Consider the following 57,671-nt stretch of genomic DNA (forward strand, 5'->3'; position numbering starts at 1 on the left):
GAGGTGCGTCCCTCGCGAGAAAGACGTGCGTCCCTCGACAAACTTATGGGCGTCCCTCGCAGGGAGGGAAGAATGGGAGAGAAGCGGCAGGGATGCCCCAGATCTGTTTCAACGTCAGCTTGAATGAGCGAAATGTTGTTGACGAGTTTCGAAACTCATGAATATATTAATCTGTGCAACAAAAAACATTGTTAGTTTTTTTGAGGTTTTGTAACCCGGTCAAGGCAAGGAAATGATGTCTTCGACTAATGGTCTGAGTGTCTATTTAGACCTCTTGCGGCGACCCCACATTGCAAGCTTCCTCATCGGCGGAGTGATCATCCAATTTCCCTACGGAATGATCTCGATGGCGCTACTCATCGGAGCGCGCGACGGCTACGGGGACTATTCGAGCGCGGGAATAGCGGCAGCGGTCATGTCAATCGCCGGAGCTATTTTTGGACCACGAGTTGGCAGATTGATTGACCGATGGGGGCAGCGACGTATCAGTCTGATTGTCGGAGCATTGTGGTGTGCGTCAATGGCGATCCTGGGGATCGTCCTCGTGACGAGGTCACCGTATTGGCTCCTCATTGGTGCGGTCATTCTTCTGGGAGTTTCAGTTCCGGGGGGCTCGCTGATTCGCGCCCGCTGGCGTGTAGCTCTGAGTAATGAGCCGACAACAATGCCCAGCGCTCTGGCGCTGACATCCGTCCTTGAAGAGTGCATGTGGGTTCTGTCTACTCCGATTGCAACCGCCTTAGCAACAGTTGTCTCACCCGTTGCAGCGCTCACTTTTGGTGTCGTTTCAGTCAGCCTTGGCCTATGGCTGTTGTTTAGGGATCGGACTTTTGAGCCTGCGCCCACTCGACACCTCGATAGTCAGAACGAAGCTGAGTCTGCTCTTGATGGTCATTATGTGGATGAAAAAGACCGTATTAGAGGGGGCGGGACGACTCCACGTCTATGGACGGGAGCTTTCGTTGCTCTTCTCCTTGTCCTCGTTGCTTACGGAGCATTTCAATCCACCACCGGTGTTGCCGTGGTGGCTTTCGCTGAGGAGTTGGGTGTGAGGCCGTGGGCTGGGCTCATTACGGCATGTTTCTCGGGCGGTTCGATGATCGGCGCTCTTTTGTATGGCATGAAGTATTGGGTTAGCCCACTGTGGATTCGCTTCTATATTGGTTTGACGGTGTTGGCGTTAAGCTGTTCGGCTCTGGTGATGGTTGATTCGATGGTTCAGGCTGGCCTCGTCATGCTGGTGGCTGGTCTGTTCCAGGCTCCTACCATTGTCAATATCAACCAGATTTTCTTCGCTATTGTTCCATCATCGCGTTTCACTGAAGGCATGGCACTCCAAGGTTCGATGTGGGTGATTGGTATGTCCGTGTCGAACATTGTTGCGGGGAAGTTCATCGATTTGTATGGATCCGCAGGAGGGTTCGGTACGATCGTCGGTTTTGCTGCAATTGCTTTAACGATCGCGGTGGTGGGCATGGCTGCGGTGCGCAGGGCCTTACAGTGGGGCGGATCTGCTGCTTGATGTATCAAGTATTGGCTGACCTTAGTTGCGTGGAGCCGCCGTTGAGTTCCTGATAATGAGAGCTGTGCTGAGCTGGATGGGTGCGCCGTGCGTGCGTAAGTTTCCGTTGTTGATAGCGATGAGCGTTTCGACGGCTCGGGCTCCCATGTCGTGGAGTGGTTGGTGAACGGTTGTGAGTCGGGGTGTTGCCCAGTGGGCAAGGTTTGTGTCGTCGAAGCCGACAACGGACAGGTCTTCGGGGATTCGCAATCCGAGTTCGCGAGCGGCTTCGTAGACCCCGAGGGCTCCCATGTCGTTTGATGCAAAAATTGCGGTTGGTCGTTTGGCTGTAGGGAGTCGAAGTAGACGTTGAGCGACCGCGTGGCCGTTCTCGTAGGTGAAGTTGTCGCCGTCAACGAGGTCGGGATCGAAATGCAGATGGTGCATGCGCAGTGCTGAACGATATCCTTCGAAGCGTTCGCGTGAAGGAACTGAGTCGCTGGGGCCGCAAATGAAACCGATGCGTTTGTGTCCGAGCTCAATAAGGTGCTGGGTGGCTTCGACTCCACCGTTCCAGTTGGTCGCTCCGATGGATGCGCTGCCTGTTGGCGGTGGGGTGGCTGGGTCGATTGAAACGTGCGCGAGTCGGGCGTTGCGAAGTGTTTCGACGAGGCCGAGAGTCGTTGCGGTGGTCAGTGTAATGACACCAATACATCCGTTCTGTTGCTGTCCAAGAGCCCATTTGGGAGTTAATGGCTCAGCTTGAGGTTTATCTATCGCTGCATACGCCAGATGGGAAAGGTTGAGGTTGATGTTGGCCCTCATTGCGGCGTTCGTGGCACCTTTGAGGACTTCAAGGGAGTATGTCGTTGCCAGGTTGTCGGAGACGAGCGCGATCGAGCGTTGCTGCTGTGCGGTGTTGGATGTATGTCGGTAGCCAAGTTCTTCGCAGATGTTGAGGATGCGTGTGCGGGTTGAGTATGCGATGTCGCGGCGCCCATTAAGGGCTTTTGAGACCGTTGCCTTCGAGACTTGTGCGGCTGCGGCGATGTCGTCGAGTGTCGGTTTTTTCGGGTATTCATTAGGTGTTGTCATTTTTTCTCCAAGCACAGTGTAGCGAAATGTTTCGTTATTGTGTAGAGATTGTTATATTCAGCGCTTGACACAAATCTGCACATACTTAAACTAATTAGTGTTTAGATTGATTCGCGAAAGGTTTCGATCAGTGGTGATCGGCGCGACAATCGATGGAGGTTTCAAAGTTGAAACGACACTCACGACTCATGGGAGCGGCCGCGCTGGCCGCTACCGCAGCATTGGCTCTCACCGCCTGCGGTGGAGGTTCCTCCGACTCGGGCAGTGGCGATGTCACCCTCGAGTTCTGGCATAACTCCACCACCGGTGATGGAAAGGCCTTCTGGGACGGTGCAGCCGCGGACTTCATGGAGGCCAACCCTGGAGTCACCGTCAACGTCCAGGCTGTTCAGAACGAGGAGCTTGATGGCAAGCTTCAGACTGCCATGAACTCCGGTGACGCCCCCGAGATCTTCTTCTCGCGCGGCGGTGGCAAGCTCAACGACATGATCGCCGCAGGTCAGGTCAAGGACATCACGGACCTCATCACCGATGAGACCAAGAAGGCTGTTGGTGAAGGATCTTTGTCCTCTCTGATTGTCGACGGCAAGCTGTACGGCGTTCCCACGTCGGTTCTGCCTGGCGGCATCTACTACTCCGAAGAGCTCTTCGCCCAGGCCGGTATCACCGAGACACCCAAGACCATGGATGATCTGAGCGCCGCCATCGACAAGCTCAAGGCCGTCGGCATCCAGCCCATCGCCTTGGGTGCCAAGGATGCCTGGCCGGCAGCCCACTGGTTCTATTTCTTCGCTCTGCGCGAGTGCCCGCAGGAGACCTTCATCAAGGACTCCGCCGTTGGCGACTTCTCCGATGACTGTTGGCTCAAGGCTGCTCAAGACCTCCAGGACTTCGCAGCAACCGAGCCCTTCAATGATGGATACCTGACCACCTCCGCCCAGCAGGGAGCCGGCTCGTCGGCCGGCCTGGTGGCCAACCACAAGGCAGCCATGGAACTTATGGGCGCTTGGAACGTTGGTGTCATCGCTGACCTCACGCCTGACAAGAAGCCTTTGGCAGACCTGCGCTGGTTCCCCTTCCCCGCAGTTGATGGTGGCAAGGGTGGAGAAGGTGCCCTCATGGGTGGTCTCGACGGCTTCTCTTGCGCTGCTGAAGCTCCCAAGGAATGTGCAGACTTCCTCAACTTCGTTCTGCAGAAGAAGTACCAGGAACAGTACGCGGACGCCTTCCACACCATCCCGGCAAACCAGGAAGCCCAGGGTGTCGTCACTGAGCCTGCGCTCAAGGACATTCTTGCAGCCACCAATGAGGCGCCGTACATCTCCGTCTGGCTGGACACACTGCTAGGCCAGAACGTCGGCAACTCGCTGAACATCGGTGTCGTCGACATGCTCGCAGGAAAGTCGGATGCCGCGGGTGTTCTCAAGTCGGTCGAAGCGGCCGCCGCTAAGGAGTGACCCGGTCATGACTACTGCCCCCGTCACTCGCGGGGGATCCAAGGCCGCGGGAGCTGCCTCGAAGCGCTCCCGCGGCCTTGGCCGTTCCACATCGGCGATCGGCGGGCGTGAACGCCTTGAGATCGCAGTGCTGTCCGGCCCGGCGATCCTCCTATTCATCACCTTCGTCATCCTGCCCGTCGTCATGGCGGCCTACTACGGGTTCTTCAAATGGAAGGGCTTCGGCGTTCCCACTGACTTCGTCGGCCTGAAGAACTACATCACCATCCTTACTGACCCAGAGTTCCACGCAGTCCTAGGCCACAACGCAATCATCCTCGTCGCCTCGCTGCTGCTTCAGGGGCCCGCCGCACTCGGCCTTGCCCTGTTGCTCAATAAGAAGATGCGCGGACAATCCGTGATCCGCGTCCTCATTTTCGTTCCCTACGTCATTTCCGAAGTTATCGCAGGCACCGCATGGTCTCTGCTTTTACAAAGCCAGGGTGGCGTGAACCGCATTCTCGAGGACATTGGACTAGGAGCTCTTGCTTCTGACTGGATTGCTAATCCAAAGATCGCCATGTTCACCCTCATGGGTATCCTCACATGGAAGTACGTGGGTTTCGCAGTCATTATCTTCCTCGCAGGAATGCAAGGCATCCCCACAGAACTGATCGAAGCGGCGAAGGTCGACGGCGCGTCCTCGTGGCAGATTCAACGACGGATCGTTATTCCGCTGCTGGGACCAACCATCCGTATGTGGGCGTTCCTGTCCATTATCGGATCGCTTCAACTCTTCGACCTCGTCTACATCATTTGGGGCCAGTACATCGCTTCGACCGCAGGAACATCGACAATGGCTAGCTACATGGTCATCAACGGTCGCCTTGCTGGGAATTACGGATACGGCAACGCCGTTGCCGTCGTCGTCTTCTTTATTTCTCTCATTATTGCGCTGTCGTACCAGCGCTTCGTCCTTCGCCGTGATACCGAAGGGGCCCTGACAGGAGGCACAAAATGAGCGCTGCCACCGTTGCGCGGGCAACACGCGCCAAAGAGCCGAAGCCCGAATGGGCCAACCCCGGCGTCTACTTCGTTGCTGCTGTCATTATCATCGCCATTCTCGCTCCCATCGCCTATGTCATCATTGGCGGCTTCAGGACGAACTCACAGATCACAGAGAATCCGGCTGGTATGCCCAACCCCTGGGTCATCGAGAATTACACCGAGGTTATGGCCTCTCCCGTGTTCTGGCGACAGATTCTCAACTCGACAGTTGCCGCCACAGCAACCACCGTCGGTGTCGTCATCCTTGGCATGATGGCCTCTTTTGTCATCGCCCGCTATCCCTTCAAGGGCCGCGAAGCCATGTACTCCTTATTCGCCGCTGGATTGATGTTCCCGATGACAGTTGCCATCACGCCGCTGTACATCCTCATTAAGAGCCTCGGCCTGACGAATAACCTCCTGGGAGTGATCCTGCCAGGCATTGCCTTCGCTCTGCCGACCACAGTCATCATTCTCGTGCCTTTCCTGCGCACAATCCCCAAGGAACTCGAAGAAGCAGCAGCCTTGGACGGCTGCGGGCGCCTCGGTTTCTTCTGGAAGATCGTCCTGCCACTGTCGGCTCCTGGCGTCATCACTACCGGAATCCTCGCTTTCATTGGTTCCTGGAACTCCTACATGCTTCCACTGTTCGTCCTGTCCGATGAGTCCTTGTTCACCCTGCCTTTGGGTGTCCAAGCGTTCGCCTCCCAATATTCGGTTGATACCGCGAGGGTGTTGGCGTTCACCTCACTGTCGATGATCCCCGCCCTCGTGTTCTTCTCGATCTTTGAGAGGCGTATCGTGGGTGGCCTAACTGGGGCGGTCAAGGGATGACCGCGCGTAATCCGATCATTCCCGGCCTTGCGCCTGATCCCTCGGCCTGCCAGGTTGGGGACACCACCTACATCGTGAACTCCAGTTTCACATGGCTACCGGGTCTGCCGATTTTTGCTAGCACTGACCTGAGTTCCTGGGAACTCATCGGCCATGCTCTAACTGAAGACAACAGTGCGATCCTCGACCTAAACCTTGGTCACGAGTCCCAGGGAATCTTTGCTCCGACCCTGCGCTACATCGGTGGTCGTTTTGTCCTGGTGTGTACAACCGTTGTTGGTACGACGGAACGTTCATTTGTCATGACAGCCGACCGCGCGGAAGGCCCGTGGTCCCAACCCCGATTCCTTGACGGAGCCGGTGGTATTGACCCCGACGTTTTCGAGGACGAGGACGGCCAAGTCTGGTGGACAGGAACTCGCCTAGCCGCCGATCCCCTGTGGGAACAACAGACCGAGATATGGACCCGTCCTGTCGATCTAGACGCAGCTGTGTTCACAGGTGATGAGACGGTAATTTGGCACGGAGCTGTTGAGGGAGTTGTCTGGTCCGAAGGACCCCACATCTACCGCATCGGGGACTGGTATTACCTTCTGACTGCCGAGGGAGGTACCGCCGAGGAACACTCCGTGTCCATCGCCCGCTCCCAGTCCATCACCGGTCCGTGGCAGGGATGCAAACGTAACCCTGTGTTCACGCACCGCAATCTTGGTCGCGGTTCGCAGATCCATAACATTGGACACGCTGACCTATTCCAGCGTCCCGATGGGTCGTGGTGGGCAGTGATGCTTGGTGTACGTCTGCGAGACAACCACCATCTTCTTGGGCGTGAGACCTTCCTGTGCCCGGTGGCATGGGAGGACGGCTGGCCCGTTATCGCCCCCGGCCTTGGCCGTGTACCTGATGCTGTGGATGTGCGCGACGGTATCGATCCGTATACACGCAGCTTCGTTGATGTATGCCCGGATCGCGGTCCCAGTACCCATGAGATTGAGGTGGCTGACCTGTACAGAGGGTCGATTCGCCCTGTCGGAGCCGATTGGGCGCATGTGGATCGCGCAGATTTCTGCGGGGTTCCTGCCGCGCACTGGAAGTGTGCGATGAGTGTGTCTGCCATCGATGCGGCTTCCTCCAATTTGGAAATCGGCATCGTCCAGGATGCCCGCAATTGGCTGCGTATCGGCGTTACGGACGACGGTGCGATCCTGGCGACGGTGTGCCGCCAGGGTGAAACTGAAAAGTTCGCGGTTGCCGATACTGCGGATGAACGCGTGTGGTTGTGTCTTGACGATGCTGTCGTCCATGTGGGCGTTGGCCCTCGCGACGGCCTCGGACAGGCTCGCACCCTAGACGCCCGTTGGCTATCGACTGAATCGGCTGGCGGATTCACCGGATGCCTTCTAGGCGCATGGGGACCTTCACCCGAAATAACCTTTCCCGTTCGACTCACGGGAGCCCGACTTCGCAGCTGACGCTGCACGGAGACATGATGAACACCTGGAATAACCCCGACCTGCCCATTGATGAACGGGTCGACGCACTTATGGCTCGTATGAGCCTCGACGACAAGATCCACCAACTTGGCTCGTACTGGGCGCGCGATGAGGGCGAGGCCGTCCCCGCTCCCGAGCCCACCGACTCTGGGCACGAGGTTGCGCCCATGGAGAATGCTTTCAAAACGGATTCCCTCTCATGGGATGAGGCTGCTGGTGGTGGGCTGGGACACCTGACTCGTATTTGGGGCACGGATCCCCTCGAAGTTGCCGAGGGCGCAGAGAAGATGATCGCCACCCAGAAGGACGTCATGGCGCGCAACGCCTTCGGTATCCCCGCCATCGCCCACGAGGAGTGTTTGACTGGCTTCACCGCCTACCGAGCCACTGTGTACCCCGCCGCCATTGCTTGGGGCGCCACGTGGAATCCGGAACTGATCGGACAGATGGCCACCAACATCGGCGAGGACATGCGGGCTGTTGGCGTCCATCAGGGCCTGTCGCCCCTGCTCGACGTCGTGCGTGACTACCGGTGGGGTCGTGTCGAGGAGACCTGCGGCGAGGACCCGTATCTGGTCGGCTCGATCGGCACCGCTTATGTCAAGGGCCTGCAGGGTGCCGGGGTCATGGCCACCCTCAAGCACTTCGTCGGCTACCCGGCGTCGCGCGGCGGCCGCAACCATGCGCCCGTGTCTATGGGTCCTCGCGAACTTGAGGACGTCATGCTGCCGCCCTTCGAGATGGCAGTGCGCGAGGGTGGCGTCGACTCAGTGATGAACTCCTACTCCGACATTGACGGGATGCCCGCAGCGGCTTCCTACCACCTGCTGACTGAGGTGCTGCGTGAACGCTGGGGCTTCGACGGCGCTGTTGTCTCCGACTACTGGTCGGTGCGCTTCCTAGAGAAGATGCACCGTGTTGCCGCTGATCCGGCTGCCGCTGGCGCCCTGGCACTGCGTGCGGGCCTGGACGTCGAACTGCCCGAAACCACGTGCTACCACTACCTTGCCCAGGCCGTCGAGCGCGGCCTGGTGACCACCGAGCACATCGATACGGCCGTGCGCCGCGTCCTCGTGCAGAAGGCGCGCCTCGGCCTGCTGGACGAGGGGTGGGAGCCCACCGTCGACGCCGAGCGCGACCTTGACTCTCCGTCTAACCGGCAGATCGCCGCTCAGATGGCCTGCGAGTCTGTGGTCCTGCTGAAGAACGACGGCGCCCTGCCCCTGGCGCCCTCCGCGCGCGTCGCAGTCGTGGGCCCAGTGTGGTCCGACGTGCGCTCCTTCATGGGCTGCTACGCCTTCCCCAACCACGTGCTCTCCCGCTTCGAGGACCGGGGCACTGGCCTGCCCATTAAGGACCTGGCCGAGGCTCTGCGCGGGATCACGGCCGATCCCGTGTTCTGCCCGGGCACAGGTTTCATGGACGGCACCGACGAGGACCTGGCCGAGGCTGTTGAAGCTGCCCGCAACGCCGATCTGGCCCTGGTGACCATCGGCGATATCGCCGGCATGTTCGGCGGCGGCACCTCCGGTGAGGGCTGTGACGTCGCCGACCTGGGCCTGCCGGGCCGCCAGGGTGAGCTGCTTGACGCTGTCCTGGCCACAGGCACGCCCACCGTCGTCCTGCTTGTCACCGGTCGCCCCTATGCGATGGGCGAGTACGCGGACCGCTGCGCCGCCATTGTCCAGGCGTTCATGCCGGGCGTCGAGGGTGCCGACGCAATCGCGCAGGTGCTGTCCGGTGAGGTCAACCCGTCGGGCAGACTGCCCATCGCCATCCCGAACACGCGTGGTGGACAGCCTGGCACTTACCTTGCGCCGCCGTTGGGCTGGGAGTCCGAGGGTATCTCGAACATCGATCCTAGGCCGCTGTTCCCCTTTGGCCACGGCCTGTCCTACACGACCGTTGAATACTCCGACTCCGAAGTGTCCACTAAATCCATGCCACTGGATGGCCGTGTGACCTACCGCGTCACCGTCACCAACACGGGGGATCGTGCGGTTGACGAGGTGGTCCAGTTGTACGCCGCCGACCCGTGGGCTGAGGTGGTGCGCCCCCTCAAGCAGCTCATTGGTTTCGTCAAGATCCGCTTGGAAGCCGGACAGTCCAAGCGGGTGAGCTTCGACGTGCACGCCGACCGCTTCTCCTTCACGGGCGCGGACATGCGTCGTATCGTCGAGGGCGGTTCGATCGAGCTGTCCGCCGGACGTTCTTCTGAGGACCGCGTGGAGCCGCTGACGGTGACGCTGGACGAGGGGCGCCGGATCGTGGACGAGGGCCGCGTCCTCGTGACCCCGGTGACCGTCGAGTCCATCTGAATCCCCCCCCGCGGGGCCGAGGCGATGAGCCCGGCCCCGCATCTAGGGCGGTAGACCGAGCCGCGCCCCGAATGGGGGGCGACCGATGCCGTGAATCCACTGAGCATGACGAGGAGGTCATGATGCCTAGATTCGACATGAGTCCCGAAGAACTGCGTGGCTACGCGCCTCACATTGCCGCTCCCGAGGACTTCGACTCTTTCTGGGAGCAGACCCTGGCCGATAACCCCTTTGACCCGTCCGGCGTGCGCGTCGAGAAGGCCGCGACGCCCTTGCGCACCCTTGACGTCTACGACGTCACCTTCCCGGGTTACGGCGGCCACCCGATCCGCGCCTGGCTGACGATCCCCGCGGGCTCCTCGGGCCCCCTGCCGACCATCGTCCAATTCAACGGCTACGGCGGTGGGCGCGGCCTGCCCGTCGACCACCTGGACTGGGCGAGCGCCGGATACGCCCACCTCTTCATGGACACGCGCGGCCAGGGCGGCACCTGGGGCAACGGCGGCTCCACGGGCGACCCGGGTGCTTCGGGCAGTGCCGACCAGGGATTCATGACCCGCGGTATCGAGGACCCTCGCGACCACTACTACCGGCGCCTGTACGTCGACGCCCACCACTGCGTGGAGGCGGCCGCCTCGTTGGACGTCGTCGACGAAGCGCGGATCGGAGTCCAGGGGATCAGCCAGGGCGGGGCCTTGACCATTGCCGCGGCGGCGCTCAACCCCCGCGTGGCCGCGGCCATGCCGGACGTCCCCTTCATGTGCCACATCGACCGGGCGGTGACGATCTCCGCGGCCACACCCTACGAGGAGGTTGTGCGCTACCTGCACGTCTTCCGTGACCGCGAGGAGCTGGTGCTGGGCACCCTGTCCTACTTCGACTGCGCCCTGCTGGCCCGCCGCGCCTGCGCTCCCGCACTCTTCTCCACGGCGCTGCTGGACACGACGTGTCCGCCGTCCACCGTGTTCGCCGCCCGCAACGCGTGGGGCGCCAACGCCCCGGAGGTGGGTGCATGTGCGCGCCCGAGCGCCGATATCGAGGTCTACCCGTACAACGAGCACGAGGGCGGCGAGGCCTACCAGTGGCTGCGCCAGATCGCCTGGCTCGACGCCCTGGGCCTGGGGGCCGACGCGCCGACCGCGGGGGGAGCCCGATGACCGGACCCGTGCGCTTCGCGATCATCGGAGCCGGCTGGCGCTCCGAGTTTTTCTTGCGCCTGGCCGCCGCCGCGCCCGACCGCCTCGAATGTGTTGGCGTGGTGGCCCGCCGCCCCCAGGTCGCCCAGCGACTGCGCACCGCGTGGGGCGCGCGTATCCTCGACGGCATCGACGAGGCCGTCGCCGCCCGCCCAGACTTCATCATCGCCGCCGTCTCCTGGGACTCGATGCCCGGCGTCGTCGCCGACCTGGCGGACCGGGGAGTGCGCGTCCTGGCCGAGACCCCGCCCGCCCCCGACGCCGACGGCCTTCGGGCCCTGTGGCAGCGGGTGGGGGACACCGGCCTCGTCCAGGTGGCCGAGCAGTACCTGCTGATGCCCGGGCACGCCGCGCGCAAGGCCGTCGTCGACTCCGGAGCGATCGGCCCCGCATCATTCGCCGAGGTCGCCTCCACGCACATGTACCACGCGGTTTCCCTCATGCGCGGCCTGCTCGGCGCCGGCTTCGGTCCCGTGCGCGTGCGCGGCGACAGGCTGACCACGGACTTCCTCGACCCCCTCGGATTCGACGGATGGCGGCCCGACCCGAGGCCGCGCCCCACCGCCACCACCATCGGCATCCTCGACTTCGGGGACGGGCGCGCCGGCCTCTACCAATTCGTCGACAACCAGTGGTGGAACCCCCTGCTGTCGCGCCGCATCCTCGTGCGCGGCACCCGCGGGGAGATCGTCGACAACACGGTCACCCGCATGACCGACGATGGGGTCGTTACCTCCGAGCTGTCCTACCGGCGCACCGGCATCGACATGAACCTTGAGGGCAACGAGCTGGTGTCCATCGCTTGGGAGGGCCGCGTCGTCTACCGCAACCGGTGGATCGGCACGCGTCTGTCTGAGGATGACCTGGCCGTCGCCGACTTCCTCGAAGCGGCGGGCGCATGGGCGCGCGACGAGGCGCCCGGCCCCTACCCGCTGGCCGACGCCTGCCAGGACCACCTGGTGGCCCTCGCCGTGGAGGAGGCGGCGGCGACCGGCGCCGAGATCATCACCGAACGCGAGGCCTGGGCCTGACCCGGCGGGAAGAGGAGCATCTGATGCAGACCGTTTCACTGGAATGGAAGACCGCCTGTGCCCACCGCGACGCGGCCGCCACCGTGCAGATCACCGATCACGACGGGCTCCCCCTGGCCGACCGGGACGTCATCATCGAGCAGAAGAGCCACGCCTTCGGATTCGGCAACATCGGTTTCGACTTCATCGGCCTGGCCAATGACGAGGCCGACGCCGACACCCCCGTCTTCGGCGGGGCCTCGCCGCAGGTGGCTGCCGACCTGGTGGACCGTTTCTTCGACGTGTTCAACATGGCGACCCTGCCCTTCTACTGGGCGGGCTTCGAGCCCGAACGCGGCCGCCCGGACACCGCCCGGTTCCTGCGTGCCGCCCGGTGGATCCGTGACTACGGCGCCACCCCGAAGGGTCACCCGCTGGCCTGGCACACTCTGGCTCCCGAGTGGCTGCTCGACCTGTCGGTGGATGAGATTGAGGCGGCGGTGCGCTCGCGGATCACGCGCGAGGTCACCGATTTCTCCGGGGTCGTCGACCTGTGGGATGCGATCAACGAGGTCGTCATCATGCCGGTCTTCGACAAGTACGACAACGGCTTGACCCGGCTGTGCCAGGCGCGCGGCCGCGTGGAGACCGTGCGCCTGGCCGTGCAGACCGCCCGCGAGGCCAACCCCGGCGTGCAGCTGCTGCTCAACGACTTCAACATGTCGCCGGCGTACGAGCGGCTGATCGAGGAGTGCCTGGACGCGGGCATCGAGTTCGACGCCCTGGGCCTGCAGAGTCACATGCATCAGGGCTATTGGGGTGAGGAGAAGACCCTGGAGGTCCTCGAGCGCTTCGCCCGCTTCGGCCTGCCCCTGCACATGACGGAGACGACGCTGTTGTCGGGCGACCTCATGCCCGCCCACATCGAGGACCTCAACGACTACCAGGTGGAGTCGTGGCCGTCGACGCCCGAGGGCCTGGCCCGCCAGGCGGACGAGGTGGAGCGCCACTACCGCACGCTCGTGGGGCATCCCGCGGTTGACGCGGTGACCTATTGGGGATTCACGGATGCGGGCGCGTGGTTGGGCGCTCCGGTGGGGCTGGTCGATGCGGCCGGCGAGCCCAAGCCGTCCTTCGACGCGCTGCGCCGCCTGGTCAAGGGGGAGTGGTGGGTGCCGCCGACTCGGGTGCGCACCGACGGGCACGGGTGCGTGCGGGTGTCGGGTTTCGCCGGGCAGTACGAGGCGCGGGGCGCGGATCGTGCTGATGGTGATGGTGTGGTCTTCGCATTGGATGGGACTGGCGAGGACGTACGCGTTGTTGTCGAGTGATGGTGATGAAGGATGATCACGAGTCGAGGATCTTGAAGGTATCGGCAAAAAGTAGCAGCATTTAGGCGAGATAGCCTGGATTTGTTGTCCAAGCAAGCTTAGTGCTACTTTGATGATTCAGTGCTTCGTTGTGCGGGTCAAAAGATGTTTTTGTCGTTGTGGTTGTAAGCGATTCTCGATGAGTTCAAGAGAGCCCATGTCTTAAGGAAGTGACACGCATGAGACGGTGTGGGTGTGGTCGTTTCGACGGGCTGAATACGCTCTCAGTCCGCTTCCACGTCCATCCACCTCAGTGGATCGTCGACGAGTTGTTGGAGGACCCGGTGGGCGGCGCCGGTTACCGGCAGTGTTGAAGAGTCCGATAGGGTCTGTATCTGCGGGTTCGACCAGCTTGAATGCAGGACACGTGTCCTGATTTCTGCTGTTGCTGGCTCAATGAGTGCTTCGGATAACTGGGCAACATGCCCACCCAGCAAAACCAAGTGGATATCGACGGAGTTAATGACTGCTGATAGTGCTCTGCCCAGTGCGGTTCCGGCCTCGGTGAGGGCCCTTTGCGCAGTGATCGAACCGTTATGTGCAGCGTCGAGGATCTGCTGGGGCGGTACTTGCGGGCCGAGGCCAGATCGTCTACCCAGGGCGCGCGTGCCGAGGAAGGTTTCGAGACATCCTGTAGCTCCGCATGAGCAGGTGGGACCGAGGGGGTCGACGCAAATATGCCCGATTTCGCCAGACCATCCGGCGGCGCCAATAAGAGGTTGGTGATTGACGAAGATTCCCGCACCGACGCCGACATCTCCGGAAACGTAGATGAAAGTGCCTGGTCCGGAAGGGACTCCGGGTTTAGGGGTGGCGACAGCAGACCCTGCTAGGTCGGCTTCGTTAGCAACCACTTGTGGGTTGAGATCAGCAATAGGTTCGAGCAGTTCGGATAGAGGGAGATCGCGCCAGCCAAGGTTGGGTGCGAGGGCAAGAGAGTCTTCAGAGACGAGGCCTGGCAAGCTGATGCCTGAACCCAGGAAGATGGCGTTCTCGGGTAGGTGAGTTTCCAGGAGTTCGCGACCCATGTTACCCAGGCGTTCAACCGTCGCATGGGGGTCGCTTCCTGCAAGATCGTCGTTGATCTGTGCTACAGCCAAGACATTTCCTGTCAGATCGACGGCTATCGCACTGAGTGAACCGACTTTGATATCTAGGCCGAGGGCAACTGCCTTTCCGGGGGCCGGAATCAGCCGGTTAGCGGGCCTGCCTCTTCCTGTTGCAGCAACGGGTTCGATCTCGAGGACGAACCCGCAGTCGATGAGTTCGTCGACGAGGCGCGAGATTGTTGCACGAGTAATGCCAGTGTTGGAGGAGATTGCAGCGCGCGTGATATCTCCGGCCTCGGTGAGAACTTGGCGTAGAACCACGGATAGGTTCATTTGGCGTAGGCTTTCGGCGCGCACGCCAACATTGTCGCCCGAGGCTGAGCGTGACGGGTAGCTGCCGTTGCATTGATTCCTCACGGGCGATGGATGTCGACGACTATTTTTCTGCATGGGTTGACTATATCGTTAAACCCCTGTAAGTTTTATAGCAAAACAAATTGCCAGATTTGTTCGTTCAACGAGGAGAGACAACATGGCAGACCTTTGGAACGTCGACAAGATCGAATATGTCGGCACCGATTCACTCGAGCAGGGCCTCGGCTTCCGCTACTACGACGCTGACCGGGTCGTTGCTGGCAAGAAGATGAAGGACTGGCTGCGTTTTGGTGTTGCTTATTGGCACACCTTCCAGGCTCGCCTTGTTGACCCCTTTGGCGACGGCACGGCTGTTCGTCCCTTCGATCGTTACACCGATCCGATGGATCTGGCTCTAGCCAAGGTTGAGTACGCTTTCGAATTCTTTGAGAAGCTGGGTGTCGAGTACTTCTGCTTCCACGACCGTGATATTGCCCCCGAGGGCGACACCCTGCGTGAGACCAACGCCAATCTGGACAAGGTCGTTGAGCGCATTGAAGAGTTCCAGAAGACCTCCAACGCGAAGCTTCTATGGAACACGTCCTCGCTGTTCACTAACCCCCGTTTCGTTTCCGGTGCCGCCACTTCGCCATTCGCCGACATCTTTGCTTACGCGGGCGGTCAGGTGAAGCACTCGCTGGAGATCGCTAAGCGTCTGGGAGCTGAAAACTACGTATTCTGGGGTGGCCGCGAAGGTTACGAGAACCTGTGGAACACAGATCTTAAGCGCGAGCAGGATCATATCGCCCGCTTCTTCCACATGGCATGTGATTACGCCGAAGAAATCGGCTTGGACGCTCAGTTCATGCTTGAGCCCAAGCCGAAGGAGCCCACAAGCCACCAGTACGACTTCGACGCTGCCACCACGATCGCCTTCCTACAGACCTACGATCTGGCTGATAAGTTCAAGCTCAACCTGGAAGGCAACCACGCCAACCTAGCTGGCCACACTTACCAACATGAGATCCGTGTTGCTCGCGAGGCAGGCATGCTTGGTTCGCTCGATGCCAACCAGGGTGACAAGCTTATCGGTTGGGACATTGACGAGTTCCCGTCGGATCTGTACGAGACCACCGCGGTCATGTGGGAGGTTCTGGCAGAAGGACAGATCGGCCCCCATGGCGGCCTAAACTTCGACGCTAAGCCGCGTCGCACCTCCTTCACGGAAGAGGACCTGTTCCGCGCCCACATCGTTGGTATGGACTCCTACGCTGCCGGTCTGCTGGTAGCCGCTCGTCTCCACGAAGAGGGTTACATCAACAACCTTGTTGCCGAGCGTTACAGTTCCTTCGACTCGGGTATCGGCGCAACAGTCGAGGATGGCACCGCCACTCTTGCCTCCCTTGAAGAGTACGCTCTGGACAAGACCCAGCAAGAGCTGTGGGATGCGACCAAGTCCGACCACCTCGAGTCTGTCAAGGCCACGCTCAATAACTACATCGTCGATACCCTGGCCAAGGCCTGAAAGATTGACGTGAGTCGCCCTCATACCGAGAGGTCTGAGGAAGATCAATGCTTGACCAGCTGACCTGATCAGCTTGATGAACCGGGCCAGGAACACGCGTGTCCCTGGCCCGGTTCTCACAATCTTTAATTAATTAAGACCCCACGAAACCTCAAAGAAGAAGTTCCGGAGCTGACCATGAGCGCGAATCGTCCCTACGTCGCAGGTGTCGACACATCCACCCAATCTTGCAAGGTCGTTATCTACGATCCCAAGACTTCAACTATCGTCCGTCAAGGCAAAGCCTCACATCCCGACGGCACCGAGGTCGATCCCCAGGCATGGTGGAATGCATTCGAAGAAGCTCTCGCCCAGGCAGGCGGCCTCGATGATGTGTCGGCACTGTCGGTCGGCGGCCAGCAACATGGAATGGTCTGCCTCGATAAGGAAGGCAATGTTATCCGCCCGGCATTGCTTTGGAATGACACCCGATCCGCCCAAGCTGCGCGCGACCTGATCCGTGAGCGCGGCACCGATGGTCTCGATTCGTCTGGTTCCGAGGGCGCTGCATGGTGGGCCGAGGCCACCGGTTCTGTTCCTGTCGCGTCGTTGACAGTGACCAAACTGCGTTGGCTTGCAGACAATGAGCCGGAAAATGCAGCCCGAATTGCCGCCATTTGCCTGCCCCACGACTACCTGACCTGGCGAATCATGGGATCGCCCTCGTTAGAAGCGCTGGCCACCGATCGTTCCGATGCATCAGGCACCGGATACATGGCCCGCGAAACCCCCACCTACCGCCGCGATATCTTGGCGGATGCTCTTCACATTGACGAGGCCGCCGCAGAAAACATCGTGTTGCCGAAGATTTACGGCCCATGGGACGTGGTCGGCCATGGTGACCCCGCGCGAGGCTGGGATGAAATCGTCGTGGGCCCGGGTGCCGGTGACAACGCTGCGTCTGCCCTAGGCGTTGACCTTGAGCCAGGATCTGCTCTGCTATCCCTGGGTACTTCGGGCGTCGTGGCCGCAGTGTCCGCCACCTCGGTTGCTGACCCGTCCGGTCTGGTCACAGGATTCTCCGACGCCTCGGGCAACTGGCTGCCCCTGGCCTGCACCCTCAACGCATCGCGCATTGTTGATGCCATGATGCGAGTGACGGGCCTGGACTACGCCGAGTTTGACGAAGCAGCCCTTTCTGTCGAAGATGCCGCAGGCCTCAAGCTCGTTCCATACTTCGAGGGCGAACGCACCCCCAACCTGCCGGACGCGACCGCTGAGCTGACCGGTATGACGCTGGCGAATTCTGATCGGGCACATGTTGCTCGCGCCACCGTTGAGGGTTTGCTCGATCTGATGCGTTACGCTCTGGACGCTGTTCGGGCCCTCGGTGTGCCGCTGGACCGCGTGCTCATGGTCGGTGGTGGAGCCAAGTCTTCAGCTGTCCAAGCGTTGGCCGAAGAGCGTCTCGCAGCCAAGGTTGAGATGCCTGAGCCGGGCGAATACGTGGCTCTGGGCGCGGCCAAGCAGGCTGCGAAGGTTCTTTCCGAACGCGGCTGAACCCGGAGCATTCCAGAACAGTATCCCCCAATGGCACAGGGGCGGAAGGGCTGATGTCCCCCGCCCTGGTCTGACTGCGCTCTGATGCGCATATCCAAAACGTGTGCTGAGGGACCCCGTCCCTCAGCACTACTCCGGCGTCCATGGCGGCCGTCGGACAATCCCAATTGAAAGGAAACTCATGGGGAAGACACTCCTCCCGTGGTGTGCCGCGAGACGCGTCGGTGTCGGTTTGGCTGCTGCTGTCATCTCCCTGACCGGCTTGACAGCCCCCGTTGTTCATGCTGCTGATGCGCCTGGCGCTGACCCGGCAGCAAACGCACAGGATGAAGGCGCAGTCGTCAATACTACTTTTGAAGATGGCACCACCGGTCCGTGGAATGCGCGTGGCTCTGCTTCGCTGAAAGTCTCTGCACAAGCTGCCCGTACGGGCGAACGTGGCCTGGTCGTGTCAGGTCGTACAGCCAACTGGCACGGTGTTGAAATGCCGATCATCGGGAACTTGATTCCTGGACAGAGTTACCGTGTGTCCGGATGGGTGCGTTTGGCTCCTGGTACTCCCGCCACCGATGTGTTCATCACTGCGGGTGAGAACAATGAGAACTACGTTCGTGTTGCTCAGGTTTCAGCCAATGACGGCTGGATGGAACTCAGTGGAACGTACACCGTCGGCGCGGGGGTCACATCTGGTTCCCTGTACTTCGAAGCTGCGTCCGAAACTGCCTCGTTTGACCTCGATGATGTTCGAGTGACCGGTGCAGTGGCTGGGGATCAAACTGACGAAGATGGCGATAATGATGGCGCAGATACCGGGAACACCGGTGACTGCCCGGCGGCACAAGCTTCGACAAAGCCGGTTGGCGTTGATCTCACGCAGTCCTTGTACAAGTCTCTGCCCTTCCCATTGGGCGCTGCCGTGTCTTCGTACGCGGTGAACGAGGCGCAGGCGCGTGCTGCTCTCGACCACAACTTCAACCAAGTGACTCCCGAGAACTTTATGAAGGTTGAGACCTGGTATGACGAGCCGTGGAAGTTCGTCACGAACAATGCTGAGGCCAACGCTCTCATGGACTGGGGAGCCCAGACTGGTAACCGTGTGTACGGGCACGTCCTCGTATGGCATTCCCAGACTCCGGACTGGTTCTTCCAGGATGACCAAGGCAAATTCTTAACCAATTCGCCCGAGCACCAGCAGATTGCGCGTGACCGGATGCGTACCCATATCAACAATGTTGCTCAGTACCTGTCAGATCGTTACGGCAAATTTGGATCTGATACGAACCCCCTCGTTGCCTTCGATGTCGTCAATGAGGTCATTGCTGACGGTGCGAACCCTCAGTCGAACGGCCTACGCACCTCCTACTGGTACCAGATTCTCGGTGAAGAGTTCATTGACCTGGCGTTCCGTTACGCTGATGAGGCTTTCAACTCTACCTACGCTGCCCCCGAATCGGACCGCCCGGTCACTCTGTTCATCAACGAGTACAACACGGAGAACGGTACAGGCACGGGTACGAAGACACAGCGCTATCGTGCCCTCGTTGAACGCCTACTGGCCCGCGGCGTCCCCGTTGATGGCGTCGGACACCAGTTCCACGCTTCGCTGTCGACCAATGTCGCCAATCTGGGTGCTGCACTTGACTACTTCGATTCACTGCCGGTCGTCCAGGCAGTGACCGAAATGGATGTTCCAACCGGTTCTCCCGTCACAGAGGATGTTTTGCGTCGTCAGGGTGCCTTCTACCGGTCAGCTTTCGACATCTTCCGGGCTCAGCAGGCCGAGAATGGAAACCTTTTCTCGGTGACCGTCTGGGGTTTGGCAGATAACAAGTCGTGGCGCACTTGCTCGGGTGCACCCTTGCTTTTCGACAATGATTACGACGGCAAGTGGGCCTATATTGGTGTTCTCGGTGGCAATATCCCACGTGAATCCCAATCTTTGACAGTGTTTGGGGCGGCGGATGCAGCCGATGCCACATCAGGTACTTGGAAGCTGATGCGTGCAACGAAGATTTCCGATTCGGCTTCTTTCCAGGCACGTTGGAACTCGTCGGGTGTCGTTGTGCGCGTTGATATCACTGATGCAGATGCCGGTAGTGCTGATGCTGTGACGCTTTCAAGTAAGGATCGTTCTTTCGTCATCTCCCGCAACGGTGGCTCTGTCGAAGGTTTGGAAGGTGTCCGCGTTGAATCCGATGACCGTGGATGGTACGCGGTGGCGACAATTCCGATGACAGGACTCAAGGTTGGGGACCAAGTACCTTTCGAAGTGTCAGTCGCGGGTAGTGACGCCGATGGCGGTTGGAACGGTGCAGGTGCTCAAGGCGCGCTTATTCTTGCAGAAGACCTGAAGTCAGCCGCAGCCCCCAAGACTGAGACCGCTCCGGTCCTCGATGGTGTTATCGATGCCGAGTGGGATAGGGCTTTGCGTTTGTCCACCGATCAGCAGATCGAGGGCGAATCGGGAGCCTCCGCCGATGTGCGGGCGATGTGGTCGCAGAACGGCGAGTCATCAACGCTCCACCTGCTCTTCGAGGTCGCTGATTCAACCCCCGACGTATCCTCCTCCGAAGTTCACGAGCAGGACTCCGTTGAAGTTTTCCTCGACCTGGGTAACCTTAAGGCTCAGTCCTACCAGGACACAGATATGCAGTTGCGGGTCAACTCCGACAACGTGACGACTTTCGGCACTGGCGATGTCGGCGCCCAGCAGAAGCGTGTGACATCCGCGGTCGTCAAGAATGACTCGGGATACGTTGTTGAGATTGCCATTGACCTGCTCGACCGAGGTGGTGACGGTACCGTTCATGGCTTCGATGTCCAGGTCAATGACGGTGTATCCGGAAAGCGTGGTTCGGTACGCAATTGGGCCGATCCGACGGGCAACTCCTGGCGATCGCCGTCCCATTGGGGTGTCCTGGAACTAGCGGCTAGCGAGGTCGACGTGGCTGTGCCGACAGTCGTCGTAGACGATACTGAGGTTGAGCACGGTCAGACGATCACCATCACTGGAACGGCTTTCGCTCCAGGGCAAGATGTTGTGGCAACCTTCCACTCTGATCCTGTTGTGATCGGCACGGCAGCCGCTGATGAGACTGGACGGGTTGTCTTCACCTTCGTGATTCCGGCTGATGCGGCTATTGGTGGGCACAGGGTTGTCCTAGTTCAGGATGGATCGGGACTGAGCGCGGAGACAGGTCTGACGGTCGTTAAGGCCTCGTTGGCAGGTGCTCCTGGCGAAGCTGGGTCAGACCTGGATCGGGGCCGTTCGCTGGCGGCGACCGGTGCTAATGCGGCGGGTGCGGTGCTATTCGGGGTGGTGCTTGCGGCCTTGGGTGGTGCTCTGGTGGTAGGACATCGTCGCATGCGCGCGTAAATTCCGGTTGATAGCGCTGTTGGGCTGAGATTCCGGAGCGTGAATGCGTTGGGGCGGGTGGATGCCGTGGAGGCATCTACCCGCCCCAGGTGTTTCCTGCTCGACAGTGTTCTGCAGAAGAGTTGTTTTCGGCAGGGGTTGGTCTCGAGGATCCGCATGTGCACTAGATCGCAGTCGCTTAACAATGGGCGCTTTGGTTTCTGCTGATTGATCTGAGGAAGGAACCTACACCAATACGACCTCTGGCACTACTGCACGAAGAGCCTCTATTTGCGCCCCCGGTAGCGATGTTTCAGTAATGACAACATCGATATTCTTCAATGAATGAAAATGATGCAGTGCACTCTTCGTGAACTTGGATCGATCTACCAGCACGATGCGTTGACGTGATGACATCAACATCTGTCTTTTGATGGCTGCCATCATGGGATCAGGATGGGCCAGCTGCCCATCCATGACAGCTGTCGACGACATTATGCACAGATCTGGATGCAATTCCGCCATTGCGGTCACCGTTCCCGGCCCCGAAAACGCATCCGCCCAGCGCACATAATTCCCGCCCAGCGCAATCAACTCCAGCTTTGAATAACGAATAACTTCATCCGCAAGTAAACGCGAATTTGTCACCACTGTTAGTGGCGCTAAATTATTAATTTCGGGAAACAAGTGCATCAATGTCGTCGAGTCATCTAATGCGATTGACATCCCTGAATGGACATAGTCGAGGGCTGCGGCAGCTAATCGCGACTTTGCTGAATTGTGTCGGCCAGATCGCATCAATGCCGATGATTCGGCCAGAGTGTAGGCCGTGACCTGTACACTGCCATGTTCGCGTCGAACTAAGCCTGTGGACTCAAGAAAAGTGATATCCCGGTAAATCGTCATTACTGAAACTCCGAGTTCATCAGCTAACAACTCTGCTGATGAATTTCCGTTTTCGGAGATGTAGTCAACGAGGGCCTGGTGTCGTTTTTCTCGCGCCGTGGCGGAATTTTTCCCCATGATCTTCCTTCGTTGAGAGAGCGAACGGTGGGCACAGGTGTCGCCAATGGGCGGAAAACTCCTGTGCCCACCCTTCGCATTTCACGTGCAGAGTAGCAGTTTTCTCGAATACCTCACCTTGTCCGGGGTAGTACGGCTCGAGAAACGATGTCCTTGACTTTTTCCTTGCTGTCTCCGCGAACAATCTGGTGGACGGCCTTAAGCAGTGGGAAGTCGTCGAGTGTGATCCCCTTGGTTTGTTCAACGAGCTTGAGGGCAAGGGGCAAGGCAGATGCCCCCTCGACGGTTTGTTCTAGTCGACCCATTTCTGCCAGAGCATCTGTCGGGGCTTCCCCTCGACCGATTCGCACGCCGAAAACCTTATTGCGTCCGGATAGGCCCGTGACTTCCAGATCGCCGACGCCTGGCAAACCGAATGCTGTCTGCGGCTTTGCTCCAAGGGCGGTTCCAAGTCGGGACATTTCTGCGACGGCCTGAGTGAAAGTAGCAGCTTTGAGGTTGTGGTGGGGGATACCGGTGGATTCTTCCAACCCGTCGGCGATGCCCAGTGCAATCGCGTAGACGTTTTTCATAGGTGCGCACACTTCGACGCCGATCTCGTCGTCGGTAGAGGCGACGGCATAGTGCGACGTTGTGGTTGCTGCGGCGTACTTTGCTGCTGTTTCGCCATCGATGCATCCGAAAATAGTGGCTGTTGGCATACCCTCGGCGCATTCATTCGCCTTAACCGGTCCTGCGATAGCGACGATGGGCGGAATGGGGGTGCCATTGCGAGTAGCGATGGTCCGGATCGCATCGGGGAGCAGGCTGATTCGCCCGGCTTCGTCCTCGTAGAAACCCTTGGATGTCAGCCAGAGCGCCTCTGCCTGTGAAATGCTATCGAGAGCGAGTTCAGTGACACGCTGAACTCCGACGGAGGCAACGGACATGACCACTACTGTTGCCCCGTCAAGCGCGTCTTTCAGTGCGTAGGAGCGGTACAGCGTGACCTCTTTTGGCACGATTGCGCCAGTTCGTGGGTGTGGATCGCCGTTTTCAACGGTTTCAAGGAGATGGTCGTCGAGCCATGTGCCCCACAGCCTCACTTCCCAACCCGAATCCACGAGGGGACGGCACAGGGCGGAACCCATCGCTCCTGCTCCAAGAACTGTAATGACTGCCATTCCTTATCCTTCCTCGATATTCCTTGGGATATCTGGGTCCTCTTTGCTGCCCGCACTAGGACAGCACCTAAGTTCCCTCATCCATGGTTCTTTTTGTTTCGCGAGGGCGGCCCCCTCGCATGTCACGCAGGTAAGGCCCGGCTGTGCCACAAATATTAGAGGCGCAGCCGGGCCTCACAGTCTTATTAGCTCTTGCGAACGATGGTGTCGAGTTCTGCAAAAAGTTCCTTCAGCGCGGGGTATAGGCGTGCCTGAACGGCGCCGATCTGACGGTAGGTTTCCGCATGCTCGGTATTCGGCTCGATAGTTTCACCGAAGGTGGCCATTGCCTTTGCTGAAGCAGCCACATCTGAAGATCCATCAGGCAGTTTACCGGCGTGCACATCAACTCCAGCCATGGCCAGAACCGCCGCGCCCAAGGCAGACACTTCGTCAGCGATACAGACGGTCAAGGGTAGGCCCACAATGTCAGCCATCATCTGACGCCATAGTGGTGAGCGTGTGCCCCCACCCATAATTCGTAGTTCGGTGATGGGCACACCTGATGCGTTTTCGATCGTGTCCAGGTTGCGACGCATTTCAAAGCAGATGGATTCCATGACGGAGCGGTACAAATGCGAGCGTCCGTGGACGCCACGCCAACCGATGATGGCACCACGGGCCATGGCGTCCCAGTAAGGCGACTGGACCGCGTTCCAATAAGGCAGAGTCACCAGGCCTTCTGCGCCGGGGGCTACCTGTGAAGCTGCTTCGTTGTCCCAGGCCACGTCGGCATTGGGGTTCTCCGGGTCAATGAAGGTAGAGCGCGTCCAGTCAGCGAGGTACGAGCCCGAGGATTGGAGGACTTCCAGCACGTAGTTGCCAGGGATACCGGAGACGTGAGTGCGGAAAGCGGGGTCATAAATGTAGCTGGTAGATTCGACGCCAGCATTGACGGCAGTTCCCATATTCAGGTAGCCAACGCCCGGATCAACGGCTGCAGCGCCGATTCCCGCGGCTTGCCCGTCACCGAGTCCCGCAATAATGGGGATATCTCGGGTCAGATGCCACTCTTCGCGCAGCTCTTTGCGCAGAATGGACATAGGTGTTGCCGGTGCGATGAGGGTAGACATTTGTTCTTCGCGAACCCCGGCAATGTCGAGTAATTCAGGTGACCAGGTGCGGTTATTGACGTCAAAGAGGCCGAGGGAGTCGGCTGCTGCTGTGGATGAGAGCCATTCGCCTGTCAGGTTAAAGACGATATATCCCAAGACATCAACGATTTTGTCGGCTTTTTCAAAGCGTTCGGGCTTGTTCTTTGCAACCCAAGCCATTTTGTAGATTGCTGGGGTGACACCTGCGGGTTTGCCGGAGAGCTTGTGGATGTGGGCGCTGCCGTATTTTGCGATTTGGTCCACTGCACGACCGTCAAGCCAGAGAATACCGGGACCTAAGGGTTGGCCGTCTGCAGTGAAGGGAGCGAAGCTCTCGCGTTGGTGGGTTAGGCCGATGGCCTCGACGCGGTCTCGGTCTTTCTGGGTCAGGGTGGCGAGGACCTCGCCGATCGTATCGTGGGTGGTTTCCCACCAGAGTCTTGGGTCGTGTTCGTAGAAGTCCATTGCGGGGGTTTGTAGCGGAATCGGGCGTTTCGCCATAGCCCAGATGGTGCCCGAAGCATCGACAATGATTGCTTTTGTGGACTGGGTGGATGAGTCTACGGCCACCACGAGCGGGCCGGATTCCAACTTTCTTGGAGCGGTCATGGCGTTTCTCCTCAAGATCATCGTTGATCATCGATCATCTGCCGGTGTTGACATTCGCAGAAGAATAACAGAAAAAGTGGTTGAATCAACATATTTCATGAGAATTTTGAAGAGATTTCTTGGAATCTTAGAAAGGAAAGCTTTCGGTTAAGCGTGAGTAATCTGAAGGCTTAACGTCTGATCGGCAATACCTGCCGCGATAAAAGGCCAAATCTGCCGTTGAGGATTTGTAATATGCAGTGACCAGCGTTTAGAAGCGACGACCATCAACCGGAGAATTTGTTTCATGCCCAACATTCGCACACGCGTGCGTCGGGCGAGGATTGCAGTATTTGTCCTCTTTCTGACGAACGGAGCGCTTTTCGCCAATCTGGTCCCTAGGTATCCTGAAGTCAAAGATATTTTCGGTTTGTCCGATCCTATTTACGGTTTAACCATTGCATGCTTCCCTGCGGGTGCGATGACGGCAGGACCCCTTGCTGGGTGGGTCATCCGACGGATTGGTTCGGCTAGGACTGCGGCATGGGGGACTACCGGCATTGGCCTCATGCTGATCCTTGTGGGAATTATGACGGCATGGCGTCACAGCATAGGTGCCGACACTGGAACAACTGGAGTTGCCGTTGCCGCACAGGCACTCTTCATGCTTGGTTTCTTCTGCGCTGGAGGCGCAGATGCCGTTACCGATGTCGGCCAGAACGCCCATGGTCTGCGCGTCCAACGGGTCATCGGTAGACCAGTCATTAACTCCTTCCATGCGGGATGGTCGATTGGGTGCGTCATGGGTGGACTTATCGGTTCCGCGGCAACTGCTCTCGCAATCCCCTTGCAGTGGCACCTGATCGCAGCCGCCCTCGTCTTCATGGTCGTTGGACAGGTCGCGCTACGTTTTTGCCTGCCTGGGAACGATCCTGCCGATGGCCAACCCGATCCTGTGACCGTGATGGCCGGAGCTGGCTCCGCACCTACCGCAGAAGTAATCGACATCCGAGTAAGGACTGCAAGAATCCAGCCCATTTTCGTCGTCACAGCGTTGACTCTGCTGACTATCGCTGGGATGCTCGTCGAGGACGGTGCCCAGACGTGGGCGACGTTGTATATGCGTGATGCCCTTGGTGCGGTTGGTGGCGTGGCAGGGTCGGCGTACGTCCTCGCGCTTGCGTCCCAGGCAGTAGGCAGGCTGACGGCGGATCGAATGATGGAGGCGATCGGTGCCCGTAACACATTGTTCGTTGGCGGTGGTCTGATCACCGTGGGTATGGGTTTGGCGGTGCTTGTTCAGACGGTACCGACCACACTCATCGGTTTTGCCATGGCAGGTTTCGGCTGTGCGTCGACTGTACCGATCGCGATGAATGCAGCTGATGATATTCCGGGCTTGAAACCGGGTCAGGGATTAACGATTGTTAGCTGGCTGGGGCGTCTGGCGTTCCTGTGTGCGCCGCCTGTCGTTGGTTTCCTTGTGGAGAGAACGTCGTTGATCTCCGCCCTTGTGGTACTGCCGATAGCGGGTATGTTGGCGTTGGTCACGGCGACGGTAGTTGCTAAACGCTCTGACTGAGCCTTGCTGGATGCTTCGACCGCCTTTTCTCATCGCCGAGAGCAGACCTTATGGTTATTTTAAGCCCATTTTTAACTGATTTTTGCGCATAAGGTCTGCTCTCGACGCAAAGGGGGGACAGAGTGAAACCGAGAGCGACTGGCTGCTTGGTTGGACTGACTAATCAGGTTGGCGCAGGGTTGTACCTTCGTGGAAGGCTGGGGCGATGAGGTGGTAGCTGGGTTCTTGTGGTGCGGGTGAGTCCAAGCGCTCAAGCAGTAGGTCGATCGCACGTGCTGTCAACGCCTCGGGCCTCATGTCAAAGTGGGTGGGTTGATCGATACTGTGGGAGCGAACCTTGTCCCACGAACTGGCGATGACGGATACATCTTGGCCGGGTATGAGGCCGCGGCTGCGCAGGGCATTGCACCAGTCATCAACGGGGACGAGCGGAGCCAGGAGTAGGGAGTCGCCGATGTCTGGGGAGAGGGTTTTGAGGCTGTCCATGATATGTCGGTAGGACACATCAACTGTGTGCTCCACCAGATCGATACCGTGCAGCTCCGCTTGTTCATGTACGGCGTTGGCAAAGCGGACGAGAAAATTCAGGTCGGTGAGTGACGAATCGCCCGGACGTAGGAAGGTGATGCGCTTGTGTCCGGTGTGGGTTAGGGCGTTAACGGCTTCACGGGCGGCGAAGGAGTAGTCCGAGTCGACGGCAATAACGGGATCGTCATTGCCGGGTAGTCCGATGAAGACAGCAGGCGTGTTGGACTGGCAGACGACCGCCGTGCGTGGGTCATCCTGGGTAACCTCCATGATGAGAAGGCCATCGCACAGAGCTGTATCAATGACGCGGCGTAGTCCTGCGGTGCCTTCGTCTGCGGTGACCAGGAGAAGGTCGTAGTCGTGCGCACGTGCGCGGGCGGCGAGGGAAACGATGAAGCGATGCTGAGCGGCCGGGTCTGCTCCGGCATGGTAGGGCACGGCGATCGCAATGAGATTGGAACGATTGGATCGTAGGGCACGTGCTCCGGAGTTCGGCTGGTATCCGAGTTCGGTCATAGCGTCGAGGACGCGTCTTTCGGTTTCGGGGGCGACGCTGCGTCGACCGCTCATCACGTATGAGACGGTCGTTTGGGAGACGCCAGCAAGTCTGGCGACGTCGTGGCTGGTGGGTTTTCGTGCTGGCATGGTCCGGTATCGTTGACTGCTCGACGAGGATCGTCTTATTCTAATCGCGTTCTCCCGATTTCAGGCAGTGTTGCCAAGTCGTTCGCTAATGCGCATACGTATGCGTTTATCTGCTGAGGAGTTTGTCGATGCGTGATGTCACCATCTGCGAAACCGGATTCGAGGTGCGCTTTGAGCATCAAATTATGCGGGTTGAGACATGGGGGGCCGACGCGGTGCGCGTTCGCGTCTCACGCCATACTCTCGATCGGCCCGATCATGGAGCTCTTGTTGATCGGCCTCATCCTGTTGCGGTGGAGATTGAACAATCAACAGATCGCATACGTATGCGCGCTGGGAGAGTTGGAGTCGATCTCATTCTTGACTCAGGTGCGGGTAATCCTCGTACACACCTGACCTTCCTGCGGGATGGAAATCCTGTCCTCACCGAGGCTCCTGAGCACTTCTGGTGGCCCGGCTCCCACGGCGTCTACCCGAGCGGCTCGGGTGGAGTCGAAGTCCACCAGGTCTTTGCCTCTGATCCCGACGAACGCTTCTACGGCCTCGGTCAGCACGCCCACGAACATCTCGACCACAAGGGTCTCGTCCTCGACCTCATTCAGCGCAACGGAGAAGTCTCGATTCCCTTTGTTCTCTCCGACCGCGGATACGGATTGCTGTGGAACAATCCGGCGGTCGGTCGCGTCGAGTTCTCGAAGGATTCGACGCGATGGGTCGGCCAGGGAACCGAACTCATTGACTACTGGGTATGTCTGGCCCCAACACCGCGCGATATTCTCTCCCGCTATACGGATGTTGTTGGGCATGCGCCTGTACTTCCCCACTGGGCCACGGGATTCTGGCAGTCCCGTCTGCGCTACATGTCCCAAGAGGAACTCCTCGACGTCGCTCGACGTTACCGCGACCTCGACCTGCCCCTTTCTGTTATTGTCACAGACTTTATCCATTGGCCTGCTATGGGTGACTTCCGCTTCGACGAGGCCGAGTATCCCGACCCCAAGGCGATGATTACTGAACTCGACGAGATGGGCACACGCCTGATGGTTTCTGTCTGGCCCACCGTTTCACCCCTGTCGGAGAACTATGACGAACTGCGTGAACGTGGTTACCTCGTCGCTACCGAGAACGGCGTTGAGTTCCACCAGAAGTTCAAAGACAAGGGGATGCCAACCCCACTTCCGGTTGCTTTCTACGACGCGACTAACCCCGATGCCCGCGCCTATGTCTGGGACAAGATCAAACGTAACTACCATGACCTAGGTGTACGTGTGTTCTGGCTTGATGCCTGCGAGCCGGAACTTAACCCTGGCCACCCTGGGAATCTCTCCTACTGGGCTGGTCCAGGCCTGGCTGTCAACAACACATATCCACGCGACAATGCCAAAGGATTCTTCGAAGGAATGCGCCAGGCTGGCACTCCTGAAACTGTTCTGCTGTGCCGCTCTGCATGGGCTGGTCAGGCCCGCTACGGCGCCGCCGTCTGGTCTGGGGACATCGCCCCCACTTGGGAGGCGCTGCGTCAACAAGTGACCGCCGGGCAATCTATTGCTATCTCCGGTATTCCGTGGTGGACCTCTGATATTGGAGGTTTCCATGGAGGTGACCCTGAGGACCCCGCTTACCAGGAGTTGTTCATTCGGTGGTTTGAATTCGGGACCTTCTGCCCTCTATTCCGCCTGCATGGGCATCGTGAGCCGCGCGAGGCCGAAGGTGCTGTCAGCCCCGGTGGCCCCAATGAGATCTGGTCCTACGGGGATACGGCTTTCGAAATCGCCGCCGATTACATCCGCCTGCGTGAACGTCTACGCCCCTATATCGACTCCCTCATGGAAGAAGCCGCTCGCACTGGCATCCCTCCGATGCGGCCACTCTTCGTCGAATATCCAGACGATCCTCGCGCGTGGAATACCCCGGACCAATACCTCTTTGGACCTGACCTCTTGGTGCGCCCGATCACTCGCGCCGGGCAGGTTGAAGCTGAGGTCTACCTGCCCGCAGGTTCCTCCTGGCGTGACCCTGTAACCGGCCTCGTCCATGAAGGCGGGCAGACGATCACCGTTGACGCTCCCCTCGAACGGATTCCAGTGCTCGTACGCACCGGTTCCAACATCCCCATGTGAGGACTGCATCAATCGCGTTTGAACCCTGCAATATCACCATCACAACTACGAAGGAGTAGACACATGTCCACCACTATTCACCGAGGCTTCAAGGGTGTTACCGCCCTCGGAGCTATCACCGCCCTCGCTCTTGGTATGAGTGCGTGCTCAGGCGGATCCACCGATCCGTCAACCTCCGCCGACGGTGGCACTGTGACCATCCAGATGTGGGACTATCTGGGGCAGGGAGTCTCCAACACCGCGATGGAGGCTGCTGTTGCGGCATTTGAGAAGGCCAACCCCGGATACGAGGTCAAGCGCACGTCCTTCGCGTACGGTGATCTCGCTAAATCGATCGTGCAGGGTGGCGTTGGCGGTGAGGTTCCTGATCTTGCTGTTGTCGATGTCGTTGATAACCAGAACTTCGCTGCCCTCGGATTGCTCAAAGACATGACCGATGTTGCCGGAAATGAGGCCAAACAGTTCCACCCTGGTCCGTGGACATCAACCCAGATGGATGGTAAGACCTATGGGTTGCCTCTGAACTCGAACAACCTCGGCCTTTTCTACAATAAGACCCTCCTGGACGCAGCGGGCGTCAAGATTCCTACGACCTGGGATGAATTAGCTGCGACTGCCAAGGCTACCGCCTCCGGTGACGTATCTGGTCTAGCAATCTCCGCGGTTAAGAATGAGCAGGGAACCTTCCAGGTTCTGCCCTTCGTTTGGCAGACCGGGGGTGATCTTACCGACTACGAGGCCTCCGGTGCCGAGGCTCTGACCTACCTCAAATCGATGATTGACGATGGGGCGATGTCCTCTGCAGTCACAAATTACTCGCAAGAAGATGCTCGCACTCAGTTCACCGCCGGCAAGGTGGCAATGATGATGAACGGCCCGTGGGAGCTGCAGAACCTGTCCGATGTTGACTTTGAATGGGGTGTCGCCCCGCTGCCCAAGGGTGTCGAGGCAGCCACCGGCCTGGGTGGCGAGAACGTCGTCGTCATGGAGCAGGCCAAGCACTCCGAGGGCGCGATCAAGCTCGCCCAGTTCCTCACCAGCGCCGAGGGCGCAAAAATCTACTGCGACGAATCCGGCCAGCTATCCGCCCGCCCAGATCTGGCTGGCAAGCTCAAGCTCTCCGCTGATCCCAATCTCAAAGTCTTTGAAGATCAACTAGCTGTCGCCCACGCGCGCGCCTACGGCAAAGAGTATGCGAAGGTGTCCGAGGCCGTTCAGCTGTCTGTCCAGGAAGCTTTAACCGGCGCGTCCACTCCCGCCGAAGCCGCAAAGAAGGCCGCCGCGACGATTGCGCCGCTGCTGGAGTCAGACAAGTGAGTCGCACGTGCAATGGGGCCTGGGATTCGGGAGCGCAGCGTCGCGCCCGGATCCTGGGCCTCGCCCTGTCCGCCCCGGCGCTGGTGTATATCTGCGTGTTCCTGCTCGCCCCGCTGGTCTACAACGTGTGGATCTCGCTGAGCGAAGCCAATGGGGCGAATCTCATTTCAGGTGACTTTTCGCCCTCGGGCATCGATAACTATCGGGCTGTGGTCGCCGATCCAGAGTTCTGGAACGGTGTGCGCCTGTCGGTTGTGTTTACAGTTTCCTGCCTGGTGTTGCAATTCGTTATCGGCTATGCGCTGGCCTTGTTCTTCCGCAAGCCCTTCCCCGGCAACGGCGTCATCAGAGCGCTACTACTGGTTGGTTGGATTCTGCCGCCGGTGGTTACCGGCACGATCTTCAAATGGATCTTCGATTCTGATTACGGCGTGCTCAACCACTTCCTCATGCTCGCGGGGATTGTGGATGCGCCCGTGACGTGGCTGACCGGGTCGGTGACGTCGATGGTTGCGGTGATCATCGCGAACCTGTGGGTCGGCATCCCCTTCAACATGCTCCTGCTGCTATCGGGCCTGCACACCATTGATGAGTCGTTGTATGAGGCCGCCCAGGTGGACGGTGCGGGCTGGTGGCGCCAGTTTACGTCGATCACGTGCCCGCTGATGCGCCCGGTTATCGTGTCTGTGCTGTTGCTGGGCGTCATCAACACGTACAAGGTGTTCGACTTGATCTATACGATGACTAAGGGCGGGCCAGTGTCGGCCACGACTACCCTGCCGGTCTACACCTACCTGGAGACCTTCAAAGTCTTCGAGTTTGGCAACGGTGCTGCCGCTTCGACGTTGACGCTCGTGCTGCCGCTGATCCTGTCGTGGTTCTACGTGCGCAGCTTGAAGGAGGAGGACCGATGAGCGTTGCCCAGACCCGTAAGCGAGACGCATCGACGCGCCCGACACTTGCTCTGTCGGCTCGGGAGAAGCGTGAACGGAGCACCCGCATGGTCAAGTCGGGTTTCGCCTGGTTGATAGCGGCGGTCTATCTGTTCCCTGTCTACTGGATGGTGACAACGTCGCTCAAAGATAGGGCGGAGACCTTCGCGAGCCCGCCTCATTTGGTGCCGCACTCGGTGGCCCTCGATTCATACCGGTCGGCGTTCTCGCTCGAGTACGGCGTGTGGACGGCCTTGGGTAACTCTTTTGTCATTGCTTTGGGGACGCTGGTGCTGACCCTTGTTGTCGCTGTACCTGCGGCGTACGCTGTCGCTCGTTTCCGTGATGTTGTGTCGACGTCGATGATGGTGTTGCTGACGGTGGTTCAATTGCTTCCGGCGATCGCTATCTCGATCCCAATGTTCGTGATGTTCCGTCAGATGGAGCTCATCAACACCTACGTGTCGATCATCATTGCGGACCTATCGGTGACATTACCCTTCGCAGTGATCCTCTTGCGCCCGTACTTCAAGCAGTTTCCCTATGAGGTGGAGGAAGCGGCCAAACTTGACGGCCTAGGCTCTATCAGTACGATTATCCGGATCATCATTCCGACGATCCGCCCGGGTGTTGTGATGATCGGGTCGTTTGCGTTTCTTATGGCGTGGGGTGAGTTTACTTTTGCCCTCACCCTGTCGACGCAGCAGGAAATTCAGCCGTTGACTGTGGCGCTTAACCGCTTGATTGGGCAGTATGGGACGAATTGGAACCAGTTGATGGCAGTGGCGACGCTGATTGCTACGCCGGTGCTGGCGATTTTCATCGCTCTGCAGCGTTACATTGTTGCGGGCCTGGCGGGTGGGGCCACCAAGGGGTGAGGTGTGGGGTGCCTCTACCTTCGCCGAGAGCAGACCTTATGGTCATTTCAGGCCCATTTTTGGCTGATTTTTGTGCATAAGGTCTGCTCTCGGTGGAGAAACTAAAGGAAGCCAGGCCATTTTAGGTTTTGCTGCGCAAAAAATGTGGTCTTAGATAATGTCGCCGCGCAAAGGTGAGGCGTCAATCAGTTCCATTTGTCGATCCCAGTCCAAGCCCTTGGCTAGTGCCGATACCTGATCGTGGTACAGAGTGCGGGCCGCCTCGGCGTAATTCATCGACGAGGCTTCGACCTTGCCCTCTGCTGTCGGAGCCTGGTTCCCGATTCCTCCGAAGAGTATTTCCTCGACGTATGCCGTGGCCCTGTCGAGGCCCCACCCGTCCTCGCTAGCCAGTTTGCGCGTGCCCAGCGCTGCAGCCAAAGACAGGTACTCCAATGGCGTGCCCTCCGACTGCGCGAGCCGGTAGGCGCCCAATAGACGGTCATCCGCTGCAAGTTTACGGATTGGGTCGCGTCCCACGCGCTCAGTGGTATCGCCGAGTTCCCTGTTACCAAAACGAGCTAGAAGATCATCGATATGCAGTTCAACTGCCGTTCGATCAGCTGAATAACGGGCAGCGAGGGCGAGGGCGGACTGTCCCATCGCAGCTTTGACAATTGAACGAATCCGAGGGTCTGCAATGGCCTGCCAGATGTACTCATACCCCAGGATTTCACCCAGATAGGCGCAGGTGCAGTGGCCCATGTTATGGATGAACAGTTTGCGATCGGTGTAAAAGTCGAAAGGAATGTCACGCACGGGATGCAACCCGTGAACCTGAGGTTCGGCGGCGCGCAGCGCAGTCGCGTCGTATGGGAGCTGACGGTACGGCTCCACTCGGATCAAAGTGGCTGGCTGCCCGTTGAGAGGGAGCGTCGCTGGGATCATCCGACCAATGGAGGTTTCGGCAAGCCCCAGCCGAACATCAATATCGGCATGGAAATTTTTGGGCAGATGTTCAAGTAGCAGGTCACGCACGATTCCAGCGGCCCCATGCAGGTTCTCGCACAGAAGGATGTCGATGGGTCCCTTACCGGCTTGCCAGCGTGCAGCCAGTCCGAGGGCTAGTGCCGGTGCAATGAGAGCCAGGACCCGCGCACCAACCGAGGTGGTAATGAAGTCTGCGTCGGTGATCAGCTGATCTACCGCATCCTGGTCATTTGAATACCGGGCATCAACACCCGTGATGGTGCGTGACACGACGCCATCATTGGAAACAGTTTCGTGAATATACGAGCCTTCGGAGTGCAGCGAATCAACAATTGCGGGGGCGACATCTAGGAATGTGATTCGCCATCCTGATCCCGCAAAAATGTCACCGATGAACCCGCGACCAACGTTACCCGCGCCAAAGGAAACAACATGCGGCATCTTTTAGAACTCCTCGATATCAATATTCATCGGCTGTCGGATGAGCTTGCGAGCCACAACATGGGAGGCGTAAGCGACTGCCTGATGTGCGGACGCTCGCTTGGTCAGTGCCACGAGGAATGCGGCTTTGAAAGTGTCGCCTGCGCCGTTGGTGTCCAAAGCGTCACTCGTGTTTTTTTCAACGGGCACGGCCTCGTGCCAAACAGTTTGGTTGGCCCATTCCTTGGCATCAATTCCAGTCAATTTAGCCAGAGCTTGGAGTCGTTGGTTTGATCCGGTGGCCAAGTAGGCTCCGTTTTTTCCGACGGTGATCAGGACAATGCCAGCGCCCATGTTGAGGAATTGGTGTGCTTGGGCTTCGATTCTTGCAGGATCAAAGGAGGCGTCTACCTTGGGTATGCACGAGGCAATGTCGTCCCATGATGGACAGAAGACATCGGTTTGTGGCAGGCAGTGGGTAAAGAGAGCGGCCCAGTCAATCTTTTGAAGGGGAGAGTTTTCTGCAAGGTAAGCCAAGTCAAGGGAGGTTGCACAGCCCGCCGCGTGCGCCCTCGTAAAGAGATCAACAATGGGGGAGCCGTCGTCCTCGCACATTCCTGGGCAAAGAGTGGGGTAGCCGAAGTGGAGGATCGTTTCGGGTTGGACGGTGGTTTCGCCGCGGAATTCGTCGTTTGCTCCCGTGTGGTGCCAGAAAGAACGGTCCAGTCCGGGAGGACGGACCACCACCGAGTACGAGGTCGCCGCCGTTGGATGGATGGCGAGTTCGACGTGGCCGGGGTGTTCCTGGTCTAACTTGTTGCGACAGATACTGCCAAGTTCGTCGTTACCGACCATGCCTGAGAGGAAGACTTCGGTGTCCAGGGCCTTGACTGCGCGTGCACAGTTGGAGAGGGTGCCGCCGGTTCGGATTTCGATGGGCCCGACTTCTGTGAGCTCGCCCGGTACGCCGAAGCGATCCGAGTGAAGCTGGGGGGTGAGATCGACACAGACGTGACCTGCGACCTGAATGGAAACCACGGTGTGACCTTTCGAGGGACAAGTATTTATGTCCTATCGTAGTGCAAAAAGATGGGGAGGGGTGCCTTTCAGTTCCGTCGCGGATCGAAAGGCACCCCGTTAGGTTTTAGCTCTGCTGCGTTTTTGCCCACGCCGCAATCCCAAGATGCGCGGGCATTTCGGCATACATTGTGGCCTGGAAAGCGTGATACAAATCCGGCTTACCCTCCCACGTAATCGACACCGGCTCATTAGCGGCATTCAACTCGGGGAACCATGAACCACCCTGAAGATCCCTGAAATGATCAGCGGCGTACTGCCAGATTGTCCGGTAGTCGTCGGCGTAAGAGCAATCGCCTGTCGCCGCGTACAAGAAACGGGCAGCGCCTACGCCCTCGGCCGGCTCCCAGAAGAATCGTTCCTCAACGATAGGAGCGCCGTCCCAGCCCACGGTGTATACGAATCCGCCCCCGGGCTGCCAGCCTTCCACCATGGCTCCCTTAAACAGGTTTGCAGCCGCCGGTAGCAACCAGTCGACATCGACACCCAGGCCCCTCATCTGCATCATGAGCTTGGCCCACTCCAGCCAGTGTCCTGGCTGAGATCCGTAGGGGCGGAAGGGGTGACGTGGATCGTCAACGTTGTACTCCAGTAGTGGCGTCCAGTCTTCGGCGAAGTGCTCACACAGGCGCCAGGCCCCGTCCTCGTTGGCGGCCGCATCACCGGCGATGTGCTCGCCAATGCGCACAGCTCGCTCCAATAAAACCTCGTCGCCCGTTGCCTCGTACGCTGCCAAGAAGGCTTCGGTTAAATGCATATTGGCGTTCTGGCCGCGATAGGGGTCCAACTCGGTAAAAGTCCGGTCGAAAGCCTCGACGCAGCGGCCCTCTGCATCGCGCCAATAGTGCCGATTGATCACGTCCAAGGCAGCGTCAATGAGCTCTCGTCCTCGTTCGAAACCCGCCTGAAGCGCCGAGGACGCAGCGAGCAGCACATGAGCTTGTCCGTAAAGTTCCTTGCGATCTGAGGGATTGCGACCACCCACAGTGGCAAACCAGCCACCGTACTTATGATCGCGGCCAACCCCAGTCAGGAAATAGTCCAGACCATGTTCGACGATCCGGGCAGCGCCCTCGCGCCCGAGCATGTGTGCCAGCGAGAAACAGTGGAGCATTCGGGCACTGGTCCACAGTTGCTTGCCCTGATCAGCAAGGGGTTCACCCGTGGCGTCGAGGTAGTTGTAGCCACCTTCAGGATCGCAAACGTTGGGTTGATAGAAATCCAGCAGGCGCCTGCGTTCCTCCCGAAGCCATTCAATGTGGGCGTCATCCTTAATGAGGTTGGAACCAGGAGTTCCGATCAGCGAGTTCATGGTTGTCTCCTTGATCAAGCTTTGGCGTTGCGACGTGAACGGATCGTGTTGAACATGACTGCAAACAGGACCAAGCCTCCACGCACAACCTGTTGCCAGTAGGTATTCATTCCCAGCAACACCATGCCGTTGAGCAGGATTGCCACGAAAAGTACACCGAAGAGCGTGCCGACCACTGACCCCTTGCCACCTGACATTGCGGTGCCACCGATGACTGCGGCAGCGATGGCGTCGAATTCAAGACCAACAGTGATGGTGGAGTTACCCGATGAAAGCTGAGCTGTTTGAAGCAGGCCGGTAATGGCTGCAGCAAATCCAGAAAAGCCCATGACAGCAATTCGCACTCGCATGACGTTGATACCCGAAACCTCGGAGGCTTTTGCGTTACCGCCGATGGCGTACACCGAACGACCGAAGACGGTAGAGCGCGCGATGTAGGCAACGATCACGAAGGCGATGACGAAGTAGATCGCAGCAACGGGAATGGTGCCAAAGATCTTGCCTGAACCCCAGTAGAAGAATTCGCCGGAGTCCAGCGGGATGGGGAATGTGTTGGTGATGAGGTAAGCAGCACCGCGAAGCGACAGATACAGGGCGAGGGTCCCGATGAAAGTGGGCACATTGAATACGTGGCGGATCCATCCGACGAAAGCTCCGAAAAAGATCGCAACGACGATGGCAACCAGGCATGCTGCCCACATGGGGATTCCCATGTTCGCCACCATATACCCAACGATCGATGATGTGAGAGCAGCCTGAGAACCGACCGACACGTCGATCTCTCCTGACACGATCACGAGGGTCATTGTGAAAGCAACGATGCCGAAGAATGCAGCCTGCTGAAGAATGTTGAGCAGGTTGGAGGCTGTCAGGAAGTTATCGGCGAACACAGAAAGCAGAATGAACGCGATCGCGATGACCGCAAGTAGCCCGGTCTCCTCCCAGTGCAGGAAGCGCTTGAAGGCAGAGCCTTTAGATGCGTAGCGTTCGTCTGCTGGGGAAATAGGGTTGGTCTTTGTCTCAGTCATTTTGGTTGCTTTCTGTTCCCTGCATGGCGCGGGCGAGAAGCCTCTCGCTGGTCGCTTCGGTTCCGTTGATTTCTTCGCAGATGCGTCCATCTCGAATGACGAGGACGCGGTCGCATACTTGTGCAAGTTCTTCGAGTTCAGATGACACGAAGATGGAGGACACGCCTTGGGAGGCCAGCTCGCGAATCAGTGCGTAGATCTGGCGTTTGGCGTCAATATCAACTCCGCGAGTTGGCTCGTCCAGAAGCAGAATCTTCATCTGCCCAGCTAGGCAACGCCCAATAACGCCCTTTTGTTGGTTACCGCCCGACAGAGTTCCAATTGCCTGCTGTCCGCCTGCGGTGGCAATGCGAAGTTTGGCGATCATGTCGTTGATGACGCGCGCCTCGTCCTTTTTCTTAATGAAAGGACCGGGCAGGACCCGTTTGCGCGCCGAGAGCATGAGGTTTTCTCCCACCCCAAGTAAAGGAATAATTCCGGCCGCTTTGCGGTCCTCTGAGGTGTAGGCAACTCCCGCATCGAGCATGGTGCGCGGATTACGTTTCGTCATGGCTTTGCCGTTGACGATAACTTTTCCGATTGAGTCTTTGCGCAGGCCAAATACAGATTGAAGTAGTTCGGTTCGTCCCGAGCCCAGGAGGCCTGCGAGACCTAGAACTTCTCCCTTGTGAAGCTGGATGGAAATATCTTCCAGAATGTCGGGGATGCTGAGGTTTTCAATTGCTAAGACTTCGGGTCCATCAATGTTGCCTCTATTGGCAAAAATTCCAGCACTTGGGGTAGCTGTTGATGATCCTGAAATGAGGGCTGCAACCTCGTCTGTAGTGACTTCGTCAACCCGGTGAGTTGCTACCTCTTTGCCGTCGCGCAGAACTGTCAAGGTATCCGCAACGATAGGTATTTCTCGCATGCGGTGGGAAACGTAAATGATCGCAACCCCCTCAGCCGCCAAGGATTTCACGAGGGTGAGTAGACGGTCCACCTCAGTTGTATTCAACGCGGATGTAGGTTCGTCAAGAATGAGAACCTGGGGTTGATCCAGTAGCGCCTTCGAGATCTCGACAAGCTGTTGTTGTGCAGTCGAAAGTCTTGACACCGGTGTTGACAGAGGTAGGTCAAGCTTCATGCGAGAGGTTGCTTGTCCTGCAAGACTGTACATTTCCTTACGATCGATGCGGCCTTGCTTCTTAGGCCATCTGCCCAATGTGATGTTTTCAGCGATTGACAGCTCAGGAACGAGCGAAAACTCTTGGTGTACGACCGCGACTCCACCCTTCTGGGCTTCGTGGGTGTTTGCCCATGACACCTCTTTGCCGTCCAGAAGCATTTTGCCGTTATCGTCGGGACGTTCAATACCCGCAATGAGTTTGACGAGGGTGGATTTGCCCGCGCCGTTCTTACCTAGGAGTGCGCGGATCTCGCCTCGTCGAACTGTCATTGAGACCTGCTGGAGGGCTCGGACTTGTGGGTAGGTCTTTGAAAGGGAGATGCACTCCAGAATGGGGGGCTCAGTCATAGAGGGTCACCTGTTTTCTGCTTTGACTTTTGAGCATCGGTGGCCCGGTGCTTGCTTAGGGAGCCCGGGCCACCTCACGATGTCACTTCTTCGACGCCAGGTACTGGTCGATGGTTGTTAGATCTTTGGAGTCGTAGGTGATACCTGGAATGAGAATCTCGAAGGGATCGTTTTGCATGCCCGCGATGGCGTTCTTAGCTAGCTCATAGGCCTTGGCGGCGGTACCTTGGGGGTCCTGACCGGTAGCGGCTTTGAGTGCACCGTTCTTGACGAAACCTGCCAATTGTTCGGTCATATCTGTACCGAATACCGCGATTTCACGACCGGACTGGCCGACCGCTGTTACGAGGCCGACGGTTCCGCCCTCGTTTGATGCCCAGACGAGGTTGATATCGGCATTCGAGGACAGCATGTTGGTGCCAGTGGTAGTGGCCTTGTCAGCTAGGTATCCCTCTTGGTCGGCAACAAACTCAACATCGAGGCCTTCTGCTTCGATCGTTTCGATAAATCCAGCTTTACGCAGTTTGCAGGTCTCGGCTGCTGTGTCGCAGTTGAGGATGCCGATCTTAGCTTTGCCGCCCATTTCATCTTTGATGTATTGGGCTGCGAGTTCGCCCGTCTGGACGCCCAAGGCCGTATTGTCGGACTGGACAACACCGTCGACAAGGTCAGGAGAGGTGGCGGCGTCGGTGCAGTTGCCGTAGCACACCAATGCAATGCCTGCGTCTTTCACTTGTCGCATTGTGGCGATGGAGGAATCGGCTGCGACCGGCTGGATGAGGATGGCGTCAACGTCGGACTGGATAAGGTTTTGGACAACCTGTGCCTCAGTGCCAGGATCGTTGTTGGAATTTACGGCAACGACTTTGCCACCGTCAGTCTTAACGGCTTCGGTTAAGCCCAGTTCGATGTTGTGGAAGTATTCATCACCGTGGATCATGACTAGGCCGACGGTGTAGCCATCACTGGTACCTGCATCGCCTGAGGCGGTGGTTGCCCCTGATGAAGTTGTTTCCGTGTTGTTTGAGCATCCTGCGAGGGCGAGTGTGCCGATAGCAATGAAAGCGGCAGCGGTACGCGTCAGGTTGGTGTTCACGGGTGTCTCCTTTGACATGTTTGGAACCAACGTTCGCTGCATGACAGTAGTTGGTTTAACCATAAAAGACAACGATGTCTCATTTAGGTTGTCAAACTGTTATCAAAAATTATTCTGATTTAAAGACAGCGTTGTCTAGGAACTTATATTAAAATCCACTTCTACGGGCTGTAACCCGACTCAGATATGGAACTGAAACTGTTGGGTCTAAAACCTTCAACTGCCGAGGTTCCAGTTACCTCCACGAACAAGGACCTGTGTCGGGATCACGATTGACTGGACAGCTTCACTAGATCCATCGAGACGAGCAAAGATGCGCTCAGCCGCAGCCTTGCCGATTGCGTGAGGATCTTGAGCGATACATGTGATCGGAAAAGGGAGAATTTCAGAGTATTCAGCATCATCAAAGGCCACCAACTCAACACGACGATTCATGAAACACATTGCAGTCAAACATCCCAGCGACAAGCGGTTGTTTGTGCAGAGAAGGGCTGTTGGCGGCTCGGCCAGCGAAAGTAGGCGTCGGGCTCCGCCCTCGGCCCCCTGGGGTTCATTGACATCAGAAACAAACAGCTCGGATGCCGGTTCGATACCGGCATCGCGCAGACCGTCGACGATGCCGCGCAGCCTTTCGTGATGGGTGTACAACGACTTCGAACCCACAAGGATGCCGATACGACGATGTCCGTGTGACAAGACAATGGATGCCATACGTCGTCCCAGGGAGTAGTTATCAACCAGGACACAGTCAGCTTCAATCCCAGTGCCAGGTCTGTCGACGAACACGACTCCCAAACCGCGACGAATCTCCGGTTCTAAATAAGACTGATCTTGTCCTGTTGGCACAATGACAAGCCCGGCGACTTGGCGGCGACATAGGTCTAAAGCAATATTGCGTTCATTGAGCGGGCTTTCGTTTGAACCCGTAGTGATTAACTGGTACCCGCGAATGCGGGCGACCTCATCAATCGCGGCTGCGACTGTTCCGTAGAACGGGTTGGCTAGATCCGTCGAGATGAAACCGATGAGTTTAGAAGATGAATGTGCTCGAAGGTCGGCAGCAATGAGGTTGCGCTGGTAGCCCAGATCGTCAATCGCCTGTTGTACTCGTCGGACAAGTTCAGGGTCGACTGACTCGACACCGTTGACGACGCGCGACACAGTTTTCAAACTCACCTTCGCGCTTTGTGCGACATCAACCATCGTTGGTCGTTTGGAAGATTTCATGCTACTCCCCCGATCTGGAGATGAAAACTGTGTGGATCATGAATAAAGATCCCCTTGCCTATCGAGCCATGTTGCTGGATCTGAAATTATCGAGTGGAGCATTTCAAATGCTCCGCCTGTACATGCAGGAGAACTGATATTTGGACCCCGGACTAATTCGATCCCTCGGTTAGCGAAACCAATAACCCGCTTGGACAAATCCTTTTCGATGTGAGGTAGAAGCCAGGGCAGAATTGCACCTAGCGATGTGCCGAAGACAACTCGCGAGATGTCGAGGATATTGACGACGTCGGAAATCGCCAGCGCGAGAGCCCACCCTGCGCGCTCTGCCACGGCTAGCGCTTTTTCGTCTTTTTGCGCAAGTAATGCGACCAGGTCGCTCGATGTTGAGGTTGGAGTTAGACCGGAGGCCGCAAGCACAGCCGACTGTCCGGCAAAAGCTTCTAGACAGCCCTGAGATCCGCACGAGCATTTAGGTCCAGTGGGATCTACTGTTACATGGCCGATCTCGCCAGCCCACCCGTGGTCTCCTCGCGTTGGCCGACCATTGACGACGAGGGCGCCGCCGATGCCAATATCGCCAGCGATATAAAGGAAAGAGTCGTTCTCTTGAGCTTTTCCGGGGCGGCTGTACACACCAGTTAAACTCTGCATATCCGCGTCATTACGGGTTGAAATCGGAATCTCTAAGGCTGCCCAGCGTTGACCGAGGGCGTCAATGGGGCTGAAAGAACTCCAACCCAAATTGGGTGCGATGAGAAGTTCTCCGTCTGCTGCGTTGACCAGTCCAGGTATCGACAGTGTTGCACCTACAAATTTCACGCCTGTGGCAATCAGACTTGACACCATTGCCGCCGCCGAATCGCCAAGTAACCGAAGCGCCTGCACAGAATTGGCAACGGAGTCCAGGCCATCCAGTCGAAATTCACCCAGAGTTGTTCCGGCGAGGTCGATTGCACGCCCGGCAACGAAATCGACGTTTATTTCGAGGCCGATGCCTGCGATTGTTCGTTCTGCTGGGGCGAGGGGAGTGCCAGGGCGTCCTCGAGTGGCGGTGTCCTCGGGTTCTTTTTCACAAACAATGCCTCCCATGATCAGTTCTTGGACGAGCCGTGACACTGTTGCTCTGCCCAGTCCAGTCTGGGCGGCTAGACCCGCTCGGCTTGGAGGAGAATCGGACGAGAAGATGATCTCTGCGAGCAACGCCAGGTTCTGCTGTCGGACGTCGGCTTGGCTGGCAGCCTTGCGCCTACCGGACCTGTGCCGAGGGGAACTGTCTGAGGGCATGGCCCGAGCCTATCCCAAGGCAAGGTTATAGCTCTGAGTCTTTTCCTTCTTCCTTCGGCCAGATTAAGTTGCTCATTGGTAACGATTACGGCACCAGCAATGGGTGTCGATCTCAATGTCAACACCGTGCGTTTACCCATGTTTCGATGAGGCTCGAAGCTTTGGGAAAACCGGTTTTACATGGTCAAACTAACGTTAGTAGGCATAGCTTTGATCAGCCGATCTGGGATCGATGAATTCGTCGCAAAAGAAAGTCGCAAAGGTATGGGCGTGTGTATTTTTAAACCTCATAGACAAGTTTGGCTCCCATTTTGTTCATTGATGTGATTTAATCAAGTGTCCGGCAGTGCCGGAGACCACATATCTGAATCCGTTTCAGAACGAACGCGATGCGCTCAGCCGCGGCTGAGCGCAAAGCAGTCCGCAATATGTCGACAGGAACACTGCAGTTCCAAACGGCAATGGCAACGAAGCCAGGAGAAAAATATGAAGACCACGAAATTCATCGTCGGCGCGTCCGCCTTTGCGCTGGCCGCTGCAGGCCTGACAGCCTGCTCATCGGAGCGCACGGTCGACACCGGTTCAGCTGAATCTGGATCCACCGCCTCCACTTCGGACACCCTCGTCGGCATCGCAATGCCGACCAAGTCCCTCGAGCGCTGGAATCGCGACGGCTCCCACCTCGAAAGCCTCCTCAAGGACGCCGGATACCAGACCTCCCTCCAGTACGCGGACAACAAGGTCGATCAGCAGATCACCCAGATCGAAAACATGATCACCCAGGGCGCGGACGTCCTCGTTGTCGCCTCGATTGACGGTACCGCACTTGATCCGGTCCTGAGCAAGGCTGCTGCGCAGAAGATTCCGGTCATCGCATACGACCGTCTTCTCAACGAAACCGACGCAGTCGACTACTACGTCACCTTCGACAACTACAAGGTTGGCCAGATCCAGGGTGAGTTCATCAAGGAAAAGATTGGTGACCTCAAAGCTCCTATCTACCTCGAACCCTTTGCTGGATCTCCCGACGACAACAACGCCCGATACTTCTTCTCCGGTGCGTGGGACGTTCTGCAGCCCCTCGTTCAAGACGGCACCCTCGAGGTTCGCTCGGGAAAGGCTCCCAAGAGCAATGAAGAGTGGCAGTCCATCGGCATCCTCGGCTGGGACTCCGCCGACGCACAGTCCGAAATGGAAAACCGTCTGAACTCCTTCTACACCGACGGTGAAAAGGTCGACATCATCCTCTCCCCGAACGACTCCCTCGCGCTGGGTATCGCCCAGGCTCTCGAGGGCGCCGGTTACACACCTGGCGATGCCTACCCAGTCCTGACCGGCCAGGACTGCGACGCAGCCAACGTCAAGAATCTCCTTGCAGGCAAGCAGTCAATGTGTGTCTTTAAGAATACGGAAAAGCTTGGTGATCAGGTTGCCAAGATGGTTGACCAGGTCGTTAAGGGTGAGGAACCCGAGATCAATGACACCGAGACCTATGACAACGGTCGTAAGGTTGTCCCGACCTACTTGCTGACCCCTGAGACGGTCACCGCTGATACCTACCAGAAGGTTCTCATCGATTCCGGCTACTACACCGCAGCCGACCTCGGTCTCTGACATCTTCCAGTGACCACAGGGTTGGGGCGCCCAGTTATGGGCGCCCCAACCCGAAGGCCGATCATTCGAGAAGGGGTGCTAGATGGCACAGCAAGCGCAACCCCGGGTCATCCTTGAGATGGACTCGATTACGAAGACATTCCCAGGCGTCAAAGCCCTCTCAGACGTCACCTTCGACATCCGAGAGAACGAAATTCACGCAATCTGCGGTGAAAACGGTGCAGGCAAATCGACTCTGATGAAAGTCCTCTCGGGCGTTCACCCGCACGGCTCATATACCGGCAGAATCGTCCTCGACGGCAAAGAAGCCACCTACAAGAACGTCAAGGAGTCTGAAAAAGACGGCATCGTCGTCATCCAGCAGGAGCTCGCGCTGAGCCCCTACCTGTCAATCGCAGAAAACATCTTCCTCGGGAACGAACGTAAGAAGCACGGTGTCATTGACTGGCACGAGACGAATGCACAGGCCAAAGCCCTCATGGACAAGGTTGGCCTGGATGAAAATCCAAACACAATTGTCTCCAACATTGGTGTTGGCAAGCAGCAGCTCGTTGAAATTGCCAAAGCACTAGGAAAGGACGTGCGCGTCCTCATCCTGGATGAACCCACTGCGGCACTTAACGACGATGACTCCCAGCAACTCCTTGACCTTATTGTGGGGCTGAAAGAATCAGGAATTTCCTGCGTCATTATCAGCCACAAACTCTCTGAGATTCGTCAGATTGCCGACCGCGTCACCGTCATTCGTGATGGTCAAACTATTGTCACTCATGAGATGCACGGCGACCTTGAGATCACCGAAAATCTGCTGATCAAAGACATGGTCGGACGCTCGATGGACAATCGCTTCCCCGAGCATGAGTCCCACATCGGAGAAGAAGTCATGCGCGTCGAAAACTGGGCTGTCACCAGTCCCGTTACCGGCAGGCGAGCCTTGCATGATGTCAGCTTCAATGTTCGTTCGGGGGAAATCGTTGGTATCGCGGGTCTAATGGGTGCTGGACGGACCGAACTTGCCATGAGCCTCTTCGGAAAGTCTTGGGGCACCTACGAACATGGAGACCTCTATCTCAAGGGAAAAAAGGTCGAACTCAACTCGGTTCGCGCGGCGATTGACGCTGGCCTCGCCTACGCATCCGAAGACCGCAAACGCTACGGACTCAATCTCATCGGCCCAATCAAGCACAACATGACGGCTGCGTCGATGAAACGCATCACCAAGGGTGGTGTTATCTCGGAGATCACCGAGTACGAACTCGCCGAGGATCAGCGCAAGAAAATGCGCACCAAAGCCAAGTCCGTAGACATCCCGGTTGGAACCCTATCGGGTGGTAACCAGCAGAAGGTTGTTCTGGCAAAGTGGTTGCTCACTGAACCTGATGTTTTGATCCTTGATGAACCGACGCGAGGCATTGACGTTGGTGCCAAATATGAGATCTATCAGCTCATTAACGAGCTAGCTGACCAAGGCAAAGCCGTCGTCGTCATCTCTTCGGAGCTCGTGGAGCTTCTTGGTCTATGTGACCGCATTTACACACTCAGCTTCGGACACATCACAGGCGAGGTTCCCAGAGCGGAAGCCACGCAGGAAGTGCTGATGTCCTACATGATGCAAGAGAACTGAAGGAGAGACCTGCAGTGAGTACTCAAGAAATTGCCGCAGGCGAGAAGAAGCCCGCAGGGAAATCATCGTGGATGAAGCGTATTGACTTCGGTCAATACGGCATCATGCTGGCACTGGTTGTTGTCGTGATCTTCTTCCAAGTCATGACTCAGGGACGTCTGCTTCGCCCCGATAACGTTGCCTCGCTCATTCAACAGAATGCGTACGTGATCATTATGGCGCTGGGTATGCTAATGATTATTGTTGCGGGACACATTGACCTGTCCGTTGGCTCGCTCATCGCATTCATCGGTGGTGTTCTTGGCATCGCGATGACTCAATGGAATATGCCGTGGCCGCTCGCTGTTCTCCTGGCCTTGGCTATTGGTGGTGTAGTGGGGGCCTGGCAGGGATTCTGGGTGGCCTTCGTGGGTATTCCAGGCTTCATTGTGACGTTGGCAGGCATGCTGCTCTTCCGAGGTCTGGCAATTGTCATCGTTCCTGGGACCATCGCGTCGCTGCCCTCTGGTTTCGTTAAAATTTCTAACGGTGGCATCCTCGGGCCGCTCGGGTTTGCGGGTGTCTATGATGTTTTCACACTGGTTATCGGACTGGTTTTGGCCGCGATTTTCGTGTTCTCGCAGTTCCGTTCGCGTCGCGCCCTGATTAAGCATGGTCTAGAACCTGAGCCCATGTGGTTGGCGCTGGCCAAGTCGGCAGTGATCGCAGGATTCATCGTCTTCTTCGCTTTCATCCTGTCTGGTGCCACGATTGGTTTGCCCTTTGTCCTCGTCATTTGCGGCGTTCTGGTGTTGATCTACCAGTTTGTCCTGACCAAGACGACCTTTGGTCGGTACATCTACGCAGTTGGTGGTAACCGAGAAGCTGCGCGTCTGTCTGGTATTTCGGTCCGCTCCGTGAATTTCTGGATGTTCGTCAACATGGGGTTGCTTTCGGCAATTGGTGCCATCGTGACAACATCACGCGCTGGGGCGGCGGTTTCGGCAGCCGGCCAGAACTACGAGCTCGATATCATCGCGGCGTGCTTCATTGGTGGTGCAGCAGTGTGGGGTGGCGTCGGTCGAATCTCCGGTACGATCATCGGTGCTCTCTTCATGGGTGTGCTCAACATGGGTCTGTCGATTATGTCTGTCGACTCAGCTTGGCAACAGGCCATTAAGGGTCTGGTGTTGCTGCTGGCGGTCACCTTCGACCAGATCAACAAGTCTCGTGCTTCGAAAGGTTAGCCGTCGGCTTGACTGACTCCGAATGCCCCCATCTGGCTCAGCCAGATGGGGGCATTTGTGTTGATAGTGGTGTGGATTCCGGTTCTCAGACATATTGCTGACTCTGAAAGAGCGGGACTCAGTGGTTTCTGGCCCTTACCCGCAAAAATAGACACAGTCGTTTGATAAGGCTGAAAGCCCTATTTTTATTTGTGCAGGTCAGGCTGAAGTCGCTCTTTTTCTTGCTTGGCTTGAGGGTCGCCAAAGTCGACGACTGTGTCTATTTTTGCGGGTAAACCTGTAGAGAGCCAAGGATCGAGGGGACCCGACTCTGAACTTGGGCGTCCCTCGTGAGAAAGATGGGCGTCCCTCGGGAAGAGAAGTTAGGGGAAAATGCTTACTCGTAAAGTCGTTGACGGACATTTGAAGCGTGTTCTGGGCTTGCAACTAAATTAGTTGACGTTCAAAACAAAACTAATTTATGGGATGGCGTATGCATCGCTACCCTCCCCATGAGCCCGATTTCACTGTCGAAAAACGAGCTCGATTCCAATGCACAGCGACTGAAAGCGAATGACGATGAAGTCCACTCGTAGTCGACGGCGAACCCGTGCAGCGGCCGTATCTGGCGCTGTACTCCTGACGTTTGCCCTGACCACACCCGCCGTACTTGCGGCGGAAACGAATACGCCAGGCGCCATCAATGCAGCCTCCGAGCTGCCCGCCTACAAGAACACAGCTCTCCCCTTCGAGGTCCGTGCAGCCGACCTCGTGTCACGTATGACGCGAGCCGAAAAGATCGAACAATTCCGCGCAGAACGCCAGCAGAACTCGACGATTGCGCCTGCAATTGATCGGCTTGGAGTTCCTGCATACAACTACTGGAACGAAGCGCTTCACGGCATCGCTCGCGCCGACGAAAGCAATAAAGGCCTCAACAACGGTGGCGAAGCAACGGAGTTCCCCACGGGTCTAGGAATCGCTGCCACGTGGAACCCTGACCTCGTCAAAGCCATGGCGTCAGCAGCGTCAGACGAAGCACGTGCCATGCACAATTTTGAATCAGCAGGTGTCGCCGCCGCGCATAAAGGCCTGACCTACTGGTCGCCCACCATCAATATGCTCAAAGATCCCCGTTGGGGCCGAGCAGAAGAGACCTACGGTGAAGACCCCTTCCTGACCTCCGTCATCGGCGGCCAGTTCGTCGACGGTCTGCAAGGAGATCACGAAACCTACCTCAAGACCGCAGCAACCCCCAAGCACTACCTGGCTAACAGCTCGGAAACCAACCGTCACACCGGTTCTTCAAACCTCACCGAGGCTGAACTGCGCGAGTACTACACGCCCGCCTTTGCCGACCTCGTCGGCAAGCACGGAGCTGGCTCCCTCATGACCTCCTACAACGCCGTCAACGGAACCCCCGTGTCGGCCTCGAAGGAATACGTTGAAACGCTCGCCCGCCGCACCTTCGGCTTCAACGGCACCGTCACCTCAGACTGCGACGCCGTCCGCGACGTCTGGCAGCCTCAGAACCACAACTGGGGCCCCGACGGCACACCGCTGACCGCACCGCAGGCCGTCGCATGGACCCTCAAGACAGGCGTCGACCTGGACTGCATGGATGGTGACTACCCCAAGTACCTCGAGACCTCCTTCCAAGAAGGCAACGTCACCGAGGCCGACATGGAAGCCTCCCTCGTCCGAACCTTCACCATCCGCATGCGCACAGGTGAATTCGACGGAGCAGGTGCCACGCCATGGGACAACTACACCCTCGACTCCGAGATCTCGGCAGACGACCATCTCGCCACATCCCGCCAGATGAGCGACGAGGCCGCCGTCCTGCTGCGCAACGAGCAGATGGAAACGGGCAGCAAGCTGCTCCCCTTCGACGCCACCAAGACCGACAGCGTCGTCGTTGTAGGACCGCTTGCCACCACTGAGGTGCACGGTGACTACTCGCCCAGCGCCATCGCTGAGCGTTCGAACGCCCTCCAGGGAATCGAAAAGGCTGTTGCCGCTGCGAACCCCAACGCCAAGGTCACCTACATTCCTGGGATGAACAAGAGCGGCCTGGAGAACAAGCGCAAGCCTCAGATCGGTGCGAGTGTCGAAGGCTCGCCCGCCGCGGTGCGCTTCCTCGACGCTGCCGGTAATGAGCTCGGCCGTGTCGCCCCCGAAACAATCCTGCGCAACGAAAGCTACTCCGGATGGCGGTCCATCCAGCCGTGGTGGCCCATCACCGATCGCCTCGTCACCCAGGGAGCCTGGGGCGGATGGTTCTCCGTGACCACCAACGTGCCCGAAGGCACCGCCCACGTCGAGGTCGTCCAGCAGGGCGCCGACACCACCCTCGAAGAAGGCCGCTTCGATATTCGAATCGGCGCCAAGAACGCTGAAGCCATTGGCTCCGTTGAAGCACTCGGTAGCACCGCCTCCACCGACTACACCGGTCCCACCGGCGAGCAGACCATCTTCTTCACCTACGAGAACGACTCCTTCGTGCCTCTGCTGAGCGAAGAAGAACAGCAAACCATCGAGAATGCTGACGCTGTCGTCGCCTATGTTGGCACCATCGCGGGCAACAACTCTACCTACCCGCTCATCGAAGGCAACCCCTCCGACTCCTCCGAGGACGAAGACCGGGATAACATCGACCTGCCTCGTGGCCAGGACAAACTCATCAACACCGTGTCGGAAATGAACCCGAACACCGTTGCATGGATCCAAGCCATTAGCCAGATCGACGTCGAATCCTTCAAGGACTCAGTGGCCGGCCTCGTGTGGACCACCTACAACGGCATGTACCAGGGCGACACCGTTGGCCGCGTGCTCTTCGGCCAGGCCAACCCGTCAGCCAAGCTGCCGTTCACCCAGTACAGCGATATCGACCAGCTGGCCGATCCTCGCAACTACACCATGACCCCGACCGACGGGCTTCTGGGCCGCAGCTACCAGTACTTCACTGGCGACGTGACCTACCCCTTCGGCTTCGGCCTGTCCTACTCGACCTTCGAGTACTCCAACCTTGCACTGGCGTCGACCTCGGTTGATGTCAATGGTGAGCTAACCGCAACAGTTGATGTCACCAACACCTCCGATGTTGATGGCGCTGAGGTTGTCCAGCTCTACGTGTCCTCGCCGTCGGCGGCAGACCCGTATCGCCCTGACTCCCAGCTCAAGGCCTTCAAGAAGGTCAACATTGCAGCTGGTGCCACTGAAAAGGTCGAGCTCAAGGTCAAGGCCTCCGACCTGTGGTTCTGGGATACTGACAACGCGCGCAAGACCTACGAGAATGGCACTTGGCAGATCTGGGTGGGCCCGTCCTCGGCAAAGGACACCGCCCTGGCTAGCTCCTTCGAGCTGACCGGCTCGCTGACCCCTGCTATCGGAGTTGTTGCAGTCGTTCCCGACGGCGTTGCACTCAACACCGCGGTCAAGGGCAACGCGATCCACGCGAACCTGTCTGCTACACGCAACGATGATTCCTTCTACGACCTGTCTGATCCTGCGGTCAAGGTGACCTACACGTCGTCTGATCCCAAGATTGCCGTTGTTGATGCGCAGGGTACTGTCACTCCGGTTGCTGAGGGCGTCGCCCAGATCACCGCAACTGTTGCTGCTGACGGCACTGAGAAGTCCGCAACCTTCCCGGTGATCGTTCGTAACGGAGCCGTGACCGACGGTGACGTGACAATCAACGATTTCCTCGTCGACTTTGCTGACCAGGAGATCTTGGTTGAGGACGCTCAGAAGGGTGTTCGCCTGAACGCTGAGCTGACTCCTTCGGGTAACAAGGTGGCCTACACCTACCGTGTTGCTCTCAACGAGGAAAACAGCGCTGGGGCGACGGTGACCGCTGACGGCATTCTGACGGCGTCAAAGCCTGGAACTGTTCGTGTCACAGTGCTGGCTGACTCCGAAGGGATGTTCTACTCGCACACCGCGACCGTCAAGGTTGTGGAGAAGAAGACCGAGCCGGTTGTTCCGCCGGTAGATGACGATGACAGTGACAAGCCTGGCGATGACTCCGATGTCACATACCAGCCGGCCGTTGTCGTTGATGACGAGGTTGTGGTCCATGGTCAGAAGATCACGATCACTGGCTCCGGTTTTGTCGCGGACAAGCAGATTGATGCGACTTTCCATTCTGATCCTGTCACGATTGGAAGCGCCCAGGCTGACGGCAAGGGAGGCGTGGTTTTCACCTTCACGATTCCTGAGAACGCCGAGCTTGGTGCTCACGAGATTCGTCTGGTTCAGCCGGAAAGTGGTTTGACTGCAAAGGTCGACCTTCAGGTGGTGCGTGCAGATGATCCAGCTGCCTCCGATGACAAGCTGGACAAGTCTGATAAGGCGGATAAGTCCGACAGCAAGGGACAGTCCGGTAAGGCTGGCAAGTCGGGCAAGGGTAAAGGAAAGGGCTTGGCAGTAACCGGTGCAAATGCTTCGGCTGTGCTGCTCGTTTCCTTCCTTCTCTCCGCTGTTGGTCTAGGTGCTGTTGCTCTGCGGCGTCGCCTACGTGACTGACCGGTGTACGCCACTCAGTCAGAGCTGATGATCCAAATAAGGTGATAGCTCTGAAATTGAGTCACTGACAATCGGGCTCTTGACCTCCGATTCCGGAGGCCAGGAGCCCGATCTGTTGTTGGAGAAGATCGTGGCTGCCTTAAAACGGGCAGGCTGGTCTTTATGACCCACAAAAATAGACACAGTCGTTTGACAAGGCTGAAAGCGCTATTTGTATTTATACAGGTCAGACCGAAGTTGCTTTTAATCTTGCTTGGCTTGTGAATCGCCAAAACCAACGACTGTGTCTAATTTTGCGGGTGAACCTGTATAGAGCCGATACCCCAATGGGTGCAGGACTGAACTTGTGCGTCCTTCGCGGGGGTTTTGTGCGTCCTTCGGCAGACTTTTGTGCGTCCCTCGAGAGAAAGATGGGCGTCCTTCGGGGGCAAGCAAAGGGGGCCGGGACTTAGAGCAGCGACCCGACAAGCCGATGCTTAATCTCGTACCGCTGGCCGGCCTTGAGGTCTACGGCCGTGGCCACACCAGCGTCAGACAGCGGATTCTCGCTGGCTGAAACGCCCACGCCGAAGTCAAATGCCGAAGTCACAGGTTCAATACCCAGGCACACATTGGTGCCGCCCCAAGGCTCAAACTTGCGCCCACGGTTCGAGAACCACAGCAACACAGAGCTCAAATACTCCCGCTCCCATTCAACGGCGACGCGGTATCCCTCGTCTTCATTATCCAAAGACACAACTCCCTGCTTCGGATTGGCCGCAAGGACAATCTCATCCACGTCATCAGCCAAAGGCAGGCGCGTCAGATCAACCGTTCCTCCGCCGGATAGGGGAGCGGCGCTCAGGTCTGAAAACTGGGCTCCAATTTCCAACTTGGTCGTTCCCGAATCGACGGGCAGCACGTGGTAGCTGTCAACCTCGGGCATCCTTAACTGCGCACCTCCGGTGCTTTCGGGCAGACGTAGGATCGGATGCAAGCCGAGTGGTAGGCGGGCGTCTTCGCGCATAATGATGGCATCGACAAACTCCACGGCGCCCTCGACGCAGGTGACGCGTCTCTCCACACGAGCAACAGCTGAATCTGCATAGTCGAGGGCGAGGACGGCTTCGTTTTCACTTTGGCTGACTACCGTCCATGTGCCATTAGCGGAGTATCCGTGCGCCCACTGACCCGGGCCTGTGTAGCCTTCACGCCACTCTTTGGGGAGATCTTCGGCACTCGCGGGGGCTGCGCCGAAGGGAACGCACAGGAAGTCCCCGCGCAGTTTGTCGAGCAAAGGTACCTCAGCAAAACCATCCCATTGAGCGGTGTAGGTGGGGGTGAAAGCGTGGTTGGTATCGGCTTCAAAAGTCGCTGTGACCATGGCTGCCTGCAGCTGGATGGCTGCACGTACCTTGCTGGTGCCGATGGTGATTTCCATGATGATCGCTCCTTTGTTATGTCAGGGTGAGAGGTTAGGGGAGGTTGTTTTCCTCTGAAATCTACTTGTTATCAGGTCGTAATTTTGTTGACTATGAGTGGTATTTCATTGGAAATTCAGCCTTTTTGCTCCTTCGAGAAAAGCTTGAAGCATAAAAGCGTTGTTCCATTGACATTGTCCTGATACTGTTTGCTTTGTCATATTCAAAGATGAAACGTGGCAACAATGTCAGGTGTTTTCGATTGGTCGGCACTCCGGTGTGTCGAAGCAACCGTGCCGAGCTTACACCCGTACATAGGCTCCGACCTTTTGGGTTGGTGCCCGTCCATTTCAGGAATGAGGCTGAATCAATGCGCAATTTCAAGAAAGCGGCCATCGTCGCTACAGCGATCCTTCCAATGGTCGCCCTCGCAGCATGCTCCGGCGGATCGGGCGCTGAATCCGACTCCGGCGAGGCATCGGCACGCACCACCCAGATGTACGCGTGGGTGTCCGCAGAATCTGACCGCCAGCAGTGGCAGGCATTCGTTGACGCCGCCAAAGAGGTCAACCCCGAATTCGAATTAACCTTCGACGGCCCGGCCTTCACCGACTACTTCACGAAGGTTAAAACCCGCATGATGGCGGATGACGCACCATGCATCTTGACGACGCAGGCGGCGCGAGCCCAAGAACTTCGGGGAATCCTCACCCCTTTGGATGATCTGATGAAGGCTAACGGTATCGAAGCCTCGACCTACAACGAAGCCATGATGACGGGTATGACTATCGACGGTAAGGTCGTTGCTTTACCGTATGATGCTGAACCGGATGTCCTTTACTACAATCGCGCGCTATTTAAGGAAGCAGGGCTGACAGAACCGGGTACCGATTACACAACCAACCAGTTCCTTTCTGACGCCAAGGCTCTGACCAAGGACGGTAAGTGGGGCCTGGCCGTCAAGCCCTCTTTCATGGATAACGCCCCCGGCGTCTTCGCCTACTCCTTCGGTGGCGCCGTGTCCGCAGACGGTAAGCCCACGATGACCGATCCTAAGGTCGTCGAGGGCGTCCAATTCGCTTTCGATCTCATCGGCAAAGAAAAGGTTGCTCAAGCCCCCAACGCAGCCGATGGTGATGGTCCTTCCCAGGGTGCCTTCACTTCGGGTACTGCCGCCATGCTTTTCGATGGTCCCTGGATGTACTCGACTTTCGAAGCAGAACTTGGTGAAAATCTTGGCGTCGCAGTCATTCCCACACCGGATGGCAAAGCTCAGGGCGTCGTCCAGGGATCCGGATTTGGTATCGCCGAAAGTTGTCCAGACAAGGACGCGGCTTTTAAGGTCCTTATGCAGCTGGTGACACCGGAGGTTGTCGGTAAGGTTGCTGCTACCCGTGGCACCGTTCCTTCGATTGATTCGGTCATCGACCAGTGGGCTGAGGGTAAGCCTGCGGATTCGGTGGCAGCTATTGAAGCCATGCTGGCAAACGGTACTCCGCTGGTGACCACCACTGAGTGGAACCAGATTTCGACCTCGTTCATCCAGTACAGCCCTGAAGGCTTCCGCGGAACCCGCACAGCCGAAGACATCCTCACCTCAATTGAGGGTTCGGCAGGCTGACTTTCTTTTCCACGAACGGACGGACGACACGTGAGCACCTCAGTGACAACCCACGAGGTCGCCACCAAACCCACCCATCAAGCGCGCGGAGCCGACAAGAATGCCGGCTCCGCCGCCCGGGTCGGACGTGGTGACGGTCTGAGAGCATCGATCTACCTGGCCCCCGGGATGTTGGGCTTCCTCTGCTTCATCATCATCCCGCTTATCGCATCGTTCATCATTAGCTTCTTTGACTGGTCCCTTTACGGAGGAGCAACCTTCGTTGGGCTCGGTAACTTCCAGCGGATGCTCAGCGGCGAAGACCCGGCTTTCTCGACGATCATGCGCAACACGGTCGTCTTTGCGTTCTCCTACACAATCCTCAACCTTGTAATCTCCACAGGCCTAAGCTATTGGCTTCAGCAGATTCCCGAATTCTGGTCACGAGTCCTCCGAGTCATTTTCTTCATTCCGGTCGTCACCCCGATGGCCGGTAACGCATTGATTTGGCGCCTTCTGCTCTCTGATCAAGGCGTCGTTAATTCGTGGCTCGACAAAATTGGTATCGGCCCCATTTCTTTCCTCAATGAACCTGCTCTGGCGATGGGATCACTCCTTGTGATGTCGCTGTGGCAGGGTTTGGGATACAACATTGTGGTCCTGACGGCGGGGCTCAACGGTGTCAATACATCGGTTCTAGAAGCTGCTGAAATCGACGGTGTCAACGCCTGGCAGAAGTTCTTCAAGGTTGTTTTCCCAATGATTTCCCCAACGGTCTTTTTCTGCACAATCATGACCGTCATCGGAGCCTTCAAGGTCTTCGCTCAGCCTTACTTCCTGACTATGGGCGGACCGGGCGAAGCCACTAACACCATGGTCTTGGCTCTCTACCGCAACGGTTTTGCCTTCGACAAGCTGGGTTACGCATCAGCTCTGGCGTGGGTACTTTTCGTGATCGTTATGGTCCTGACCGCACTGCAGTTCAGCCAACAGAAGAGGTGGGTGAATTACGATGCCTGACACCAAGCTCGCGCGTCGGTCCACGCGAAAGAAAACCTTTACGATTGTTAGCTCTGTATGCTTGACAATCCTGGCGATCCTTTTCCTCTTCCCCTTCTTCTGGATGCTCGTTACCTCTTTGAAGCCAACATCCGAAGTCTTTTCCGCAGGTTCTTCGCTGGTGGGTTCGCGGCTGGAGTGGTCAAACTACCCATCCGCCCTGTCGTCGATTCCTTTCGCCCGTGTCATCCTGAACTCGATCATCGTTTCGGTAAGCGGGTCGCTCCTGGCAATGCTTGTGTCGCTGCTGTCCGCCTACGCTTTTGCCAGGTTACGTTTCAAGTTCCGCGATCATCTCTTCTTGCTGTTCATCGGTACCCTCGTGCTACCCCAAGAGGTTTTGGTTATTCCATTGTTCTTAGGTTTGAACAAGCTTGGTCTGACAAACTCGTATTTCTCGCTGATCGTGCCTTTCGCATTCGGAGCTTTCGGAGCGTTCCTCATTCGGCAATTCCTCATGCAGCTGCCCTTGGAGTTCGAGGAGGCCGCCCGGATTGACGGATGCAATGACTGGCGCATCATGACCCAGATCCTGCTTCCGCTACTCAAAGCGCCGATCCTTGTGGTCGGAGTCTTCGCCTTCATCGACTACTGGTCGACATTCCTATGGCCTCTCATCGTGATCAACGATCAGTCGATGGCGACAATCCCACTGGGCCTGCAGATGTTCTCAGGTGAACGCGGCACCGACTGGGGTCCAATGATGGCAGCCGTCGCCATGACAACTATTCCCTCATTCCTCATCGTCGTCTTCCTCCAGAAACAACTGGAGAAGGGCGTCGCCCTCGGCGCATTTGGAGGTCGCTAACATGGAATTTACACCGAAGAACCTGACCTACTCGGCAACCGACTGGGTTGACATCAAACGTCCGACCCCGCAGTGGTACAAGGACACGCCCCTGGGATTCTTCATTCACTGGGGTGCTTATTCTGTGCCGGCGTGGGCTGAGGACCATGGTGAGCTCGGTACAGAAGCGGATTGGGCTGCCTGGTTCACCCATAACTCCTATGCCGAGTGGTACTACAACACGATCCGCATCGAAGGGTCGCCTGCCCAGCGACGCCACCGAGATATTTACGGGTCCCTGGACTACGACTCCTTCTTGGATATGTGGGATGCGTCGGAGTGGAATCCTGATGACTGGACGAACCTTTTTAAGAATGCGGGTGCCGATTATGCGGTGCTGACAACCAAGCACCACGACGGCATCGCTTTGTGGGATGCCCCAGAGACCGGCAATCGCAATACCGTTCGGCGGGGGCCACGGCGCAATATCGTCGAAGAGTTCTGCGATTCGACGAGGGCGGCTGGCCTTCATGTCGGCTTGTACTATTCGGGTGGCCTGGACTGGCACTACCGTCCTTTCCCGCCCATCATGGCTGATGAGGAGTGCAACGATCTGTACCGTCCCAAGGATGCGGAGTACGCGCGTTACGTTTTTGTCCACTCGAAGGACCTGATTGACCGCTACCGGCCCGATGTGTATTGGAATGACATTAACTGGCCGGATGAGGGTAAGAACTTCGGTGAGTTCGGCTTGGGTCGACTGATGGATCACTTCTATCAGGTGTGTCCCGAGGGGGTAACGAATGACCGCTACGGCGGTGTCCATTCAGACTTCCTGACCAGTGAGTACCAACATTTTGGTGCAGCCGAGGACGCTGCCATGTGGGAG

The 57,671-nt window shown here is 57.8% G+C and carries 40 protein-coding genes (1 of these 40 running past the window's edge); 25 read left to right on the forward strand and 15 right to left on the reverse strand.

The genetic code is table 11. The annotated features are described in order from the left end of the window. The first annotated feature begins 232 nt into the window (after nt 1-232). Complete coding sequence (locus tag G439_RS0109490) at nt 233-1,522, forward strand: MFS transporter (RefSeq protein WP_083940858.1); 1,290 nt, start codon at nt 233-235, stop codon at nt 1,520-1,522. 21 nt (nt 1,523-1,543) lie between these two features. Here the strand turns inward: G439_RS0109490 and G439_RS0109495 are convergent, their stop codons facing one another. Next, the gene (locus tag G439_RS0109495; RefSeq protein ID WP_022868949.1) at nt 1,544-2,596 is read right to left on the reverse strand and encodes a LacI family DNA-binding transcriptional regulator; all 1,053 of its coding nucleotides are present in this window, start codon (nt 2,594-2,596) and stop codon (nt 1,544-1,546) included. 167 nt (nt 2,597-2,763) lie between these two features. Here G439_RS0109495 and G439_RS0109500 point away from each other — a divergent pair, with 167 nt between their 5' ends. The 8 genes from G439_RS0109500 to G439_RS0109535 all read left to right on the forward strand — a co-directional run bounded on the left by G439_RS0109500 (nt 2,764) and on the right by G439_RS0109535 (nt 13,261). Continuing rightward, entirely contained in the window at nt 2,764-4,053 is a 1,290-nt protein-coding gene (locus tag G439_RS0109500) for an ABC transporter substrate-binding protein (protein WP_026459589.1), read from the forward strand. Nucleotides 4,054-4,060: 7 nt separating this feature from the next. Further along, entirely contained in the window at nt 4,061-5,053 is a 993-nt protein-coding gene (locus G439_RS0109505; RefSeq protein ID WP_022868951.1) for a carbohydrate ABC transporter permease, read from the forward strand. Further along, the gene (locus G439_RS0109510; protein WP_022868952.1) at nt 5,050-5,913 is read left to right on the forward strand and encodes a carbohydrate ABC transporter permease; all 864 of its coding nucleotides are present in this window, start codon (nt 5,050-5,052) and stop codon (nt 5,911-5,913) included. Before G439_RS0109505 ends, G439_RS0109510 begins: the two co-directional genes overlap by 4 nt. Then, nucleotides 5,910-7,385, forward strand: a complete 1,476-nt coding sequence (locus G439_RS11850; protein WP_022868953.1) for a glycoside hydrolase family 43 protein — start codon at nt 5,910-5,912, stop codon at nt 7,383-7,385. Before G439_RS0109510 ends, G439_RS11850 begins: the two co-directional genes overlap by 4 nt. Nucleotides 7,386-7,399: 14 nt before the next feature. Then, nucleotides 7,400-9,724, forward strand: a complete 2,325-nt coding sequence (locus G439_RS0109520) for a glycoside hydrolase family 3 N-terminal domain-containing protein (protein WP_051125762.1) — start codon at nt 7,400-7,402, stop codon at nt 9,722-9,724. A 122-nt stretch (nt 9,725-9,846) separates the two neighbouring features. Then, the gene (locus G439_RS0109525) at nt 9,847-10,881 is read left to right on the forward strand and encodes an acetylxylan esterase (RefSeq protein ID WP_026459590.1); all 1,035 of its coding nucleotides are present in this window, start codon (nt 9,847-9,849) and stop codon (nt 10,879-10,881) included. After that, complete coding sequence (locus G439_RS0109530) at nt 10,878-11,951, forward strand: Gfo/Idh/MocA family protein (protein ID WP_026459591.1); 1,074 nt, start codon at nt 10,878-10,880, stop codon at nt 11,949-11,951. Before G439_RS0109525 ends, G439_RS0109530 begins: the two co-directional genes overlap by 4 nt. Before the next feature lie 23 nt (nt 11,952-11,974). After that, nucleotides 11,975-13,261: an endo-1,4-beta-xylanase gene (locus G439_RS0109535; RefSeq protein WP_022868957.1), complete on the forward strand. Its 1,287-nt coding sequence runs from the start codon at nt 11,975-11,977 to the stop codon at nt 13,259-13,261. Between the two features lie 263 nt (nt 13,262-13,524). On the opposite strand, the gene G439_RS0109540 is transcribed toward G439_RS0109535, so the two are convergent. After that, a complete protein-coding gene (locus tag G439_RS0109540) occupies nt 13,525-14,766 on the reverse strand; it encodes an ROK family transcriptional regulator (RefSeq protein ID WP_022868958.1) in 1,242 nt (413 codons plus the stop codon). A 115-nt stretch (nt 14,767-14,881) separates the two neighbouring features. Between G439_RS0109540 and xylA the strand changes: the two genes are divergently transcribed. From xylA to G439_RS0109555, 3 genes are all read left to right on the forward strand, one after another. After that, on the forward strand, nt 14,882-16,228 hold the full coding sequence (gene xylA / locus G439_RS0109545) for a xylose isomerase (protein ID WP_022868959.1): 1,347 nt from the start codon (nt 14,882-14,884) through the stop codon (nt 16,226-16,228). A 177-nt stretch (nt 16,229-16,405) separates the two neighbouring features. Further along, a complete protein-coding gene (locus G439_RS0109550) occupies nt 16,406-17,767 on the forward strand; it encodes a xylulokinase (protein ID WP_022868960.1) in 1,362 nt (453 codons plus the stop codon). Between the two features lie 181 nt (nt 17,768-17,948). After that, entirely contained in the window at nt 17,949-21,143 is a 3,195-nt protein-coding gene (locus G439_RS0109555; protein ID WP_022868961.1) for an endo-1,4-beta-xylanase, read from the forward strand. A 225-nt stretch (nt 21,144-21,368) separates the two neighbouring features. Here G439_RS0109555 and G439_RS0109560 read toward each other — a convergent pair whose 3' ends face one another. The 3 genes from G439_RS0109560 to G439_RS11855 form a co-directional block, all read right to left on the reverse strand. After that, the gene (locus G439_RS0109560) at nt 21,369-22,145 is read right to left on the reverse strand and encodes a DeoR/GlpR family DNA-binding transcription regulator (protein WP_022868962.1); all 777 of its coding nucleotides are present in this window, start codon (nt 22,143-22,145) and stop codon (nt 21,369-21,371) included. Nucleotides 22,146-22,258: 113 nt separating this feature from the next. After that, the gene (locus G439_RS0109565; RefSeq protein WP_022868963.1) at nt 22,259-23,308 is read right to left on the reverse strand and encodes an NAD(P)H-dependent glycerol-3-phosphate dehydrogenase; all 1,050 of its coding nucleotides are present in this window, start codon (nt 23,306-23,308) and stop codon (nt 22,259-22,261) included. A gap of 185 nt (nt 23,309-23,493) precedes the next feature. Next, the gene (locus tag G439_RS11855) at nt 23,494-25,050 is read right to left on the reverse strand and encodes a xylulokinase (protein WP_022868964.1); all 1,557 of its coding nucleotides are present in this window, start codon (nt 25,048-25,050) and stop codon (nt 23,494-23,496) included. Nucleotides 25,051-25,336: 286 nt separating this feature from the next. On the opposite strand from G439_RS11855, the gene G439_RS0109580 reads away from it, so the two are divergent. Continuing rightward, on the forward strand, nt 25,337-26,611 hold the full coding sequence (locus G439_RS0109580) for an MFS transporter (RefSeq protein WP_022868966.1): 1,275 nt from the start codon (nt 25,337-25,339) through the stop codon (nt 26,609-26,611). A gap of 159 nt (nt 26,612-26,770) precedes the next feature. On the opposite strand, the gene G439_RS0109585 is transcribed toward G439_RS0109580, so the two are convergent. Further along, nucleotides 26,771-27,784 carry a LacI family DNA-binding transcriptional regulator gene (locus tag G439_RS0109585; protein ID WP_022868967.1) on the reverse strand — a complete coding sequence of 338 codons (1,014 nt, stop codon included), beginning with the start codon at nt 27,782-27,784 and terminating at the stop codon, nt 26,771-26,773. A gap of 128 nt (nt 27,785-27,912) precedes the next feature. Between G439_RS0109585 and G439_RS0109590 the strand changes: the two genes are divergently transcribed. From G439_RS0109590 to G439_RS0109605, 4 genes are all read left to right on the forward strand, one after another. Next, nucleotides 27,913-29,904, forward strand: a complete 1,992-nt coding sequence (locus G439_RS0109590) for a glycoside hydrolase family 31 protein (protein ID WP_022868968.1) — start codon at nt 27,913-27,915, stop codon at nt 29,902-29,904. A 63-nt stretch (nt 29,905-29,967) separates the two neighbouring features. Then, complete coding sequence (locus tag G439_RS0109595) at nt 29,968-31,221, forward strand: sugar ABC transporter substrate-binding protein (RefSeq protein ID WP_022868969.1); 1,254 nt, start codon at nt 29,968-29,970, stop codon at nt 31,219-31,221. Next, nucleotides 31,218-32,135, forward strand: a complete 918-nt coding sequence (locus G439_RS0109600) for a carbohydrate ABC transporter permease (RefSeq protein WP_022868970.1) — start codon at nt 31,218-31,220, stop codon at nt 32,133-32,135. Before G439_RS0109595 ends, G439_RS0109600 begins: the two co-directional genes overlap by 4 nt. Next, nucleotides 32,132-33,031: a carbohydrate ABC transporter permease gene (locus G439_RS0109605; protein ID WP_022868971.1), complete on the forward strand. Its 900-nt coding sequence runs from the start codon at nt 32,132-32,134 to the stop codon at nt 33,029-33,031. Before G439_RS0109600 ends, G439_RS0109605 begins: the two co-directional genes overlap by 4 nt. 150 nt (nt 33,032-33,181) lie before the next feature. Here G439_RS0109605 and G439_RS0109610 read toward each other — a convergent pair whose 3' ends face one another. From G439_RS0109610 to G439_RS11860, 8 genes are all read right to left on the reverse strand, one after another. Continuing rightward, entirely contained in the window at nt 33,182-34,441 is a 1,260-nt protein-coding gene (locus tag G439_RS0109610) for a mannitol dehydrogenase family protein (protein WP_022868972.1), read from the reverse strand. A gap of 3 nt (nt 34,442-34,444) precedes the next feature. After that, on the reverse strand, nt 34,445-35,458 hold the full coding sequence (locus tag G439_RS0109615; RefSeq protein WP_022868973.1) for a carbohydrate kinase family protein: 1,014 nt from the start codon (nt 35,456-35,458) through the stop codon (nt 34,445-34,447). Between the two features lie 106 nt (nt 35,459-35,564). Further along, nucleotides 35,565-36,809, reverse strand: coding sequence for an AGE family epimerase/isomerase (locus tag G439_RS0109620; protein WP_022868974.1), 1,245 nt, complete (start codon nt 36,807-36,809; stop codon nt 35,565-35,567). A 14-nt stretch (nt 36,810-36,823) separates the two neighbouring features. Further along, nucleotides 36,824-37,837: an ABC transporter permease gene (locus G439_RS0109625; protein ID WP_022868975.1), complete on the reverse strand. Its 1,014-nt coding sequence runs from the start codon at nt 37,835-37,837 to the stop codon at nt 36,824-36,826. Then, a complete protein-coding gene (locus G439_RS0109630) occupies nt 37,830-39,353 on the reverse strand; it encodes a sugar ABC transporter ATP-binding protein (protein WP_022868976.1) in 1,524 nt (507 codons plus the stop codon). Before G439_RS0109630 ends, G439_RS0109625 begins: the two co-directional genes overlap by 8 nt. A gap of 82 nt (nt 39,354-39,435) precedes the next feature. Further along, nucleotides 39,436-40,449 (reverse strand): substrate-binding domain-containing protein, encoded by a 1,014-nt coding sequence (locus G439_RS0109635; RefSeq protein WP_022868977.1) that lies wholly within the window; start codon nt 40,447-40,449, stop codon nt 39,436-39,438. Between the two features lie 216 nt (nt 40,450-40,665). After that, entirely contained in the window at nt 40,666-41,676 is a 1,011-nt protein-coding gene (locus tag G439_RS0109640) for a LacI family DNA-binding transcriptional regulator (RefSeq protein WP_022868978.1), read from the reverse strand. A 36-nt stretch (nt 41,677-41,712) separates the two neighbouring features. Then, on the reverse strand, nt 41,713-42,963 hold the full coding sequence (locus tag G439_RS11860) for an ROK family protein (protein ID WP_022868979.1): 1,251 nt from the start codon (nt 42,961-42,963) through the stop codon (nt 41,713-41,715). A 486-nt stretch (nt 42,964-43,449) separates the two neighbouring features. Here G439_RS11860 and chvE point away from each other — a divergent pair, with 486 nt between their 5' ends. The 4 genes from chvE (at nt 43,450) to G439_RS12270 (ending at nt 51,936) form a co-directional block, all read left to right on the forward strand. After that, on the forward strand, nt 43,450-44,577 hold the full coding sequence (gene chvE, locus G439_RS0109650) for a multiple monosaccharide ABC transporter substrate-binding protein (protein WP_022868980.1): 1,128 nt from the start codon (nt 43,450-43,452) through the stop codon (nt 44,575-44,577). Nucleotides 44,578-44,659: 82 nt separating this feature from the next. After that, nucleotides 44,660-46,201 carry a sugar ABC transporter ATP-binding protein gene (locus tag G439_RS0109655; protein ID WP_022868981.1) on the forward strand — a complete coding sequence of 514 codons (1,542 nt, stop codon included), beginning with the start codon at nt 44,660-44,662 and terminating at the stop codon, nt 46,199-46,201. Nucleotides 46,202-46,215: 14 nt separating this feature from the next. Then, nucleotides 46,216-47,427, forward strand: a complete 1,212-nt coding sequence (gene mmsB / locus G439_RS0109660) for a multiple monosaccharide ABC transporter permease (protein WP_022868982.1) — start codon at nt 46,216-46,218, stop codon at nt 47,425-47,427. Between the two features lie 552 nt (nt 47,428-47,979). Further along, nucleotides 47,980-51,936, forward strand: a complete 3,957-nt coding sequence (locus G439_RS12270) for a glycoside hydrolase family 3 N-terminal domain-containing protein (protein ID WP_022868983.1) — start codon at nt 47,980-47,982, stop codon at nt 51,934-51,936. A 448-nt stretch (nt 51,937-52,384) separates the two neighbouring features. Here the strand turns inward: G439_RS12270 and G439_RS0109670 are convergent, their stop codons facing one another. Beyond that, complete coding sequence (locus G439_RS0109670) at nt 52,385-53,356, reverse strand: aldose epimerase family protein (RefSeq protein WP_022868984.1); 972 nt, start codon at nt 53,354-53,356, stop codon at nt 52,385-52,387. A gap of 350 nt (nt 53,357-53,706) precedes the next feature. On the opposite strand from G439_RS0109670, the gene G439_RS0109675 reads away from it, so the two are divergent. The 4 genes in view from G439_RS0109675 to G439_RS0109690 are tightly spaced (at most 30 nt apart) and all read left to right on the forward strand, a layout consistent with a single transcriptional unit that may run on beyond the window. Then, on the forward strand, nt 53,707-54,957 hold the full coding sequence (locus G439_RS0109675) for an ABC transporter substrate-binding protein (protein WP_022868985.1): 1,251 nt from the start codon (nt 53,707-53,709) through the stop codon (nt 54,955-54,957). A gap of 30 nt (nt 54,958-54,987) precedes the next feature. After that, the gene (locus G439_RS0109680) at nt 54,988-55,956 is read left to right on the forward strand and encodes a carbohydrate ABC transporter permease (protein ID WP_243442576.1); all 969 of its coding nucleotides are present in this window, start codon (nt 54,988-54,990) and stop codon (nt 55,954-55,956) included. Further along, nucleotides 55,949-56,803: a carbohydrate ABC transporter permease gene (locus G439_RS0109685; RefSeq protein WP_022868987.1), complete on the forward strand. Its 855-nt coding sequence runs from the start codon at nt 55,949-55,951 to the stop codon at nt 56,801-56,803. The genes G439_RS0109680 and G439_RS0109685 overlap by 8 nt, the downstream gene beginning before the upstream one ends. A 1-nt stretch (nt 56,804) precedes the next feature. Further along, nucleotides 56,805-57,671: the 5' portion of an alpha-L-fucosidase gene (locus tag G439_RS0109690; RefSeq protein WP_022868988.1), read on the forward strand. The gene runs 462 nt beyond the window's last position; 867 of the gene's 1,329 nt are visible here — the first part of the coding sequence; the start codon lies at nt 56,805-56,807; the stop codon falls past the right edge of the window.

Origin of the sequence: Schaalia vaccimaxillae DSM 15804, assembly GCF_000420425.1 — a bacterium.
Taxonomy (GTDB): Bacteria; Actinomycetota; Actinomycetes; order Actinomycetales; family Actinomycetaceae; genus Pauljensenia; species Pauljensenia vaccimaxillae.

What these genes read in the sequence shown, in the direction of transcription:
- G439_RS0109490 (WP_083940858.1), top strand. Translation starts at nt 233, where the DNA reads ATGATGTCTTCGACTAATGGTCTGAGTGTCTATTTAGACCTCTTGCGG.
- G439_RS0109495 (WP_022868949.1), bottom strand. Translation starts at nt 2,596, where the DNA reads ATGACAACACCTAATGAATACCCGAAAAAACCGACACTCGACGACATC.
- G439_RS0109505 (WP_022868951.1), top strand. Translation starts at nt 4,061, where the DNA reads ATGACTACTGCCCCCGTCACTCGCGGGGGATCCAAGGCCGCGGGAGCT.
- G439_RS0109510 (WP_022868952.1), top strand. Translation starts at nt 5,050, where the DNA reads ATGAGCGCTGCCACCGTTGCGCGGGCAACACGCGCCAAAGAGCCGAAG.
- G439_RS11850 (WP_022868953.1), top strand. Translation starts at nt 5,910, where the DNA reads ATGACCGCGCGTAATCCGATCATTCCCGGCCTTGCGCCTGATCCCTCG.
- G439_RS0109520 (WP_051125762.1), top strand. Translation starts at nt 7,400, where the DNA reads ATGATGAACACCTGGAATAACCCCGACCTGCCCATTGATGAACGGGTC.
- G439_RS0109525 (WP_026459590.1), top strand. Translation starts at nt 9,847, where the DNA reads ATGCCTAGATTCGACATGAGTCCCGAAGAACTGCGTGGCTACGCGCCT.
- G439_RS0109530 (WP_026459591.1), top strand. Translation starts at nt 10,878, where the DNA reads ATGACCGGACCCGTGCGCTTCGCGATCATCGGAGCCGGCTGGCGCTCC.
- G439_RS0109535 (WP_022868957.1), top strand. Translation starts at nt 11,975, where the DNA reads ATGCAGACCGTTTCACTGGAATGGAAGACCGCCTGTGCCCACCGCGAC.
- xylA (WP_022868959.1), top strand. Translation starts at nt 14,882, where the DNA reads ATGGCAGACCTTTGGAACGTCGACAAGATCGAATATGTCGGCACCGAT.
- G439_RS0109550 (WP_022868960.1), top strand. Translation starts at nt 16,406, where the DNA reads ATGAGCGCGAATCGTCCCTACGTCGCAGGTGTCGACACATCCACCCAA.
- G439_RS0109555 (WP_022868961.1), top strand. Translation starts at nt 17,949, where the DNA reads ATGGGGAAGACACTCCTCCCGTGGTGTGCCGCGAGACGCGTCGGTGTC.
- G439_RS0109560 (WP_022868962.1), bottom strand. Translation starts at nt 22,145, where the DNA reads ATGGGGAAAAATTCCGCCACGGCGCGAGAAAAACGACACCAGGCCCTC.
- G439_RS0109565 (WP_022868963.1), bottom strand. Translation starts at nt 23,308, where the DNA reads ATGGCAGTCATTACAGTTCTTGGAGCAGGAGCGATGGGTTCCGCCCTG.
- G439_RS11855 (WP_022868964.1), bottom strand. Translation starts at nt 25,050, where the DNA reads ATGACCGCTCCAAGAAAGTTGGAATCCGGCCCGCTCGTGGTGGCCGTA.
- G439_RS0109580 (WP_022868966.1), top strand. Translation starts at nt 25,337, where the DNA reads ATGCCCAACATTCGCACACGCGTGCGTCGGGCGAGGATTGCAGTATTT.
- G439_RS0109585 (WP_022868967.1), bottom strand. Translation starts at nt 27,784, where the DNA reads ATGCCAGCACGAAAACCCACCAGCCACGACGTCGCCAGACTTGCTGGC.
- G439_RS0109590 (WP_022868968.1), top strand. Translation starts at nt 27,913, where the DNA reads ATGCGTGATGTCACCATCTGCGAAACCGGATTCGAGGTGCGCTTTGAG.
- G439_RS0109595 (WP_022868969.1), top strand. Translation starts at nt 29,968, where the DNA reads ATGTCCACCACTATTCACCGAGGCTTCAAGGGTGTTACCGCCCTCGGA.
- G439_RS0109605 (WP_022868971.1), top strand. Translation starts at nt 32,132, where the DNA reads ATGAGCGTTGCCCAGACCCGTAAGCGAGACGCATCGACGCGCCCGACA.
- G439_RS0109610 (WP_022868972.1), bottom strand. Translation starts at nt 34,441, where the DNA reads ATGCCGCATGTTGTTTCCTTTGGCGCGGGTAACGTTGGTCGCGGGTTC.
- G439_RS0109620 (WP_022868974.1), bottom strand. Translation starts at nt 36,809, where the DNA reads ATGAACTCGCTGATCGGAACTCCTGGTTCCAACCTCATTAAGGATGAC.
- G439_RS0109625 (WP_022868975.1), bottom strand. Translation starts at nt 37,837, where the DNA reads ATGACTGAGACAAAGACCAACCCTATTTCCCCAGCAGACGAACGCTAC.
- G439_RS0109630 (WP_022868976.1), bottom strand. Translation starts at nt 39,353, where the DNA reads ATGACTGAGCCCCCCATTCTGGAGTGCATCTCCCTTTCAAAGACCTAC.
- G439_RS0109640 (WP_022868978.1), bottom strand. Translation starts at nt 41,676, where the DNA reads ATGAAATCTTCCAAACGACCAACGATGGTTGATGTCGCACAAAGCGCG.
- G439_RS11860 (WP_022868979.1), bottom strand. Translation starts at nt 42,963, where the DNA reads ATGCCCTCAGACAGTTCCCCTCGGCACAGGTCCGGTAGGCGCAAGGCT.
- chvE (WP_022868980.1), top strand. Translation starts at nt 43,450, where the DNA reads ATGAAGACCACGAAATTCATCGTCGGCGCGTCCGCCTTTGCGCTGGCC.
- G439_RS0109655 (WP_022868981.1), top strand. Translation starts at nt 44,660, where the DNA reads ATGGCACAGCAAGCGCAACCCCGGGTCATCCTTGAGATGGACTCGATT.
- G439_RS12270 (WP_022868983.1), top strand. Translation starts at nt 47,980, where the DNA reads ATGACGATGAAGTCCACTCGTAGTCGACGGCGAACCCGTGCAGCGGCC.
- G439_RS0109670 (WP_022868984.1), bottom strand. Translation starts at nt 53,356, where the DNA reads ATGGAAATCACCATCGGCACCAGCAAGGTACGTGCAGCCATCCAGCTG.
- G439_RS0109675 (WP_022868985.1), top strand. Translation starts at nt 53,707, where the DNA reads ATGCGCAATTTCAAGAAAGCGGCCATCGTCGCTACAGCGATCCTTCCA.
- G439_RS0109685 (WP_022868987.1), top strand. Translation starts at nt 55,949, where the DNA reads ATGCCTGACACCAAGCTCGCGCGTCGGTCCACGCGAAAGAAAACCTTT.